General features: G+C 44.6%; 27 protein-coding genes (1 of these 27 running past the window's edge). 10 read left to right on the top strand and 17 right to left on the bottom strand.

Annotated features, from left to right (window positions below; genetic code table 11):
* The 3 genes from ACXAH2_RS08525 to ACXAH2_RS08515 all read right to left on the bottom strand — a co-directional run.
* Positions 1-564, bottom strand: partial view of a putative hydro-lyase gene (locus ACXAH2_RS08525; RefSeq protein ID WP_475077865.1) — the 5' portion only. Its footprint begins 228 nt before the window's first position; the window shows 564 of its 792 coding nt (coding positions 1-564); it begins with the start codon at positions 562-564; its stop codon lies beyond the left edge, outside the window.
* A 29-nt stretch (positions 565-593) separates the two neighbouring features.
* Positions 594-1,715: an alanine racemase gene (gene alr / locus ACXAH2_RS08520; protein ID WP_475077863.1), complete on the bottom strand. Its 1,122-nt coding sequence runs from the start codon at positions 1,713-1,715 to the stop codon at positions 594-596.
* Between the two features lie 376 nt (positions 1,716-2,091).
* The gene (locus tag ACXAH2_RS08515) at positions 2,092-2,334 is read right to left on the bottom strand and encodes a hypothetical protein (RefSeq protein WP_475077861.1); all 243 of its coding nucleotides are present in this window, start codon (positions 2,332-2,334) and stop codon (positions 2,092-2,094) included.
* 81 nt (positions 2,335-2,415) lie between these two features.
* Between ACXAH2_RS08515 and ACXAH2_RS08510 the strand changes: the two genes are divergently transcribed.
* The gene (locus ACXAH2_RS08510) at positions 2,416-3,648 is read left to right on the top strand and encodes an oxidoreductase (protein WP_475077860.1); all 1,233 of its coding nucleotides are present in this window, start codon (positions 2,416-2,418) and stop codon (positions 3,646-3,648) included.
* A gap of 73 nt (positions 3,649-3,721) precedes the next feature.
* On the opposite strand, the gene ACXAH2_RS08505 is transcribed toward ACXAH2_RS08510, so the two are convergent.
* The 5 genes from ACXAH2_RS08505 to ACXAH2_RS08485 form a co-directional block, all read right to left on the bottom strand.
* Positions 3,722-4,669 carry an ABC transporter substrate-binding protein gene (locus tag ACXAH2_RS08505; protein WP_475077859.1) on the bottom strand — a complete coding sequence of 316 codons (948 nt, stop codon included), beginning with the start codon at positions 4,667-4,669 and terminating at the stop codon, positions 3,722-3,724.
* Between the two features lie 35 nt (positions 4,670-4,704).
* The gene (locus tag ACXAH2_RS08500) at positions 4,705-5,763 is read right to left on the bottom strand and encodes a FecCD family ABC transporter permease (RefSeq protein ID WP_475077858.1); all 1,059 of its coding nucleotides are present in this window, start codon (positions 5,761-5,763) and stop codon (positions 4,705-4,707) included.
* Positions 5,760-6,782: a FecCD family ABC transporter permease gene (locus ACXAH2_RS08495; RefSeq protein ID WP_475077857.1), complete on the bottom strand. Its 1,023-nt coding sequence runs from the start codon at positions 6,780-6,782 to the stop codon at positions 5,760-5,762. Before ACXAH2_RS08495 ends, ACXAH2_RS08500 begins: the two co-directional genes overlap by 4 nt.
* Positions 6,779-7,618: an ABC transporter ATP-binding protein gene (locus ACXAH2_RS08490; RefSeq protein ID WP_475077856.1), complete on the bottom strand. Its 840-nt coding sequence runs from the start codon at positions 7,616-7,618 to the stop codon at positions 6,779-6,781. Before ACXAH2_RS08490 ends, ACXAH2_RS08495 begins: the two co-directional genes overlap by 4 nt.
* Before the next feature lie 82 nt (positions 7,619-7,700).
* On the bottom strand, positions 7,701-10,040 hold the full coding sequence (locus ACXAH2_RS08485; RefSeq protein ID WP_475077855.1) for a TonB-dependent siderophore receptor: 2,340 nt from the start codon (positions 10,038-10,040) through the stop codon (positions 7,701-7,703).
* Positions 10,041-10,350: 310 nt separating this feature from the next.
* Here ACXAH2_RS08485 and ACXAH2_RS08480 point away from each other — a divergent pair, with 310 nt between their 5' ends.
* Positions 10,351-11,100 carry a thioesterase II family protein gene (locus ACXAH2_RS08480; protein WP_475077853.1) on the top strand — a complete coding sequence of 250 codons (750 nt, stop codon included), beginning with the start codon at positions 10,351-10,353 and terminating at the stop codon, positions 11,098-11,100.
* Here ACXAH2_RS08480 and ACXAH2_RS08475 read toward each other — a convergent pair.
* From ACXAH2_RS08475 to ACXAH2_RS08440, 8 genes are all read right to left on the bottom strand, one after another.
* Positions 10,999-11,718 carry a nitroreductase family protein gene (locus ACXAH2_RS08475; RefSeq protein ID WP_475077851.1) on the bottom strand — a complete coding sequence of 240 codons (720 nt, stop codon included), beginning with the start codon at positions 11,716-11,718 and terminating at the stop codon, positions 10,999-11,001. The two genes, ACXAH2_RS08480 and ACXAH2_RS08475, sit on opposite strands and share 102 nt — an antisense overlap.
* A gap of 111 nt (positions 11,719-11,829) precedes the next feature.
* Positions 11,830-13,524, bottom strand: coding sequence for a cyclic peptide export ABC transporter (locus ACXAH2_RS08470; RefSeq protein WP_475077850.1), 1,695 nt, complete (start codon positions 13,522-13,524; stop codon positions 11,830-11,832).
* 2 nt (positions 13,525-13,526) lie between these two features.
* Positions 13,527-17,546 (bottom strand): non-ribosomal peptide synthetase, encoded by a 4,020-nt coding sequence (locus ACXAH2_RS08465; protein WP_475077849.1) that lies wholly within the window; start codon positions 17,544-17,546, stop codon positions 13,527-13,529.
* Entirely contained in the window at positions 17,546-27,301 is a 9,756-nt protein-coding gene (locus ACXAH2_RS08460; protein WP_475077848.1) for an amino acid adenylation domain-containing protein, read from the bottom strand. The genes ACXAH2_RS08465 and ACXAH2_RS08460 overlap by 1 nt, the downstream gene beginning before the upstream one ends.
* Before the next feature lie 13 nt (positions 27,302-27,314).
* Complete coding sequence (locus ACXAH2_RS08455; protein ID WP_475077847.1) at positions 27,315-37,397, bottom strand: amino acid adenylation domain-containing protein; 10,083 nt, start codon at positions 37,395-37,397, stop codon at positions 27,315-27,317.
* Between the two features lie 25 nt (positions 37,398-37,422).
* The gene (locus tag ACXAH2_RS08450; protein ID WP_475077846.1) at positions 37,423-42,570 is read right to left on the bottom strand and encodes an amino acid adenylation domain-containing protein; all 5,148 of its coding nucleotides are present in this window, start codon (positions 42,568-42,570) and stop codon (positions 37,423-37,425) included.
* Entirely contained in the window at positions 42,570-44,663 is a 2,094-nt protein-coding gene (locus ACXAH2_RS08445; RefSeq protein WP_475077845.1) for an AMP-binding protein, read from the bottom strand. Before ACXAH2_RS08445 ends, ACXAH2_RS08450 begins: the two co-directional genes overlap by 1 nt.
* Before the next feature lie 95 nt (positions 44,664-44,758).
* Positions 44,759-45,739 (bottom strand): TauD/TfdA family dioxygenase, encoded by a 981-nt coding sequence (locus ACXAH2_RS08440; RefSeq protein ID WP_475077844.1) that lies wholly within the window; start codon positions 45,737-45,739, stop codon positions 44,759-44,761.
* Positions 45,740-45,853: 114 nt separating this feature from the next.
* On the opposite strand from ACXAH2_RS08440, the gene ACXAH2_RS08435 reads away from it, so the two are divergent.
* On the top strand, positions 45,854-46,192 hold the full coding sequence (locus ACXAH2_RS08435) for an MbtH family protein (protein WP_475077842.1): 339 nt from the start codon (positions 45,854-45,856) through the stop codon (positions 46,190-46,192).
* A 69-nt stretch (positions 46,193-46,261) separates the two neighbouring features.
* Entirely contained in the window at positions 46,262-47,710 is a 1,449-nt protein-coding gene (locus tag ACXAH2_RS08430; protein WP_475077841.1) for a diaminobutyrate--2-oxoglutarate transaminase, read from the top strand.
* Positions 47,711-47,791: 81 nt separating this feature from the next.
* On the opposite strand, the gene ACXAH2_RS08425 is transcribed toward ACXAH2_RS08430, so the two are convergent.
* Entirely contained in the window at positions 47,792-48,970 is a 1,179-nt protein-coding gene (locus ACXAH2_RS08425) for a BaiN/RdsA family NAD(P)/FAD-dependent oxidoreductase (protein WP_475077839.1), read from the bottom strand.
* A gap of 394 nt (positions 48,971-49,364) precedes the next feature.
* Between ACXAH2_RS08425 and ACXAH2_RS08420 the strand changes: the two genes are divergently transcribed.
* From ACXAH2_RS08420 to ACXAH2_RS08395, 6 genes are all read left to right on the top strand, one after another.
* The gene (locus tag ACXAH2_RS08420; RefSeq protein WP_475077837.1) at positions 49,365-49,949 is read left to right on the top strand and encodes a hypothetical protein; all 585 of its coding nucleotides are present in this window, start codon (positions 49,365-49,367) and stop codon (positions 49,947-49,949) included.
* A gap of 151 nt (positions 49,950-50,100) precedes the next feature.
* Complete coding sequence (locus ACXAH2_RS08415; protein ID WP_475077836.1) at positions 50,101-51,396, top strand: imelysin family protein; 1,296 nt, start codon at positions 50,101-50,103, stop codon at positions 51,394-51,396.
* A gap of 158 nt (positions 51,397-51,554) precedes the next feature.
* Complete coding sequence (locus tag ACXAH2_RS08410) at positions 51,555-52,937, top strand: di-heme oxidoreductase family protein (RefSeq protein ID WP_475077835.1); 1,383 nt, start codon at positions 51,555-51,557, stop codon at positions 52,935-52,937.
* The gene (locus ACXAH2_RS08405) at positions 52,937-53,995 is read left to right on the top strand and encodes an imelysin family protein (protein ID WP_475077834.1); all 1,059 of its coding nucleotides are present in this window, start codon (positions 52,937-52,939) and stop codon (positions 53,993-53,995) included. Before ACXAH2_RS08410 ends, ACXAH2_RS08405 begins: the two co-directional genes overlap by 1 nt.
* A gap of 1 nt (position 53,996) precedes the next feature.
* Positions 53,997-55,115: a DUF1513 domain-containing protein gene (locus tag ACXAH2_RS08400; protein WP_475077832.1), complete on the top strand. Its 1,119-nt coding sequence runs from the start codon at positions 53,997-53,999 to the stop codon at positions 55,113-55,115.
* A 364-nt stretch (positions 55,116-55,479) separates the two neighbouring features.
* Positions 55,480-57,474, top strand: a complete 1,995-nt coding sequence (locus ACXAH2_RS08395) for an EAL domain-containing protein (RefSeq protein ID WP_475077830.1) — start codon at positions 55,480-55,482, stop codon at positions 57,472-57,474.
* Positions 57,475-57,671 lie beyond the last annotated feature (197 nt).

Here is a 57,671-nt window from a genome sequence, read left to right as displayed (position 1 = left end):
GCCGTGAACAGATGGAAAACGGCTACAAATTTGGATAGCTCGAATAGCATCAGCAGGCTTCATCGGACGCATGGATACCACATTAGTACCACTAAAACGACCTGCTGGCTTACACTCAATGTTGGTGCGATACATAGGCACATTAACGCCTTCAGAAATGTTTCGTACATCAAGACCGTCCGCTAGTAAGGCTTCCTCAAAAGAAAAAGAACAACCCAGTGCAAAAACCACCAGATCATCACGCCAATACTCAGTCGCATCTTCGACTTCTTCAACAAATTTACCGTCTTTAAAAATACGATATTTAGGAACGTCGGAGCGAATGTCCATATCTTCAGCCAACTCGGCAATACCTATGTCTCCAGGCTGAGCAGACATACCAACCAATGGACAAGGCTTAGGATTCAGCTGACAAAATTTCAGAAAATCATTTGCCCAATCCGCCGGTAAGATGGCCAAATTACATTGCACAAAACCTTGTGCTAGACCTGACGTGTTACCATTTAGTTCCCCCGTACGTATTGCGCGACGAAGTTCAACTGGAGATAAAGTTTGTAAGTTCATTTTTCGTTAACCTATTACTGTTGGCGCTTCTAGCAGAAGCGATCATTTCGTTCAGACAGGAGTTGCCCAGCCAGCTTATATCGGCGTGGCACTCGATCAGAGATGGAACAAACAATTTCATAATTAATGGTCTGTAGATCCTGTGCCGCCATATCAACTGTGCATACGTCATCAAGTAAATTCACCTGATCACCTACCTTCACCTTGTCGTCAACCAGCAGCATGGATTGATCCATGCAGACACGCCCCACAATGGGGTATTTTCGTGAATCTATACTAACCTTGCGGTTCTGGTGGTATCGCAACCATCCATCCGCATAACCAATGGAAATGGTGGCAATCCGCGCTCCTTCTGGCGCTTCATAGGTTGCCCCGTAACCAACTTTTTCACCGGCATTGAGACTTTTTACCTGAGTGACCTTGCTGTGCAATGAAAAGGCTTGTTTCAGCTCAACAGGCATATCAAACTCGGTTCCCGGAGCTAAACCATACATTGCAATGCCAAGACGGCCACTGTTCGCATTTTTATGCGGTTCATGATGCAGCAACGCCGCACTGTTTGCATTGTGGACAAATTGGAATGCGGATAAATCGATGGCTGAGGTGAATTCTTCTACTGCCTGCAGTTGTTTCGTATAGTAATCTTTGCAGCTGTCCGCTGTCGAAAAGTGAGTAAATAAACCGACAAGCTTAATATGTGGATGAGCGGAAAGGCTGGCTATTGCTTGTTCAAGTTCGACTGCACTGCTCAAGCCGATTCGATTCATACCAGAATCGATTTTCAAATGAACATTCACTGGCACACCGCGATACGAGGCAATACTTTCGATCCAGTTCAGATCGTGTGCAGTGACGTGGATCGTATTTTCCGCCGCGACAGCAAGGTCCTCAACACGGATAGGCCCCATGACCAATATCGGCACATCTTTAATGGCTTTGCGAAGCTTAAGTGCTTCATCGAGAAAGGCAACGGACAAGTGTGTCGCACCGGATTCTAATGCAACCCTAGCTACTTCAACATCACCGTGACCATAGGCGTTAGCCTTCACAACAGCAAAAAGATGCTCATACCCCGAATGATGTTTTATGGAACTGACATTGTGCGCAATTCGATCTAGGTCAATTTCAGCCCATGTATCGCGATAGAACATACTTTTTCCTCTAACTCAGGAATTTTCACCATAGAATAATTAAGCGTTGAAATTATACTGCCAAATTCAACATGATAAAGAAACAATCCTCTTAAAAAATAATCTTAGTCAGTTAAAATATCTAAAATTTTATTACGATCAAAATAAAGCACTAATAATTACTGAAACTACCAAATTTCACACTTTACTTAAAATTTCACCGATATAAATAAAGTGGGTGTTATATGATGAAATAGTGCGGTCGAAGGGCGAGTTTGCGAGCCCTTTATACAGGCAATAGAGAAGCTAAAGAGATGACCAACAAGTCAGAGGATTTTGTCCCGGCTTGCCTCATTCGCCGCCACCATATCTTTCAAAATGTGCCGTCTCGCCCCAGCTATTGCGTTATTAAGATATATGTGTGCAGCCAGCCATTCGATAAAGACAGGTTTTGCATCGCTAAGCAGCAAAGACTTGCAGCGTCTATGTCCCCACATTCCGATAGTCGATAATTTGATCGACTATCAGCAAGTGCTTTTTGCGATTGATTGAAAATATCCAAATAACCTCTTTCTAAAGCGATTTCTTCAATCAGCTTCCATCGCATTGGTAAATCCGTCTTGAGAACTTCTGCATCCAATTGGTAATATCCATTAACACAGTCTACCCAAACTTCTCTACTCAAACAGAGAGACAAATGAGTTAACCTACTGGAGATAAGATGACAAAGCTTTCTGAGACATCAGATTCATTACTTTTCCAGCCACTCACATTGCCATGTGGTGCTGTGTTAAAAAATCGTATTGTCAAATCCGCCATGTCGGACGGTTTAGGGGACGGCGAAGGCAACAGCACTGAATGGCAAGCAAGCTTATATGAAAAATGGGCATTAGGCGGTGTTGGCCTTGCCTTAATTGGTGAGGTGCAAGTGCTGCCAGATGCGCCAGAATCCGCAGCCAATCTTTTATTCCATCAAGAGGCCAACTTAGCAAAGCTTCAGCAACTTAGCCAATCAGCAAGCCAACATAAGATGCACCTTTGGCCGCAACTTGGTCATGCTGGTTGCCTTGCGACAAGCTCTGTCACAAGGATTTCTAAAGGGCCTTCTGCCCTGTCATTGGAACAGTTTCAATGCGATGCTTTGACAACGTCAGAAATACAAGCCTTGCCTGATCAATACGCGAATGCGGCCAGAATCGCCCAGCAAGTTGGTTTTGGTGGCGTGCAGATTCATGCAGGACACGGTTTTTTGTTGAGTCAATTTTTATCGCCCTTGTTCAATCGCCGACAAGATGAATACGGTGGTGATATTCAGCATCGACTCAGTTTGATTCTGCAAATTATTGACCAAGTTCGCCAAGTTGTAGGAAGCAATTTTCCCATCGGCATTAAAATCAATTCCTCCGATCAGCTAACTGGCGGATTAAGCCAAGAAGATTCCCTTGCGGCGATCCGTCTATTGGATTCATCGTCACTCGATCTGATTGAAATCAGCGGCGGCTCTTATTTTCCTGGGGCCTCATCCAGCTCTGATAAGGTATCTACTGGTCCCTATTTTGTCGACTTCGCCAAGCAAGCCAAACAGCTAACACGCATTCCCATCGTGGTAACGGGTGGTTTCAAAACACGCCAACAAGCACTTTATACTCTTGCAACAAAAAGCGCCGATGCCATCGGCCTGGCTCGTGCTTTAGCCCTCAATCCCGCATTGGCGAAGGATTGGGCATCTAACGTCTTAGCAACAGACCCAAGCTTTCCTCGTTTCTCAGCACCACCAACTGGAGGCATTACAGCCTGGTATACTCAACGTCTGAGAGACCTCGCCGAAGCGCAGAACCCAATCCCGTATAACAGTGATCAGGTGATCAACCTAGACCAAGCGATACAATGGCTTGAGCATAACGAAACTGAAAAAGCACAACGCTGGCGACAAAAGTTTCAACTAGATTGCTAATAAAACTATTTTCGCTCTCTTTCCTGTTGTCTTAAGTTCCAATCATGGATCAATGAAATTTATTAAGAATCCATTATTTTTCTTTAAAAGGCTTTTGCGTTTTAAGTTCTCTCTCAACAATATGTGAAAATAGCAAATAGGCAGAACCGATCAGGCCATCCATTGACTCTCCAAAGCGACTGCGATTGAAATACAAAAACTGATTGTTTTGAACAGCAAAAAGATTTTTCCACTGCGGTGATTCTCGAAATTCTGCTGTATCTTCGCGGCTGTTCAGCAAAGGCTCATAAGTATCTATAATGATATCCGCATCCATATCACTAATACGTTCAAGACTGTAGTTAATCCCTTGTTTTGCTTTGAGATAACCTTCTGGACGGCCTAATCCCATATCATCGATCACCTCATCCAAACCACCACGTCCAATCAATTGGAAATTATCTTCATAGACTTCCAATGTGGTCACGGTAATGTTTTCTGGGTGTGGAATTAAGCGCTTAAACTCACTGATAATCCAATGATATTCCCTTTGCTGATCTTTAAAACGAGCCGTTTCGCCAACTATGTCCGCCAGTTGGCCCGCCCATTCCTCAATCGAAGTTTCATTGGTTGGCAAAATAACAACGGGAGCAATATGGGATAATTTTTCTTTAAACTTATCCTGATAAGACAAGCCTACAATCAAATCTGGATTTAACGCTGCGATTGCTTCTTCATCCGGTGCCTTATGGCTCCCGACATAGGAAAGATCAGTTGTATCGAAGCGATGCTGAACGCCTCGAAAATAGGGCTCAGACCAAAAGCGCTTTCGCGCGACAGAGCCACAAGGACGAATACCAAGCTCGTATAACTGTATCGTCAAACTAAAATCATGCAGAGAGACAACACACTTTGGATTGACTGGCACTTCAACTTTGCCAAACTGATTCTCAAACGTGCGCGTCTCTGCAGAATGCACTGAGACACTCACAATACTTAACACGCCGATAATTAACATCGAAACTTGCTTAAAAGCTCTCATAACTCTTCCTTTTACCTAGATAAATAGCTTCCACATTAGCGCTTTAAACGCCCCATCAAAATAATGAAATAAGGCGCTCCAACAAGCACCAATACTAATCCTGCTGGCAATTGCAGCGGGGCAAACGCGCTTCTTCCTAACGTGTCTCCCAACACAACCAAACAGGCTCCAATCAGAGCCGATAACGGAATCAACGCACCATGGCGGTTTGAACAAAAACGTCGTGCGATATGCGGAGCGATTAACCCAACAAAGGTTAATGTACCCGCCGTCGCAACTGAAGCAGAGGTTAACGCGACGCTCAGAAACAATAGAAATGGAACTGTCTTGCGGTTATCAACCCCTTTGGAAAAGGCGACCTTATCACCTAGAACAAGCAAATTAAGTTGTCTAAAGCTAAGCCAAATTAGAGTGCCAGGAATCACAAGCCAAAATACCATGACATAGACTTGTTGCCATGAGGTCTGATAAAGACTTCCTCCAAGCCACATGAGAGCTGACTCCACTAGCTCAATATCACCATAGGTAATCAACATCTCAGAAAATGCGCTTAACATCGACGTTATGCCAACGCCTATCAAGACCAAACGCACAGGCGAATAACCCGCCGCCGAAGACAATACCCAGATAAAAGAGGCGACAACAAATCCTCCAAGCATGGCGGTGACAGGTAAAAAAACAATAGGAATGACACTGGGTAAGATGACAACAAAAACCAACATGGTCGCACTTGCCCCCGCCTCAACACCAATTAGTCCAGGGGATGCCAATGCATTGCGAGTAATCGACTGCAACACCACTCCGGCTATAGCGAGAGCCGCACCACATAGCGCAGCGGCAAACATCCTAGGCAAACGAAATTCCCATATCACCTGCACCAACCTATCCGGCATAGAGGCAGGATCAAAGACAATACTCCAACTATCCCATACCGATAATTGATAACTGCCTGTCGCAGCAGACCAAAGAAACAAAAACACCAGCACAGCAATGAAAAACATCAACCAAAAAAGGTCGCTCGCCCGAGCATGAAAATTTACTTTAGAAGAAAAACCTAGCCTTATTGAACGAGGAGAAAAAAGAATCGCTTTCATCGCATTTTCCCTAATACCAGTGCAATAAAAACAGGCGCCCCAACAAAAGCAGTTACAATACCAGTATTAATTTCGTAAGGCCTGAGAATCATTCGCGCCGCAATATCGGATAACACCAACAAAAGTGCACCCAGCAACAAAGAGTAAACAAACAGCCAGACATAGCTATTTCGAATCAACAAGCGAGCCATATGTGGAACAACCAGCCCTACAAAACCGATTGGCCCCGCGACTGCCACCACGGAACCGGATAAGATCACCACCAGCACCAACCCACTTAGCTTTAGGAGCATGACATTGACCCCTAAACTCGCAGCAACTCGCTCTCCAAGATGAAACGCGTTTAACGATCGAACCAATACAAAGCTATAAAGAACCGCGCCAAACAAGTAAGGATACACCCACTCTAATTTTTTCAGATCAGATGCCCCAATGGCGCCTGTTAACCAATGTCGCAATTTATCCAGTCCTTGCTGATCAATCAGTAGTAAAATCGCAGTCATGGACGCAAACAAAGCCGTGATTGCCACCCCGGCTAAAATCAATCGTTCAGAATTTTGTTGACCACCACTAAGAGCCATCACCAGTAGCGCAGCAAACGTCGCTCCTAAGAAAGCAAAAACGGGGAGATAGTGATGACTTAACGATGGCAAGAAAAGCAGACTGGCAACAACAAAAAAAGCCGCACCACTATTAATCCCCAACAGACCTGGATCCGCCAATGGATTACTGCTGATTGCCTGCATAATGACACCTGCAAGCGCTAGTGCAGCCCCCACCATCAAGGCAACCAACAGTCGAGCTTGACGGCTTTCGCGGACAATAGCTTGATCCAAATCGGATGGGTCATAGGCGGTTAAGGCATGCCAAATGGTCATCCAATCTAAACTTTTTGCGCCAACACTAAGATGCACAAAAGAAGCAAGGAGCAGAACCACACAGAGAACAAAAGCCCCACTTAACCGAGATAAGGAAAGGCGCTGCGTTATATAGCTGGGAGAATGTACTTCCATCATCATACTCGCAGCTCACCTTCTAATTTTTTTGCAGACTGGATATCAGATTGTTTATTTGCTGAAACATTGGCATCGACAACAGGCAAGGCAATCGGATTATCATTATGAGGATCACGGACAATATGTGCATCCAGACCAAACACCTGCTGAAGATTGTCTTTCGTGAAAACCGTTTCCACCTCGCCTTCACAAAAAATTTCGCCAGACTTCATCATGACAAGACGATCTGAGTAAGTTGCCGCTTGGTTCAGATCATGCAGCACCGCAATGATGGTTTTTCCTTTGGACTTGAGAGAAGAAATCAGGTTCATCAATTCAGCCTGATGCGCGACATCGAGATAGGTTGTCGGTTCGTCCAACAGCAAAACCGGGGAATCTTGTGCAAGGGTCATAGCTATCCAACAACGCTGACGCTGACCACCTGATAATTGCTCAAGAGGAGTATCTAGATAATCAGATACACCCGTTACCTCAACTGCCTCATTAACCGCTTTTTCATCTTGCTCAGACCATTGCCTCCACCAACTTTGCCAAGGAAAGCGCCCTTGCATAATTAACTCACGTGCGGTCAACCCAGCGGGACTCATTGCGACTTGCGGCAGCAATGCCAAACGTTTTGCCACCTCTTTTCGACTTAACTTCAGCAAAGGCTCGTCATTTAATTGAACATGTCCAGACTGTACGGGTAGCAATCCTGAAATAGCATGCAATAGCGTCGTCTTACCGCATCCATTAGCGCCCATTAAAGTGGTAAATTCGCCTTCAGGGAAATTCAGCGACACCTCGTGTAAAACCTGCTTTTTTTTATAACCTGCATTCAGGTGTTCGACTACTAACATTCGAACGTCCATTCTCCAAAAACGAAAAATCGGCGCCACTTAAAAAGTGACGCCGTTGTTGTATTCTAAGTGATATAAAGACTTAGAACTCTAGGCGAGCTGTCGCGTAAAAGGTTCTAGGATCGCCAACGCTAATTCGGTAAACATTACTACCACTGGCAGTATAATAGGTTTCATCCGTAAGATTTTTTATACCAGCATTAAGACGCAGTTTCTTTTCTCCGCTAAGTGGCAAGTAATACCAAACGGCAGCATCATAAACCGTGTAGCTAGGTAAAACAAAGGTATTGTCATCGTTACCGAAACGTTTATCGACATACTCTGCACCAAGCCCAAATCCTAGACCAGCTAAATCACCATCTTGAATTTCGTAGGACCCCCAAAGTCGAGCTTTGTTTTCAGGAATATTGTACGGAGTATTACCATCATTTGACCCATCGTTCGAGTCTGCGATTTCAGCGTCCATATAAGAATAAGACGCCAACACATTCAACCCATCGAGAAACTGAATTGAACTACTTAGATCGACACCGCTCGTTTCCGTCTTACCATTCAATATGGTATTTAAATTATCATCAACGGTTGCTACGTTTTTTCGCTCCAGCTTATACGCTGACAGACTTACACGGAGTTTGTCATCAAAAGCGCTGGACTTTATTCCAACTTCCACTTGCTTGGCTGTTTCCGGATCAAAATCTCCGCTATAGACACCTTCCGTAATCGTCGGAAAATTTGGTTTAAATGACTCCGCATAAGATACATAGGTAGACAATTCGTTAGTCACATCATAGATAGCGCCTAGCTGACCACTTACATTGTCATTTGAACTGTCGATGTCCTGCTCATTTGGTGTTTCAAGCTCTGTGTATGAAATACTGTTTGACGTCGTATAGAAAGTTTTATTCTTCCCATCCAAGTCATATCGGTCATAACGTAAACCTGTCAGAACGTTCAGACGATCTGTTAGGTAAGTCAAGTTTTGGATAGAAACACCGAACTCATTTGTCGTTGTGTCACTATTACTGATAGCGGTTGGTTCAAGTTTCGAGTTAGAGGCTTGTACTGGATTTGAAATGTCGATCACATCAAGATCAACAACCGTTGAGCTTCCTAAAGACGTTAACGCTAACGAGTCCGTGGAGTCTTCCTTTTGACTATGAAAATTAGCACCGAGATAAAGCGTGTTGTCCAGCCCAGCAAACTCATAGTCTCCTGATAGACTATTCGACAAAAACACATCACTCAGTTTCATATCATTAAAGTCTACTCGGCGTGCAAGCAAATTGTTAATCGCTTGAACAGAATTAACTAGCACTCCTCCTTGAGCCGCCGTAATGATATTAGTGATATTTCCATAGTCATCAATCGTACCTGTATTGAAACCACGAACAGCCCTAGTCTGGTAATCATCAAACTCCTTTTCGTAGTAGCCCAATTTGAACTTATTCGTCCAACCATTATCAAGCTCGTAATCCCAATCAAATTGAAGTAAGTCTTCTTCACTGTCACGAATATCGTACTCACTACCTAACATGCGCTCTCTTGGTATATCAGCAATAGAGAAGTTATCATTTCCATCATTCACCATCACTGTACCACGGTCAATAGGAAGCTCTTGTTCGGTGTGACTTAGGCGAACAGTGAAGGTGTTTTGATCGTCAGGGGTATAGCTTAAAGACGGCGAAACCATCAAACTTTTACGCTCGGTGTTAAATGTACCATCTTCCGTAACCACTTCACGGAAGGTTTCAGAATCTTCACCACTCATAACGATTCGGTATTGAACTTCATCAGAAAGAGAACCGGTACTGTCTAACGTCAATTTTTTCTTTCCGTATTCGTCTAAATCGACTTGCACAGAATGGGCACTTTCTACCTGTGGTTTCTTGGTAACCACATTCACCATACCACCAGGGCTTACTTGACCGTGTAACACAGACGCAGGCCCAAGAACAACTTCAACACTTTCAATATTTGCGACATCAATATTATAACGACTACTTACAGGGTTACCGTCAACAAACAAATATTCATTACCAAAGCCTCGTATGTTCACTTCGGTTTCTGCGCCGCCAAAACCGTCAGAGCGGGTTACTGCTGCGGAGTTTGATAATACATCATTAAGATCTTTTGAGTTTTGATCAAGGATTAACTGTTCCGGAATAACTTGAACGGTACGTGGAATTTCGTCGATATCCGCATTAAAACCGGTTGCCGATTCCGCTTCATCAAACTCATAACGACTCAAATCTGTACCACGAACAACAAGCGTATCAAGTTGCTCAGTTGAGTCTGCATCGGTATCAGTATCGGTATCAGCAGCAATGGCCATTGGGATAGCGAACAAAGACAGGATCCATGCTCCTATTACTTTCTTTTTATTTTCGCGGTCGACTATACGAGCCACTACCGTTTTTTTCATGAGTTATCTTCCTATGCTATTTACAAAACCAAGTTATTAATTTAATTAAATTTAAAAAACTGAATGCGAATTATTGTTATTTGCGATATCATTGTCAATATTTTGTAATGACTTATTATTAATTATACTTACCTTTTAAGCATTAAAGATTTCTTATCAAAAAAATGAAACAAGATTCTTTGCAGGAAAGCTCACCGTATCCAGAATGACAGTATTGTTTATTAAGTTTCCAGTTGGCTTCGCTACATAAAAAGCTATCTAAATCACGATTTCTAAAGTCAGTTTGATCAAGGGTTAAAGAACCGCACCTATGAACGACCAACCTCCACATTATATTTCTACCCTGAATACGCAATCACACCATATGTTTTGTCTACCAAGTGCAGGCAGCTCTGCATCCATGTACAGAAATTGGAATGAAAAACTGAAAGAGACTCATGTTATACCGATAGAATATCCAGGAAGGGGAACACGCTTTTGTGACAAGTTTGCGCCGTCGATACAATCACTCGCAAAGGAGGTAGCAGATACGATCACACAGTCTGAAATCACAGACTTTAGTCTATTCGGTCACAGCCTCGGCGCGCTCATTGGTTGGGAAGTATGTATTGAGCTTCAGAAAAGGTCTTACGCCCTTCCCAAAGCACTGTGGGCATCAGCTCGAAAAGCGCCTCATTTCATGCCATCAGAGGAACGTAGAAGTAATTTGAGCAAGAACGCCTTGCTGGAGCTGTTAAGAACAATGGGGGGCACCCCATCTGAATTGCTAGAATCGCCTGATTTTCAGGAGCTTATGTTGCCGATAGTACGAGCGGACTTTAAACTGCACGATGATTACGTCTATGAGCGACATCACGCGGGCACACCAAAGTTACCTATTCCAATTATCGCATTAGGGGGAAATTCGGACGATCAGGTTCCATACAACGCATTGAATGGATGGTGTCGATACACATCGTTAGCCTTTGAACAATTTGAGTTTCAAGGTGGACATTTTTACCTTCTTGAATCCGAGTTTATAGAATGGTTTAAGGAAAAACTCGGCGAATATAAAAGGTAATATAGCTCTAAATCCCCCCCTTAAAACATTTAGTGCTCTCTTATCCACTTTCCATTTCTGCAAGCCATGCTCCATATCCCACGTTTGAGTATAATCTGAAAATGGCTTGCGCTTAGCCTTGGAAGTGCGTTTAGGGGTACCAATGGACAACACACCGCTAAGGTTGTCTTCAGGCTTTAGCTGCATCAGATGACGCAGATCATCATCTACCTCAAGAGAATGCCAAATTCCAGCAAACCCCATCGCATGACAAGCCAGTAAAATATGCTCGCAAGCAGCGCCTCCTGCTAGATGTTGATCCAACACAGGCACATGATGATCCAAAGTGAGATTAGAACACACGAAAATCATCATAGGCGTAGACGCAATCTCCCTTACAAAGGCTTCTAAATGCTCTTCTGACATAGACGTTGCATACTTTTCTTTAACGAGTAAAGATAAATCTTGAATCCCCTGCCCGTGGACGACAACAAAGCGCCAGGGCTTTAAGTTTCCATGGTCCGGTACTGTCATTGCCGCTTGAAGAATGGTTTCAAGCTCAACTTCACTCGGAGCAGGCTCTATTAAATTTCCCCGTGCGTAAGATCGTCTGCTCATCAATGCTTCAATTGCATCCATTACCTTTTAACACCTTTCACTATGTCCGTTCTCTATCAAAAACTGAGCCTTTCTTTCAAACAAAGACTCTTTGCATCTAATGAGACCCTAGACGTATTTACGAGGACTCATCTAGGATACTTGAGCTTGTTTTTTTGTATCCGTTTTCCCAAACAATGAGTCCACACTTTCGTCAAACGTGCTGATTTGGCCTCTGTCCAGTTTATATAGCCGATCCGCTGCATCAAAGTAGCGATCATCATGACTGATTGCAATAATCGTCTTACCCGCTGCTTTTAGCTCTGGCAATATTTCTCGATAAAAAACATCGCGGAATACCGGATCTTGATCAGCCGCCCATTCATCCAGCAACAGTACTTGTCGATCTTCCATATAAGTCAAAAGCAAAGCCAAACGTTTACGCTGCCCCTGAGACAAGGATGTGGTAGATAATTGCCCATTCTCGATTGAGACTTTATGATCAATCGCAAGACGTTTCAGATAATGCTCAACACGCTTATCAAAAAAGGGTTCAGAAGAAACACCGGACTGCTCTGAGCCTTTTCCATCCAGTACGTCATCGAATAAAAAGAAATTTGGAAAGATAGTCGAGAAACAGGCTCGGTAGCTCGCCACATTATCTTGGTTCACAGTCACACCGTTAAATAAAACCATGCCGCCTGTCGGCAGATACAAACCCGTTAATAATTTCGCGAGTGTCGATTTGCCACTGCCGTTTCCACCAATGAGAAAAACGAGTTCGCCTCGCTTAAGCTGAAAGTCAACTGGCCCCAGTACAAAGCCAGTCTCGTCACCTTGCTGAGGATATTGATAACAAGCAGCTTTTAACTGAAGTGATTCAAACGTTATATCCTGAACCGTTTCACTCGCTTCATCCGTTAGCTGCGCCTCCGCTAAGTTCAGTGTATCAATGGCTTTAAGTGCGACCGTCCCTCGTAATACCGCAGGAATCGCCTCAAGAATCATCGCAATGGGAGTACGCAAAAACATGGTGGTCAGCACATAACCAACCACAACATCTTGGGTAATAGACTCTAATGTCATCCCTAAAAAGAAGACCATACCAATCAAAGAAAATACTAAGACAGTCGTCCAGTTTAGGTTAATCGCCCACAGAAGATCCGCTTTGATCGCGGTATTCATCGCGCCTCTAGCTGCGGGCTCTATACGGTGCTCAAAAAGGTGCTGGCGACGCGGTTGACTCAAACCAAGCTCGTTCCGCCCTTCGATTACCGCTTCGTACTGCTCAAACAACGCTTCATCATAGCGACGCACATCCGCCATCATCTTTTTAATTCGCCCGACTAACTTAAAGTCGCCCCATACTCCAAGCACCACCAACAATACTGTACATAAGAAAAGTACTGGAGAGAGCCACGCTAGATAGCTAATTCCCGCGAGTAAGAGAAGTCCATTGTACAAAGACACAGGGAGTTGCTTTGTCGCGTTTGCAACCATGGTGACATCGCGAGTCAGAACATTATAAAGTGCAGGTCCGCCGAGTTGCTCTTGACGTTCTAACGAGGTATTGAGAATGCGCTTAACCAGCTGCAAGCGAAGTTGGTAAACCATTTTATGCCCAAGACCAACCAAAAGTGACTGAGACCACACCCCACTCATAAACAAGATGGCGACCATAGCAAGATAGGCAAGTACGGCCAATGTTAGCGATTCAAAACCATTTTCAAGAGTGTAATTCACGCCGCCAATAATCATCACACCCGCTACCGCACTTAAAGCACTGGCGACAATAGCCAATGCCATAGTGCGTCGAGATTGCGCTAATAATTGTTTAATCATTTCCATATTTAGGCGGACTCCTCAGCACTATGGCGTCGTTGTTTCGACTTATCTTGATCCATTTCCCTGTCATTTAATAGAACATTGAATTGATCTACTAGTCGCTGTGACAATAAGATCGAAAAATGATCGGATGGAATACTAGCCCCCGTTAATCCCATATTAGTATAGTGGCTCCAAGCTTCATACCCAGTTCGATTATCGTCGCTGCTCCAAGCCCATATAGGCACTGACACTCTCGGTAGCTCTGTACGATAAAAAATTTTTTTCAGTGCCCAACGCTGAACAACAGATTGATATAGAGACTCAATTAGCAACTCTTCGCCAAAAGCAGATTGTATTAAAGGCATTTCCAATAGTTGCTTTAGAACGCCAGAATAACTTCGTTTTCCATCTTCAGAAGACAGCATACACTCTAATGCAGACTCTTGTTCCGACGTCAGATTAATATTGTTAACTGCCAAGTAGTACGATAAATCAATTCTTAATTGCTCTAGCTCATTATCTTGATTCTCTAAAACTTGAGTTGGATCGTAGTCAATCACTGCAATAGATCGAATAGAAAACCCTTCTTTCATTAGTCTATCTGCAAGCTGTACCACCTGCCTTCCAGCTAGACTCCAACCAACCAAAGTCAAATCACGACCTTTTAAGGGGGTTAACTCCTTAACATAATAGGATATCAAGTGTTCAAACTGGTCGCTCTCATCAATAGTAACGATATCGGGGTCAGAACGTAAACCGAAGACCTCAACCTCACGATACAATTTATTTAGTAAAGGCGAATAACTAGCAAAGTGATTGCCATGAGCATGCATTACAACAAGAGTACTCTTCGCGTTTTTGACTTCTCGAAGCACAACTAATCCTTTCGACTCATTGCCCTCTCCATTGATAGAAACATCATCAGAAAATAAATCTGTAGAAAGATAATGAGCCAGAGCCTCCACTGTCGACATACGGAACAACAAATCTGTCGCTAGTTCGCGTTCAAGCACCTGGCGCATACGCGCAACCACTTTGATCGCCGCTAATGAATGGCCGCCAATATCAAAGAACTTGTCCGTCACGCTGATGTCTGGTTGCTGTAAAACGTCCTGCCAAACTTCGCATATTTTCGCTTCCAGCGCATTACGCGGAGCAATATAACGGCGCCTAGCTTGCTGACGTGCTTGTTCCAGCAATGCTTTACTATCGACCTTACCATTTGCAGTAAGAGGAAGGTGAGATACTGCTACTATCTGACTCGGCACCATATAATCTGGTAGCTGTTCAACCATCCAAGCTTTCAAATGCTCTATTTCGACTTTTCCTCCAGTATAAGGCACAACAAAGGCTACAAGCTGAGCTTGCTCTCCTGCATTTTGCAAAATGACAGCACTATGATGAACCCTTGCATGGCTAGATAACAAAGATTCTATTTCTTCGAGTTCTAATCGAAAGCCGCGAATCTTAACCTGCTGATCGGCACGCCCCACGATTTCAATGCCTCCGTCTGCGCGCCGCATTGCGAGGTCACCTGTTCGGTAACAACGCTCTCCAGCGACAAATGGATCAGGAAGGTAACGATTAGCGGTTTGATCTGCGGCTCGCAAGTATCCACGACTCACACTTGGGCCAGCAATATACAATTCAGCAACTTGACCCGATATTGCTGGATTCAAGTTTGCATCTAAGATATAGGCGCGTGTGTCGCCAAGTAATCCTTTCAAAGCTAGATCCGTGTTAGTCAACATCAACTGCTGCCACAAAACGCCTACCGTTGTTTCGGTAGGGCCATAGTGATTGAATACCTTTGGAGAGTTCGACTTAGCACGACATTCACTAAGTTGAATAAGAAGCCTGTCATTGATGCGCTCGCCTCCTAAGACCAGCACCTGCTTAGGCAAAACACCGTTTACAGCTTTTGATTCAATGTCTAATTCATTGCAGGTTAGTAAGGCTGATAAATGGGATGGCACTATCTTTAGGCAATCCAATGGATACTCACGAAGATAACGGGCAAAGGCAGCGCCATCGGTGCTTTCCTCGCGCCCCAGCAAGTGCACACAGCCTCCTTGAAGCCAAGCAGGGAACAACATAGTATTGCCTAGATCTGCCATTAAAGAAGAAATCAGACCATAGTGACCCGCTTGCGGTAGTTGAAGGGCTTCAATAGCGGAAAGGCTGTAATGCACAATATTTTGATGGGTAACCTGAACCCCTTTTGGCTTACCCGTTGAGCCGGAAGTATAGAGAATATAAGCAAGATGATCCGGTTTGACATAGTCATCGACCGTCTTTAGACGATCAAGATTTAAATCGTCTAGACCTTCAGAAATCAATTTCCCCCATTCTCGTCTCTTGCGGTCATCTTGAACACCCCCCATCGCATTGTCATTATCCACAACAATAACCTCAGGATTAGCATCTTCTATGATCGTCAGAAGACGCGCTTCAGGTAATTCAGGATCCAGAGGTAAATAGGCAGCCCCAGATTTCAGAACCGCTAAAATAGCCACCAGCAATTCCATGCTACGAGGTAAGCAAAGAGCGACAATAGAGTCCGGTGTTGCCCCCGCATTTTGTAGATTAAGAGCAGCAATATCACTTTGTTGGTTCAATTCTGCATAGGTCAGACACTCTCTACCTTCTCGCAATGCTAGTGCATTAGGCGTACTGAGAACATGTTGACGAATTCGTTCGACCAACCTGGTTGAATGGCTTTTATCTGACCTAGAGAGCGTTTCTCTAAGGAACAGATCACGCTCTTCTCCAAGTAGTGCATCTAACTGCCCAAGGGGGGTATTCGGCTTTGACAAGGCTTGCTCTAGCAAACAAGGTAGACGACGTACTAAGCGAGTCATCACCTCTGAAGAATAGCGACTTGAATCGTAAGTTAACCGCCACTCACCAACACACTGATTGGATTCGACGACGCGGCCTGTGGAAATAAGTTGCAACTGAAGTTGGTCTCCCTCAGCCAGATAAACATCCGCATGAATATCTTCTAGGCTATTTTGAGAAAGATATTGAAAACTCACCGGAAGTGAGTCCAATATGTCAGCCGAGATTGTTTGCACGTATTCCTGACATTCCACTTGCTCTTCGTAAATGGCCTGTAATCCCATCACGGCTTTTTCAAGGCTCACCGCCGATACATTGTAAAAGGGAACGGGTAAGCGTTGTTGTAAAAGACCAATACAATCGTCCAATTCTTCGTAATCATCGCGCCCATCGTGATAACGACTGATCTGAAACTGTTCTCGCCCACTCGCGCGCTGTAGCAAGTCTGCCCATACAGTAAGAGCAATCAGCTGAGGCTCCACTTCCCAACGTTCCGCGACTTCAGCTAGTACAGTTTGTTGCATCAATGAAAACGGCACACTGACACGCTCTGGTACAACCAACGAAGGCAAACGCTCGCTCCGCTGTTCACTCAACTCGATAGGTGGAAGTTCGTTCCATTGGAAACTCTTCCAAAACGAAATAGCCTCATTGGCATCTTCATCTTCTTGCAGGTCACCAATCCAATTCGCGTAATCGAGATATTGCATTTCCGGCTCTGAGTCGGCCTCTCTTACACCGATCAAAACCTCTCGAATACGGACTACTGTGCCTTCATCCAAAGTTAAATCAGAACCCATAAGCAAAATACTATTTTCATGCTCGGCTGACACGTCTTCAAAGAACCAAGCCAATAAATGGGGCTGGCTCTTTTCGAAGGCTTTCTTTGCTTCGTTTGTCTTCGTCTTGCAGGTCTGTAATTCAATTGTGGAGATTTGAGTCGTTTGCCAAAGAAGACGTGGAGCCTGTACTTGCTGACGTAACGCATTGAATCCTGCAGGCACCCCAAAGTCTGTGCGCAATGCGTGTTGATTCTCCATCAAACTAGAAAGACGGCGATGAACTTCCTGTCCACTGACACTACCAACCTTCAACCAAAAGCTTCGGACTGATCCTGTTTCTGACGAACGAATCAAAGAGCTCTGCTGATGAGTTAAAGCATGGCCTGCACCTTTGAGAATATTAGAAGTTAGCTGGCTCATTATAAGCTTTCCTCCATCCTAGATTCGGTCGCGATCGAAACGTTTTTCTGAGAGCCATCGATTATCTGAGAGCTTTCGCTTGACTTAGATGCAGCATTTAGCCTATCTGAATCTTCTAGTTGCTCACGACGATAAATATCCCCCATTGCAACGGCCATTTTGCGTTTTCCTTCAAACGGGTCTCTAGCATGGGCTGCTAACATATTGTCCACCATAACCACATCACCATGCTGCCATTTAAAGCGAACCGCACAAGCTTCATACAATTCACTGATCAAATCGACTACCTCTTGTTCCAATGGCTCTCCATCCCCGTAGTAAACATTGCGAGGTAGATTCTCTTCACCACCCACAGCGAGAAAATGCTCCCGTATGTCCTGCTCAAGAAAGCTATAATGATGCAATTGAATCTGGTTAAAGAAACTCATCTCACCCGTAATTGGATGTCGAATAACTGCTGGACAAATCTGGCTAATGCGCAGCTTATCTTCTCCATACCACTCAAAGTCGATCTTGCCATCACGGCAAATGGTTTCGACTTCTGAACGATCTTCTGTTTTAAAGAAATGCTGCCAGCTCACATCCAAACCACTAAAATTACGCACGTATTTCAGTTGTTTTTGCTGTAATTTTTGACGAACCGCCTCTGGTAAACGCTCGTACAAAGCACGGCAATCTACAATTGGAGTGCAGCCACCAGACTCTGCCGCAATCTCACAATAGAACCATTGTCGACGAGGCCATCTGTGCTGATGAGAACTTTCATTATGGAACATGATCATCTGATCATTCGGGTATGGCGTAGATTGATAAATTTTTTCTCCGACTTCCTTTTTCGGCAAATCACCATACTGACCATATAACTCTGGATAAATGCCTTGGCAAAAGGACTCAAACTCCACCGGAGTAGGCAAACTAAAGCCGCGGAAGAGAATCCCACCATGAGTTTCTAACCAAGTCATAATTTGGTCGCGATTCGCTTCTGTCCAGGCTTTTGGATCTAAGCCAGCTTCTTTACATTCAACTAATAGGGGAAAGGGCGAATCTGCATTTAATGGACGCACATCAACTAAAGTCTGGCTACTTTTTGCAGTGGACGCGCTGGTCGCCACCTTCGATTTCTTCATTTTGCTGAGTTTGCCTAGCTTACGTTTTGCTGCTGGTTTAGCTTGTGACATCTCTTGACACTTATCTTTAGAGTTTCCGTCTAGAGTCGTTTCCATAGTAGAGAAATCCTCGGTTTTGGAGGTTAAGGCATGATGTTGTGAGGTCGAAGTCGCAGGACGATTTGCAGCGGACGTTTCAACATTTTTTCGTTTTAAAGACATTTTTTTCTTCGGTGTTTTCAGAGCGCTTCGCTTTAATGCAAGCAGACTAGACTCGGGCGTATTGACAATCTGATTTAACAGAACCAACAAACCCTGTCCTAACCGTTCCATTGTCGTTTTTTCAAACAAAGCAGTTCGATAAACCCAACGCAATGCAAGCTGGATTTTTCCTGTGCCCCTGCCGTTTACATTGGTTTCTTCACTTGCGAAAAGGGCCATATCAAATTTTGAATGTTTCTGCACATTGACATGCGGAGTCACACGTAGACCCTCTAATTCACGAGATGCGCTCGGTGTATTTTGCATCACGAACAGGGCTTGGATCAGTGGATGACTCCCTTGAATTCGAGGGGGTTGCACCGCTTCGACCACACGATCAAACGGGATATCTTGATGATCAAAGCCTTCTAAACAGACTTGGCGTACCTGTTGGAGATAATCACTGAAACTTTGCGTCGCATTAGGTTTCATTCTTAACGCCATAAGATTGACAAAGAATCCAATCAAGGGCTCTGTCGCTCCATGATCACGGTTGGCAACGTCCGTTCCCATAACGATGTCTTGTGAACCCGTTTCCATATGCAATTGCGCCGTATAAACGGCCATCAGTAGCATAAACAGTGAGCAACCTCTTTCATTCGCAAACTGATTCAATGCCGTTGTAAGCGCTTCTGGAATGATCAGATCTATTGCATCGCCTTCATCACTTGCTTGGACATGACGAGACTTATCAAACGGCAAGGCAAGCTGCTCTGGCATACCAACAAGATGGCGTCGCCAGTACTCTAACCCCGCCTGTTGCTGCGCTCGAACTTCATCCGTCGCTTGCCAAGCAGCATAATCCAAGTACTGAATAGACAATGGGGGCAATTTGGTATCAGTATCATCACGAAAATTCTGATAAGCGGTAATAAGGTCGTTGACCAACAGCGCCATCGACCAACCATCCGATGCAATGTGATGTTGAACCAACTGAATAAACCAGCGTGTCTCCGTTACGCGATATAGATGCAAACGCAATGGACTTTCGTCGGTTAAATCAAATGGCGCATTCGCAGCCTCTTCAATCAAGTGTTTTAATTTAGCGTCGATATCATCCGACATGAAAAGACGCTGGTTCGTTAAATCTATAAATTGAAAAGCTGGATTCAGTGCGAAATTAACTTTTTGGTAGCCATCGCCCATTTCGTCTGCATGATAGGTCACTCGAAGGATCTCATGGCGCGCAGTCACAGCCTTTAGAGCGTGCTCAAGGGCGTATATATCAACACTTCCCTCTGTTTCACTTTCCAACTCGACAAGGCTGCTCATATTAAAACTTGTATCATTAGGCTTGAGCTGCTGCATAAACCAAACGCGACGTTGAGCATCTGATAAAGGCATTCTCTGCGTGCGCTCTACCACTTGGATATTGATGTCTTTATTGCCGCCTGCAAGCTGCGACAAATGGATTGCAAGATCGCTCAATACAGGTGTTTCAAATAAGGTACGAAGGGACACCTCATAACCATGCTCTCGCAAACGAGAGCGCACCTGCGTTGCCATCAAAGAATGCCCGCCAAGATGGAAGAAGTGACTATGTTTATTCAGATCATCCTGTTTAAGCAGGGTGCTCCAAATCTCAGAGACCAATCTCTCCTCTCTGGTAAGAGTCTGAACTAGGTTACTGACATCTCTGCCAGTCTCGTTAGTAGAGTTACTTTTCGACAATACTCCAAGTGCTGAGAGCGCATTACGATCCACTTTACCACTTGCATTCAAAGGTAAAGCTTTTAGCCATTCATAGTCTTGAGGCAACATATAGTCAGGTAAAAGCGCCATTAAATGGGCTTGAACCTGGTGGACAATATCGCTCAGCGCATTAGTGTCGGAAACACACCAAGCAATTAAACGCTCCTGCTCAATCGTTACTGCGGCTTGAGCAATCAATGGACAACTTAGCAAGGCGGCTTCAATTTCCCCTAATTCGATGCGAAAACCACGCAGTTTTACTTGTTGATCCGTTCGGCCGACAAAATATAATGCGCCATCCGGCAAACATTTCACCAGATCACCAGTACGATAAAGTCGGCCACCAGTTCCAAACGGATCAGGTAAGAAACGTTCCGCAGTTAGATCAGCTCGCCCTTGATAGCCTCGTGCGACTCCCTCGCCTGCAATATAGAGTTCGCCAATTACGCCTTGCGGTACAGGAGTTAACTGAGCATCTAACACGTAACAATGGTTGTTTAATAAAGGCGAGCCAATCGGCGTCAAAGGTAAAGGCAGATCATCAACTTCGTAAGAAGAAGACCAAACCGTCGTTTCCGTCGGGCCATAAACATTAACGAGCTGTCGACATTGATCGCACAACTGGGTCGCCAACTCGCTATCCAATGCTTCTCCCCCCGCTAACGCCGTCACATTAGACAAGCCACCTTTCGATAAGCCTTCCAATAAACGCCAACCAGAAGGTGTCGCTTGTACCAAATCGATGTCATAGTCAGCGATTAAGCGGCCAATCTGTTCACCGTCACGACGCGCCTCTTCGTCCGCTAAAATCACGGCAGCGCCATTCACTAACGGCAAACAAAGCTCCAATCCCGCAATATCAAAGGTAATAGTGGTCAGCGCTAATACATTGTGGAAAGACGGTAGAACTCGCTCCATTGCACGAAGGAAATTCGCAAACTGACGGCGTTCTAGCTGCACCCCTTTTGGTATTCCGGTGGAACCTGAGGTATATAAGGTGTAGGCCAATGCGCCGCCATCTGTACGTATATCTGTATTCGCATCATCAAAGAGTGCCAGTTCACTCGTTATGGCTTCCAAGTTAACCGCTTTGATCTGAGATGTTCCAGACTCTGCGGAGTCTAAACTCTCTAGCACTGACGTCGTTGAACTATCACACAAACACATTCGTGCACTTGAGCACTCAGTGATTAACGCAAGCCGTGAGCTTGGTTGCTTTGGATCAAGCGGCACATAAGCAGCGCCAGCTTTTTGAATAGCAAGCAGTGTAATTAAAAGCTGACTGGTACGAGGCAAACAAAATGCCACCAGGGGTTCACTGCCTTCAATTGAGTTTGAAGCCTGATTAATTTGTTTGCTCAACCAGTTCGCCAAGCGATTTGCTTCTTGATTCAATTCTTTATAGGTCAAGGAGCGGTCACTTGCATGTAAGGCCCAAGCCTCAGGTGTGTCCTCAGCTTGTGCTTCAAAACGTCGAATAAAATCATCCTCAGCACGAATCGGAGAGACTGGACCACGCGCCTTTTTCTGCTGCATGGACGGCAACATGACCTCGTGAACGCACAAAGAGGCAAGTTCGCTTCCCTTTGTAAACAAAGATACCAGGCTCTGATAGTCCACCAGCATTTGCTCTATCGTCCGTTTGGCAAATAGGTCTCGGTTGTATTCAAATTGGATAGAAAGTGAATTCTGGCGGAATAGATTTAAGCTAAGTTCAGTCTTAGTACTTACCTCTGCTTGTGGTAACACCTCAATGCTCATTCCAGATAATGTGAGGCTGCGTTCGCCCTTAATATCCGCTTGGTAATTAAATAAAGTTTGGAATAATGCTGGGCGAGCCATATCACGCTCGGGCTGGATACTCTCTAGCAGTTGCTCTAGTGCAATTGGCTTACTCAAATCATTCAGTGTTTCTTGTGCCGTGACTTTCAGCCAATCGTTCAAGGATTGAGTAGTGTCAATTTGAGACCGACATGCCAGCGTATTAATAAACACGCCAACTATATTTTGGGTGTCTGGATTATCACGACCCGATACTGGCACCCCAACAGCAAAGTCATGTTGGCCGCTGTAACGCCACAAGAGTAATTTCCAAGCCGCGAATAGAAGCTGGAACGAAGTCACGCCTATAGCACTGGCTCTTTCGTCCAATTGTGCAATCAGCTCGGACGGAATTTCCGCTTCAAGGCGAACGCCCTGATCGGTTTGTAACTCGGGATAAGCAAAGTCTGTCGGCAAAGTAAGCGTTTGGGGCATACCACGCAGACGTTCTTCCCAATAACCTTCATATAAGTCCGCCGAGCCGTTGTCGCTATTCGACTGCTGGGCAGCCCAATCGATATAAGTTGGTTCGGATGCGCTGATAGAAAGCGCCTTACCATCCTGAGCTCGCTGATAAAAATTCAAGAAGCTTTTTACCAACAAGGCCATTGACCATCCATCGGTCGCAATATGATGAATGTTGAGAAGTAATTGATATTCATAGATTGCTTGATCCGTCGTCTTGTCACTAGATCCATCAGACAAACAGAACACGTCGAGAGACCAAAGCTGTCCGCTTTCTAAATCAAAGACTCGACCTTGTTTCTCTTTTACTACGTCCTCTAACTCGGATCGGGTCACGTGATGGACTGTCAGCGGCGTCATCGCTGTTTGAGCCACTTCGTCCATCGTCAACACTCGTTGCATTACTTGATCATCTTTACTCACAAATTGCGTGCGTAACATATCGTGCTGCTGATTCATGGCATTGCAGGCCGCATTTAGAGCATCAAGATCGAGTTTTCCTCCATTAGCGGGTTTAACCGATAAACGCTGCATCACATTCCAGGCGCTACTTTCCGGCACCATCTGCTGCATAAACCAGATACGCTTTTGCGCTTCCGAAAGTGGATAATATTGCTCGCGATCAACTCTTATTAAGTTTGACTTGTTGGCCTTAACCTTAATGTGATCGCTCGCCTTATTGGAGTCTTCATTGATTATTAGAGCTAATGCTTGCGGTGTTTTATGCTCTGCAAGCAGTTTTGGAGAAAGAGCAATATCCATCGCTCGCGCTCGGGCAATGAGTTGTAAGCTCAAGATGGAGTCACCGCCACACTGATAGAAGTCAGCGGTGTGATCAAGTTCCGCTTGCCCCAACACCTCTCGGTAGAGATTCCGTAATCTTTCAGCAACAGGATCTAGCCTCTCATTGTTGTTTGCAGAACCGTTATTAGATTCGACTTCTGGTAAACAGGCCGCCATGGCTTTGAGGGTTCTGTGTTTCATTACCTCAAGAGGGCGCAAGGTCGCCCCTTGTTGACGGGCAAGACCAATCAACTGAAGACTCAAGATAGAGTCGCCACCTAAAGCATAAAAGTCATCCTCAGGCGTCACGGAGTCTCGGTTCAACAACTGACACCATAGGCTAGCCAATAGCGTTTCGTTTGCTGTCATCGCCCCTTGAAGAGCAACCTCATTTACATTAGCGGTATGTAGGCTCTCGAAGTAATCATTTACGAGGGCAAGCAAACCTTTACGATCAACCTTACCATTTGCACTAAGCGGAATAGTCTCTAGCTGAATCAGTTTATCCGGCACCATATAATCCGGTAACGCGGCTTTCATTCGCGTCAGCAGAACATCAACATCGTGCTTTTCATTAACGACGATCGCGCCTATCAGTAACGAACGCTCATTGTCTTGTTTGATCAGGACAGACGCTTGTTTCACTTCAGCTTGTGCCTGAAGCCAAGCGTTCACTTCACCTAGCTCCAAACGATAACCACGGCGCTTAACCTGATCATCTAAACGACCCAGATATTCGAACACACCATGATGATTCAAGCGCACACGATCCCCCGTTCGATAATAGCGCTGACCAGAAGAAGTTGGAGTGAGTGTTACAAACGCCTGCTCTGTTATTTCCGGCAAACCATGATAACCATTTGCTAGCTGAGGGCTCGCTATCCATAGCTCCCCCGCCACACCTTGCGGTAGCAATACACCCTTTTGAGAACGCACCTCCAGAATAGATTCAGGCAAAGCACGACCAAGCGACGCTACTGAACTGAATCCGGCAAAACTGTCTTCACTTTCAAGCTTACCGAAGCTCACTCCTACCGTTGCCTCACTGGGGCCATAATGGTTGAAGATTGCCATGTCTGGTGACAAGGATTTAAGTTGTTGATACAAGGTTTCATCCATACCTTCGCCACCGCTAATTAGCGCTTTTTTCGGCAGAATATCGCTGGGGGAAGAGACACTTAAAAGACCACGCAAATGGGACGGAACGATCTTTAAATAGTCAGCAGGATGCTTTACTAAAAACTCGGCCAAAGCCGGCGGATCAAACGCCAACTTAGCATCCGGCAACAACAAAGTGTGACCCTGATATAAAGCGCCAAAGACGGAAGTTAAACCAAGATCCGCCGCCACGGTTGCTAGCGTTAACCAACGCTCGTTTTGTTCTGGCTGCTGCGACGACGTTGAGGAGATCTCTGACGATGTCTTGGAAACCCTTTCAGACGCTAGGGCTTCAGAAAGCGCTGCAGCGTAATGAGCCATTGCACCATGGGACACCATCACCCCTTTTGGCTTGCCGGTAGAGCCCGAGGTATATAGGATATATGCCATATCTTCGGCGTTAACAAATGGGTTTTGTAAGGCTTTTTCTGCTTCTTTTTCGCCATATTTTCCATCGCAAAACTGATGCGATAGGGATTTCCAGTCAGCAATGTCCAAAGAAGAGTACTCGATATCAGAATAATCGGACGAAGCGTTTTGTTGAAGCTCATTTTTTTTGTTGAAGGAATCCTGAATTAACACTCGAACCTGTGCGTCGTGCAGCAAGGTTTGCAGTCGCTGTTCAGGCTGTCTTGGATCAAGCATCAGTGCAACAGCGCCAATGCGCCAACAGGCTAATAAACTCGCAATTTGACGCGCTTCCCTTGGCATTATAATCGCAACGGCATCTCCTTTTTGGATACCTTGTTCTTGGAGTGTGTATGCAAGCCCAGTAACAACCTGACTAAGTTCTGAATAAGGTATTTGTTGCTCACCTGTATCTAACGCAATACGGTGACTTTGATGCCATTGAGCAAGGCGAGTATTAATCAGCTGTGCTGGTACCGTTAAAGCAGCTCCTTTTTGTTGACTTAAATTAGATAAAAATACAACATCAGCCAAACGCATGTGAGGTGAGACAAGAGTTTGTTCAAGTATTTCTCTTAAATGCGATAACAGGCTCTGAATTGTCTCTTTGTCAAACAGTTCACGACTGTATTCAAGCTCCAAGCGAAGCCCTTTGCGCCTAAAATCAGTGTTATCTGAATTGACGGCTTCAATCGGTTCAACGACACGCAAGGTTAGATCAAAACGAGCATGACTTTGCTCGGGCTCAATAATCTCAACTTGCGTTCCAGCCAGTTCAATGGTCTGGCTTGCAGGCAGTGCTACATGTACGAACATCACCTGAAATAGCCCGTTAGCAGAATGGTCCGACTCATCCATCAATGTGTTGGATTGTTTTAATAAGCTCTGCACCTGTTCAAACGGCAAATCCTGATGATCATATGCGCCCGCAACTAAACGCTGCGTGCGATCTAGAGATTCGTCAAAGCTTGGATTGCCCTCTAACTTGTGACGCAGCACCAAGGTGTTGAGCAAAGGCCCGACAAGAGGACGTAACTCATCGCGACTACGATTCGCAATTGAGCTACCAAAACAAAAATCGGTCTGCTGACTGTAATGCGACAGCAACCAACTGAACGCCGTCTGTAAGTAAATATATAAAGTACTGTTGCTCTGACTGACGGCTTTATTTATCGAATCAGAAAGACCTTCTCCTAATTCTAGACGTTCAATCGCTCCATCATAGGTACGCTTGTGATCCACTTTACGAGTACGGTCAAATGGCAAAGCTAAATGACTCGGAGCGCCCTTCAATTGCTGCTGCCAGTAATCGCATTGACGCTGAAAATCGTCACCCTCACGCCAGTCGCATTGCCAACGAGAAAAGTCAGAATACTGAACCGGTAGAGGTGGTAATACTTTACTTAAATCTTTCCGCTCTGTTTTCAGTGCAGCACTATAAAGAATTGTTAATTCCTGATTGAGCTGTTGTGATGACCAAGCGTCAAACGCCACATGATGAATCGTAAAGAAGACCCAATAATGGGTCTTGGCTTGCGGATCCAGTGACGCTTGATAAAGCTGGAAACGAAGAGGAAGTCCTTCACCCAAGTCAAATGGCTCAGCAAGTTGTCGCTCGAATTCTTGCTGATACCAAGTGTTTTGCTCTTCTTCAGTCGTAAAACTAATCGCCGTTGGAGTAAATGACAGACTTACATCAGACATAAGCTCTGCAGTCCAATCGCCTTTGTCATCCATCCTATATCGGGTACGCAAGATCTGGTGACGTTCAATAAGAGCTGACACAGCTTTCTCTAAAGCGCTAATGTTTAACCCTTGATCAAAACGCAATACAGAACATAAATTATAAAGCGCTCGCGTCGACATCTGCTCAGCCACTAAAAAGCGCTGTTGCGCTAGTGAGATAGGCACTTCACTATGGTTGTTAGTATCAACTGGTACAATTGGCAACTGCCAACTGTTAATTCCTTGTTCGGTCAGTTTTTCACGAAATAGCTGCTGTTTCTCTTTCGGCAGACTGGCCAGACGTTTCGCAATCTCTAAATAGCGTGATTGTTTCATTTCGCAAAAAGTCCTAGTCTTCAAATTCACTTAACAACTGGTCCATAAAGTCCAGCTCATCATCTTGTTGATCATCGCTTTGCACTGCGATCTGTTGCGCCAGTGCGGCAATGGTGGGTTGCTCAAATAAAGCCTGTAGCGCTAGGCGGATACCAAATTCGGCTTCAACCTTGCTAATCATTTGCATTGCTAGAAGCGAATGACCGCCCAGCACAAAGAAACTTTGTTCCGCACTTGGCGCAACATCGAGTAGTGATTGCCAAATTTCAGCGAGACGTATTTCAATATCTCCATCTGGAGCACGACCTGAATCGGCTGAAGTCACTGCTCCTTTGAGCGCACTCAGTTCAGAAGCTCGCGCTGTCAAAGCTTTGCGGTCAATCTTTTCATTACTGTTTAAAGGGAAAACCTCTACCGCAATGAACTGATACGGCACCATATAAGCAGGTAATTCGGCTTCTAAAAAGCCACGTAATTCGCCCGCATCAATGTCCGTTGCCCCTTGAAAAAATGCCACTAAACGCTGTTTGACGTCTGCCACAACAACCACTTCATTGACAGAACGATGACGGCGCAAAACACTTTCGATCTCCCCCAGTTCGATACGGAAACCACGAATCTTAATCTGGAAGTCACTTCGACCAATGTACTCAAGTGCTCCGTCTGCCCTACGACGAGCAAGGTCACCCGTTTTATACAAACGGCCGCCATCTTGACGGAACGGATCAGGAATAAACGCCGCTGCGGTAAGATCTGGAGCATCTTGGTAGCCTCGAGTTACCCCTTCACCCGCAATATAGACTTCACCTGTCGCACCATGAGGTACAGGTTGCAATGCCTCATCAAGTAAGTAACAGCGGTTATTAATGACAGGTAAACCAATGGCAGCCGTTCCGCCTTGTGCAACTTCGAGCTCATCAAGACCTTGAGTGGTGGACCAAACGGTTGTCTCTGTTGGCCCATAGGCATTCAGCAATTGCACACCTTTTTCAATAAGTTGCTTGGCTAGGTGTGTAGGTACTGCTTCGCCACCAATAATCCCTTTTAATGACGGCCAATCAGTCGCTTGATTATTCAGCAACATTTGCCAGCTTGCTGAGGTTGCCTGAAAGATTGAGGATTGACGTACTAATTCGAATAAAGCATCCGCATCGACCGCTTGACGACGATCAGCCAAAAGCAAGGTCGCGCCTCGTAACAAAGGCAAATAAATCTCTAATACGCTCATGTCAAAGGATGTTGTGGTCACAGACAACCAGCAATCATCCGCACTGACCTCAACTTTTTCATCCAATGCATATAGAAAGTTCGCCAGATTGCCACGATTGACCGCAACCCCTTTTGGTTTACCTGTCGAACCCGAGGTATAAATTAGATAAGCAAGTTGAGCGGGATGCACTTCAATACGAGGATTACGCTCTAGATTGAACCCAATGGAAAAGGCTTCTTGTTCGTCATTACCCAAAGCCACGCTCGGTAAATCATTAAGCAGTAACGTCGACGCATCGATTTCTATACTTTCTACCGAAGCTGACTCCGCAATCACAAGGGTGGGTTTCGCATGTTGGCAAATATAACTGAGTCGATCTGCGGGCTGAGAAGGATCAAGAGGAATATACACACCTCCTGCTTTCAATACCGCAAGGTGAGCGATCATCATACGAGGCCCGCGCTCTAATAGAATCGCAACCTTATGTTCCGCACCTATGCCCTGCTTCATTAAATAATAAGCTAGTCGATTCACTTCTGTATTTAACACTTGATAGTTAATCGACTGTTCGCGATAACGAATTGCTTCTGCATTAGGTGTTTTTGCTACTTGCGCCTCAAAACGGCTAACCAAATCGTGCTCCGCTTTTAGCTCGGCATCAGTGTCGTTAAACGCCGCTTCCATTGCATAGTCACTTCCATCCAACATATCGAGCTGGCAAAGAAGTTTCTCTGGCGAATTCAACATCGCCGCAAGTAAGCTTATGTAGTGACGACCATAGCGCGCCACTGTGTCTTCGACAAACAGCTCATTGCTGTATTCCAAGACACAGAACCACTCATTCTCTCCCTGCTCTATCTGCATGCCGAATTCACTCAGCGTCGTCCCTTCATCAAGATTGATACGATCTGTCGCAAAATCCGCAAACTGAGAGTGACCATCTAGTTGAATCAGATTAAATAAAGTCTGGAATAATGGCGCACGGCCGTTATCGCGAGATAAACTCAACGATTCAACTAACTGCTCAAACGGTAAGTCTTGATTCTGTTGCGCTTCAGTCAGTGTCTGTTTTAGAGCCATCCAGTTGTCTGCGACACTCTTTTGAACAGCAACCGGGGCATTAATAACTTGTGTTGAGGCAAAATAACCAATCAATTTACGACTATGAGCAAGGTGACGATTCGCAACCGGAATACCAACACGAATATCTTTCTGACCGCTGTAACGAGACAACAAGAGTTGCCAAGCGTTAAGTAAAGGAACAAAGGCCGTCATATGGTGCTCTACACCTACCTGTTGCAGTTGTTCAACCATCTCTTTCGGCAATTTAAAACGATAACGCCGACCACTGTTACTAAGCTGTTTTGGTCGAGCCAAATCGGTCGGTAAATCTAACAGAGGCTGTTCACCTGCTAGTTTTTTCTGCCAATATGCAAGTTGCTTCTCTAACCTGCTTTTACTTTCATCACTTTGCCACCAGCGAGCGAAGTCGCCAAATTGGTAGGGAAGCTCAAGCTGCTCACGTTGATTATGTGACGCAAACGACCCTGAGGATTTCATGCTTTGCTGGGTCTGACTCTGATACAAGACATGTAACTCATCAAAGAAAATACGAAGCGACCAAGCATCTGCGATCAAGTGGTGCATACAGAGTTGCAGCACCTGCTCTTCGTTTTCATTCTCTGTCACTACGGAGTTTTCGCTCACCAGTAAATCAACTCTCCATGGAACGAACTTCTCTGGGAAAAATGGTTGATCTGCTAGCGTTTTAAGCGTTTCAATCAAGTCGGCCTGATTGTAATCTGCAAACAGCTCAGCCTTAGTGGAATGTATCCTCAAAGGTACAGAGTCAAGGCTAAATTCCGACTCAGGTATCACTTTCTGATACAAGTCACCGTCTTGCTCAACAAACAATGTACGCAGACTGTGCTGGCGCATGCTCAATTCATATAAAGCCTTTCTAAGCACAGCTTCGTCTAGGCTTCCACCGAGTTTCAGTGTCAGAGTTAATTGATAGGCGCGGCTTGCTCCGCTGAATTTTTCAAGGAACCAGAGGCGTTTCTGGGTCGCGTGCATTGGAGCAAACACTTGGTCAGATGCATTATCTGTCACCGCAGAAATAGGTATACTAACGCTTGACATAGTGGACAATTCATCAGAATCAACAGCTCTGCTCGAAAGCAATTCAAGCTCTTCAGCCATGGAAGCCAGTGTCGGCTTTTCAAACACTACCCTAAGAGGTAACTCGATCCCAAACTCTTCCGCCAAAGTCGCCACAATTCGAGCCGCCAAGAGAGAATGCCCCCCCAAAGCGAAGAAATTGTCTTCACGGGCAACCGTCTGATTAGAGGTTGTTCCTGCAAACAACGCCGACATCCATATCACTGCAAGACGTTGCTCCCATAGGGTTTGAGGTTCACTTCGAGAAGCTTGCGCTTGCTCCGGTGCAATCGCAGACACACTTTCTAATCCAGTCTCAGTATCCAGCGCCATCCCCAGTAAAGCCTTTCGATCGACTTTGCCATTGGCATTTTGGGGCAAGGAGTCTACCCAACGCCAAAAGGTAGGTACCATGTATTCAGGCAAGCTACCAGCAACATGCTGACGCAGAATTCCAGCATCACGCTGCTCTCCAGCCCAATAAGCAACTAATTTAGCCTGATCGCCCTTACCTTCAAGCAACACAACAGCGTTCTCAACTCCATCTAACTGCGGCAATAGTGCTTCGATCTCTCCCAATTCAATACGGAAACCTCGCAACTTCACTTGGAAATCATTTCGACCAAGGTAATCCAATGTACCATCGCTTCGTCGGCGAACAAGGTCACCGGTTTTATAGAAGCGGTTGTCAGCACCCGCAATCGAGTGATGAATAAAGGCTTTTTCAGTCAGATCAGGCGCTTTGTGATACCCCATACCGACACCATCACCACTTAAATAAAGCTCACCTGTTACGCCGATAGGAACCGAACGCATTGCGGTATCTAGTACATGCGCGTTTAACCCAATAACAGGTTTACCGATAGGAAGTGCAGCGCTGTTTATCGAATCCGCACAGGAAGGGCTGCAGTCTGCTTCAGTGACGGGGTGGAATGTCGAATACACGGTGACTTCCGTTGGGCCATAGCCATTTATCAGTTTCGCCCCTCGGGAGAGGATCTGACGACCTAATTCCGCACTCAGCGCTTCGCCACCCGCTATGGCTGTCACACCTTCTAGGGAACGTTTTGAACGAGCTAACAACATACTCCAAGTTGCTGGTGTTGCCTGCATCAAACTGACCGCTTTTTCATTAGCTGCTTGGTCTAACACTTGATCAAGCAATCTCGGATCTTTCGCCTGTTCATTGGATGCGACCAGAATGCTGGCTCCTTGAGTCAGCGGGTAAATAAGCTCAACGACAGAGATATCAAAACAGTAAGTGGTTAGTGACAAAACCTGATCCTGACGGTTCAACGGCACTCGATTGGCAAGCTCTCGGCATAGATGAGCTAAGTTTTGAGTACTGATTTCCACGCCCTTTGGACGGCCAGTAGAACCGGAGGTATAGAGGATGTAAGCAAGCTGATCGACTTCGCTCCCTTGCTTATTAGGAATAAACTTGCCTCGTGCTGCAAAACTTTCTTTAATACATGAGTCAACCACCAAGCTTGCTAGCTGAGGTTTTAACGCACGTATCTTTTCTTCGTAGGAGATGTTCACGAGGCAAAAAGACGGCTCGGAATGGGTAAGGATATACTCAGTGCGATCCTCAGGCCACGCAGGTTCAATGGGCACATAAGCCGCACCACACTTCAATACAGCCAATATGCATACTGGCATATTGTGATCACGGTCAATGAACAAGGCGACACGATCACCAGGGGTCACTCCCCTTATTTGTAGCTCAGCAGCAATCGCGTCACTGCGCTGATTCAACTCAGCATAGTTAATCGAAGCAGAGCTTTGTAATGCGCCAGTGCGAATCGCAATCGTATCTGGTTGCGCTACGACCTGCTTAGTAAATAAATCAAGAATGTGGTCTGCTTGTGGTAAGCGAGCTTTCTCTGATGCAGGCTGGGGCGCTAGTAAAGTAGACCTCGGTTCTGAGAAATTGGACTCAGTCCATAGATCTATTTCTGCTAAACGAGCATCAGCATGTTCAAGCATCCACACAAGAATACGCTCAAAGTCATTTGCCATACGAACCACAGTGTCGTGACGAAACAACTCTGTGCTGTATTCGAAGCTTAAGTTAAATTCACCTTCATAAGCTTGAACATCCAGTTTGAAATCACATAATGCCGTATCTGGGCGATTATCAATTACTTCGACCTCAATTCCTTTCAGCTGTAACTGATCCAGAGCTCTACCTGACAGATAGTTAAACATGGATTGGAACAAGGGGTTATAACTCATCTGACGATCCACACCCAGTTGATCAATCAAATAATCAAACGGCAAATCTTGGTTTGCTTGTGCTTTTAGCGCTTGCTTTGCAACCGCATCGATAAGCTGCGACACAGTTTGTTCCGGAGACAAATCGGCTCGATGTATTAGCGTGTTTATAAAACAGCCCATTAACATCTGTGTGTCAGAATGATGACGGTTTGCTACCGGCACGCCAATCAAAATATCGCGTTGACCGCTGTAAAAGCCAAGTAACAGCTGGAACGCTGCCATAGTTGAGGCAAAGTGACTGCGCCCCGCTTTTTGATCGAATGCAATTAGCTTCTGAGCGGCTGCTTTGGACAGGCGTGTGACAAAGCGCTGACCTGCGCCAGTTGGATACTCTGGCCTCGGAAAGTCTCTACTCAATTCCAATACAGGCAAGTCTGAACCAGAATGCTGATTGCCCATATTGGGCTTGATGAGGTTTAACCAATATTGAAGCTGGCTTTCAAGGTAGCCCTCTTCCATAAGCTGTCGCTGCCAGATCGCGTAATCCGAGTATTGCAGCTCTCCGCCATCACAAAGATGAGAAACGGGTTCTTTATTCGATAAGCACTCGTAGGCCTGACAGAACTGATCAACGAGCAGGCGTAACGACCAAGCATCGGCGATAATATGGTGGCAGTTAAAGGATAGGACTTGCTCTGTTTGCCCTGTTTGCATCTCTAACTCAAACAAATTGACTCGAATCAGAGGGCCTTTATCTAAGTGAAAAGGGGTCATAGCGTCCGCTTTTAAGGCTTCTTCTAACGCTTTGTTTTGACGCTTCTCATCCTCCAATGATTGAAGTCGAACGTGCGATATAGAAAGCTCTAAGCTTGGGATAACAACCTGAACAGGCTCTGTATTTTCGATGACAAAGTGTGTTCTTAGAATATCGTGCTGTGCCACGACGATATTCAGCGCTTCTTCAGCAATGGCTAAATCCAGTTTGCTATCTGAGTCTGATCCGGCAGTTCGAACTCTGATTGCGGCTGGCAAATTGTAGGCTGCACTTTGAGGCTCTAGTTGCTGTAAGAACCACATACGCTGTTGCGACCATGAAAGAACAGCGCGCTTTTCATCGCCTTTATCTATCGTTTCCGATCTAGTCTGACCAGAGGTAACCAGCGGTGGAAGAGAAGGTTGCACGTCGTTTGTTTCGAGCCATTTAGAGAGCTCTACAATCGTAGGCTGCTCAAAAACGGTTCTCAGTGGCACTTCACGCTTAAGCTCTCGCGTCACCTGACCCGCCATTTGTGTCGCCAAAAGGGAATGTCCGCCCAATTCAAAAAAATTGTCTTCTATACCAACACGCTCCAGACCAAGTAGGTTCTGCCAAATATGACTTAGACTCTGCTGTAACGGCGTGGAAGGTTCAACATAGTTGGAAGTTTGCTGGCTAGCAAAGTCCACTTCCGGCAGTTGCTTACGGTCTATTTTGCCGTTGTTATTGCGCGGCAATTTAGCCATTGCGACAAAAGCACTTGGCACCATGTAGTCTGGCAGTCCTTGTGCAACAAAATCCCTAAGTATGCGCCAGTTTTCTTGCTCAAACTCACCCTGTTTAGAAACCAGACTTTGACCCGCAACATAAGCCACTAGCACTTTTCCTCGCTTAGCGTCTGTTATCGCTTGCAATACCACTTCGTCGATTTCAGGATGCTGAGCCAAGCGGGATTCTATTTCGCCCAACTCTATTCGATAGCCTCGGACTTTTACCTGATAATCCACTCGACCTACATATTGCAGATTGCCGTCGGGCAAATAACGAGCTAAATCCCCTGTGCGGTAGAGACGTTCACCTCCATCTTGGCTAGCAAACGGATTTGGTAGAAAAACGCCCGCAGTACGCTCTGGCTCATTTAAATAACCACGACCAACGCCGGTTCCAGCGACATACACTTCACCAATCGCACCAATCGGCATAGGCTCTAATTCTGGACTTAGTAAGTACAAGCGATTATTCGCTGTCGCAGAACCAATCGGGACATGACGAACCTCATCATCCAAACGTTTTGTAATGGCATAAAACGCCACGTCATCGGAACACTCCGCTGGACCATAAGCATTCATCATTGGAATAGCGGGGTAATGTTCCGACCATTGCTGAGCTAATACAGGAGGCAAAGCCTCCCCTGTTGGCAGCACCCAACGCAAGGAAGACAAAGAATGCTTAGATTCTTGACTCAATATACCCTGAATTAGAGCAGGAACGGGTTCCAATACTGTGATGCCTCGCTGATCCACTTCGGCGATTAATCGAGCCGGATCCTGACTGATACAGTCGGGCAGAATTTCAACGCGCGCGCCAAGAATCGGCGCAATCAAGAATTGCCATACGGAAATATCAAAACACTGGGACGCGGTTTGGGCTATTACGTCTCTGTCTGTCAGTGCCAAAGGGGCAAACTTACCCAGCATATTGTTTAACATACCCTCACGGGTCACCATCGCGCCTTTAGGAGTTCCAGTAGAACCGGAAGTAAAGATCACATAGCCCAAGTTCTGTGAAGAAACATTGACGTTAGGCATTACAAAGGTCTTACCGCTCTGCGCTTCTGCACTAGAAAGCGGCAATTCAGCAGCAAGAGCAAAGGGGAATAGATTTGGCTTAATCGCGCTATTTCGTCCTACGCTTGTTGCTTGCAACATACGCAGCTCAGCTAACGCATCTTGCGCGAGACTTTCGTAGTCATTACTTGTTAACACAAGAGGTGAGCGACTTTGCTTCAACACTTGAGCAAGACGTAAAGGTGGATGATTTGGGTCAAGAGGCAAATACGCTGCACCTGATTTCAGCACAGCGATGATCATAACTAAAAATTCGCAACTTCGCTCACCAAGTATGGATACGATGCTGTCCATAGCGACGCCCTGCTCAATCAACTGCTGAGCAAGCAGATTTGTACTCTGATCCAGTTGGAGATAAGTTAACTCGCGCGCGCCATCACTAACCGCGACTTTATCGGGGTGAGCGTCTACTTGGGCGAGGAATCGCTCAATATACTGATCTCCAAGCGATAGTTCTGGTCCCTTTGCCCACAAGGAATGTTGGGAAACATCATCTCCTTGCAACATAGAAAGACGGTGCAGAGGAATCGTCTCTGTTTGCTGCAGGTTAGACTGCTCAACCATGGATAATAGCAAAGTCTGAAAATGCGCAAGCATGGTTTGGACAGACGCATGAGAGAAGTCACGCCCCTGGTAGGTCAATTGCAAATGCAAAGACTCTCCCGGGATGATCACCACCGTAATTGGATAGTTGGTATGAGTTCTATTGGTCGCGTCTTGTACGATAAATTCCAGATTTTCTTGGCTCAGACCTGCATCCATCGGCGCATTTTCAAACACAAACAGGCTCTGAAAAAGATCCTGCCCTTCAACCTCACTCCATTGTTGAATATCCGCTAATGAGCTGGTTTCGTGTTCGCGAAGCGCTAGATTTTCTTGTTGAAGTGCACGTAACCAATCTCCTAATGAATCGGTCGGTGTCACCGACCAACGCAGCGGAAGCGTATTAATAAAGAGACCGACAATAGACTCCATACCTTCCATATGAGTTGGACGCCCCGCGACGGTAACGCCAAATAAAATATCCTGCTCACCACTGTAGCGGTTAAGTAGCAATGCCCAAGCGCCTTGTAATAGAGTATTTAAGGTGACTTTGTACTGCGCCGCTAAGGCTTGTAGTTTCTTCGTATCATCAATACTCAAATGCTCAACGACATCAACCACTGACTGCGCTTCGGGAAATTGGTCTGGCTGGCGAATACCCAAAGAAGTTGGGGTATCAAAACCCAATAAACGATCAGTCCAAAAGCGTTCATGCGCATTAGCAGGCTGTTCTCGTAACCAACGAATAAAATCACGATATGGGCGTGGCTTTTTCAGAGTCAGTTCTTGACCTTTAACGAAAGCTCGGTAGAAGGCCAAAAAGTCCATCATGATAAGAGAGAAACACCATGCATCCATCAAGATATGATGATAACTACGGACAAACTGGTATCGATTTTCGGCCAAGCGAATCAAACGAACACGCATCATGGGGGCTTGATTAAAGACCAACTCCTGCTGACGCTCTTCTGCCAGCATGTCCTCTAGCCTTTGTTTTTGCTCACTAGCATTGACGTCACGCCAGTCCATCCACTCCACAGGCAAATCGACGTCTTTAAAGACAACTTGCAATGGGCGTTTCTGCTGCTTCCAGACAAACGCAGTACGCAAAAGATCATGACGATCAACCACAGCATTCCAAGCTTTTTGGAACGCCTCAATATCTAAGTCATCCATTTCCATAACATGTCGATATTGCAATAGATACATACCTTGAGCAGGATTCATTAAAGTATGAAACAGTAACCCTTCCTGCATAGGTGCTAGAGGATAAATAGCTTCAATATTGTTCGCCATCGCTTGCATGGATGCTTGCTCTTGCTTGGCAGAAGAAGCCATTAAAGTCGTTATATTTGTCATAAAAATATCTTAAGAGTCTGTGCTCTTAGGCCTCCAATTCAGCAAGCAAATCAAGAAATTCTGTATCGGTAAGTTCTGCATCAGGGAAATCAATGGCTGTCGCCCGCCCACTATCTGGCTCGCAACAGTGTTCAATGAGATCGTTTAGCGCTTGGAGAAAACGCTCTGCTAGATCAGGGACACAGCGATAGGCATTTACACTTTCCAATTCAGGATTCGCATACGAAGGGTAAGTCCACTCAACAGTCAAATTGCCGTTCAACACCATGGCATTGATATCGAGTAAATGCGACCGCAACGCACTGGCGGACTTCATGCCGGGACATAATGGCGTCGCCAATTCAAATGGAGCGTCCGAATTGATATTGTCTTGCTGTCCCAAGTAGTTAAAAGACACAAAACTATGTGCATTTGGTGCAAGAATTTGCGAGTCAGATTCAGCGGACAAGTATCGCAATAGGCCGTATTCCAACCCTTTTTCAGGCATTCGACGCAACTGTTCTTTGTTATGAATCAAGGCCGTTTCCCAGTCAGCCACAGCGGACAATCGCTGAGGGAAACGGCTCGTAAACCATCCCACACTTGAAGACAGATCCAAGCCACTATTGCCCGGTTCACGTCCATGCCCTTCCAGTTCAACTGTAATATCCGTAAGCTGTTGCCATTGTCCTAGCACTTTTGCCAAAGCTGTCACTAACAGCTCTTGTACACGAGTGTTGTATGCGTCATTCGCTGTGCTCAACAGTCTTTTTGTTAGCTCTTTTGATAGAGATACTTGAGTGTTAGCACTGTTCTGATAAGTGTTCTGGCAAACATGGTACCCATGATTAACTGAACCCGTAACTGTATGCTCAACCTTTGGAAGCAAAGGCTGGATCTGACTCTGCCAATAAGCATTGGCTGCTTGAAAATCAAGCGTTTCAAGCTGCTTTGATAGATAATCTTGCCATTCATCAAACCTCGCTGTGTTAGCCGATATTCTTGATCCAGATTCAATGCCAAGACCGCTTTCAGCTTGTGTATAAAGGGCAAAGAAGTCTTCGAGCAACACTTGCCAGCTAATTGCATCCATAATTAAGTGATGCGCCGCACACAACAGTTGCTTTGATGCTGACAGCCAAACAAATTTAATTAGTGGAGCATGATCTAAACGAAAATCCGATTGCAAGCGCGTGAGTAGCTCGTTATTCGGATGATCTCGTTCCGTCTTTTCATGGCACTCCAACACCAAACGATCAGCCCAATTCAGATCAATAGATTGGTATTGTTGGAGCCATACATCGTCTTCTTTGAAAAAAGCCAAACGTAGACTAGGGTGACGTTCAACTAACATCATAGCGGCACGACGCAATGCTGATACATTTAAGTCAAGCTTACTATTGAGCAAGAGTGACTGATTCCAATGAGCCAAGTTTTGCTCATCGCACTTTTGATCCGAAACGTTTGAATTCAAGCCATTCTGTTGTTCGAAAAACCATGCTTGAATCGGGGTTAGAGCAAATGCCATCTGAGGCAAATTAAGATGTACTGCGTTTAGACTTTTATCCACGTTCTGGATTGTATTTGCATCAGCTGTATCTGAGTCTAATTGAACAGCGGCCGCTAATTCAGCCATGGTTTGATGTTCAAATACTTGCTTCGGAGACATGGTAATGCCTGATTGCTTCGCTTTAGCGATGATTTGTAAACTCAGAATCGAATCACCGCCCACCGCAAAAAAGTTGTCCGTGGCTTTTAAATCCCCTTTCCCCAACACCTCTTTCGCAATATCGAGAAGCGTTTGCTCAGTTAGACTAGCAGCTTTTGTCGACACGTCTGCAACTTCTGGTACAACAGCAACTTTTGCAAGCTCAGTAACAGTTTGATGCTCAAAGATCGCCTTGGGTGTCAGTGTGATGCCAGCCTGTTTCGCCTTAGCAATAATCTGGAGGCCAAGAATGGAATCTCCGCCATTAGCAAAGAAATTATCCTCAACCGTTAGCTCAGGTTTACCAAGAAGGGTTTGCCAAATGTCTAATAGAGTCTGCTCGGTTGCTGACAATGACTGACTCGATGATTCAGATTCTTCTTTGGCGTTTTGTTCAATTAGAGTCTGCGAGTAGACATCAGGATCAGGCAAAGCGTTTCGATCTGCTTTACCGTTCCCTAATAACGGTAGGCTATTCAACGGCACCCAAACTGTCGGTACCATGTAATCCGGCAACGCTTTCAACATTCGAGATTTTAAATCGTCGAAAGAGTGAAGCGGTGAAGTGTTACTGCCTGAACCATCTGTCACAATGTAGGCGACCAGTCGATTGTTCTGCCTTTCATCAGGAACATTCAAAACAACGGCGTCATTCGCATGTTGTTTTAGCCAAGACTCGACTTCACCCGGTTCAACTCGATAACCGCGTATCTTGATTTGGAAGTCACTTCGTCCAACGAAAAACAGCTCGCCGCCTAGCAGTTTGACTTTATCGCCAGTGCGATACCAACGTACGCCATTAGAGTCTTCGCTAAAGCGTTGTTCTGTTAGCGCAGGCTGTCCTAAATATCCTGTTGCTAAGGTTGGACCTGATATCTCTAACTCTCCAGCGAAACCTTGTGGAACAACTTGATTGAAACCATCGACTACGCGAATACTCACATTCGCCAACGGCTTACCCAATGCGATGCTGTCGTCGTAAAGATCCAGTTTTTTCGCAATCACACCCACCGTTGTTTCAGTAGGTCCATAGTGATTAAAGACCGACAGGCTCGGTTGTCGTTCCGTTACCTTCATTAGCAACTCTGGCGAGATGGCTTCCCCGCCCGTAATAAGAGCCTGACTAGGTAACCATTCTGAACGAGAGGTAGCAAGCAAGATGCCATTTAAATGAGATGGCACTATCTTCAAACAGTCAACCGACTCTCTCGCCAGCTCATCAGCCAAGGCTTCCGCATCAAACGCCAGATCTTCATCCAGAAGACGCAAAGTGCGACCACTTAATAGCGCCCCAAACACAGCCGTGTAACTAAGGTCTGCACCGCTGCTTGCTAAAGAAGCCAAACTCGCGTGCTTTGACAGCTGCAAACGATCCAACACACCTGTGACGTAGTGAATCAAGTTAGACTGACTAACTTCCACCCCCTTTGGCTGCCCTGTGGACCCAGAGGTGTAGATAACATAGGCTGCCAATTCTGCGCTTGGTATTAAATCATCGAATCGGGGGAAAGTACCTTGAAAGTCTACATTTTTGCCGCTTTGCTGGCTTTCAGACTCAACCGCTGTTAGCTGAGTAACATCTATTTGTTCGCATGTATCTAATTGCCAAGCTGTCTTCGAACTTTGCAAATATTCAAAGCTAATTAGGGCTGATAGCTTTGCGTCACCAGCTATAAAGGCGAGTCGATTTTCTGGCCACTTTGGATCCATCGCGACATAAGTCGCACCTATACGCCAGCACGCTAAAATCGCTACAACTTGCTCGACACTGCGCTCTAAACAGATACCGACTCGGTCTCTTTTATTAACTCCTCGCGAATTCAATACAATGGCTGCTGAATCGACAAGGCGCATTAACTCACCATAAGAGACCTTTCGCTCTCCCATATGCAAAGCAATGTTTCCTGGTGAATTTTCACATATTTGAACGAATGCTTGCCAAGCGGTTTCAGCCATTGGTGCAAGCGTCCGACCAGACAAGGTAGAGGCGTTTTTCTCGGTCGCAAGCTTGAGAGCCTTTAGTGTTTTGGTTTGATCCTGTAAAAGCTGCCCAACAAAATGAAGGAAACTATCTCGAATGCTTTCGACCGTGCTGCGGCGAAACAAGCTATCGTTGTAACGCCATTTACCAAGAAAGGCGCTCCGATTATCGACCACAACTAGATTCAGCTCATGCGCCGCACCTCGTTGCTCAGCTAACAATTCTTCTTCGACAATACTCGATATGTTCGCCTCTGGGCGCTCATGATTTAACGTAAACATATGCTGAAAAACGGGTGAGCGCCCAGCCTCTCGCTTCACATTCAGCTTTTCTACTAATGCTGCAAAGGGGTAAGCCTGATGCGCCATAACGTTTTTCGTTTGCTCTGCAACCACAGCCACCCATCGCTCAAACGACAAATCAGGTGCAGGACGACAACGAAGCGCTAGTGGATTAACAAAGTAGCCAACCAGTTTTGCGTCTTCAACGGATAAACGCCCTGAGCTGGGGGTGCCAATAATGAAATCATCTTGACCGGATAGCCGCGACATAAACCACTGAAATGCCGACATCCACCAAACATAGGGGGTCACTTCAAATGCGCGACATTGCTCTCTTAATTGAGAAGCTTGATTCTCAGGTAATAAAAACGAAATTTCTTCTCCATCAGAGCCAGTCTTTGTACTATGTGGAAAATCCGTCGGCAGAGTCAGTTGAGGCAGATTATCAAGTTGCTCTAACCAAAAAACTTCGTCAGTTTCACCATTGCGAACAACACTTAGCTGACGAGAAGACCAATCACGGTAACCTTCACTCGCTGCTGGTTCTGAATCATCTAATGACTCACCTTGCAACAGCTTCAACAGCTCAGAACGTAGTACCTCAAACGAGATAAAGTCAGCCGCAATGTGATGAATCACCATTGTGAAATAACTCACGTATTCGTCACTGGTTTTGTTCACCAATATCGAGCCGCGACAAACGTGCCCCTCCTCAAGTTTGAGAGGTCTGTCCGCCTCACGCGAAATCCAACCTTGAATTTGCTTTTGATTTCCATTTGTTAAAGTCAAAACAGATACGGTAGGAGCGACAAAATCAGAAGACATCCACTGCACAGGATCACCGTCGCGCTCTCCGTATGCGTGACTAAGGATAGAATGACGAGCAAGTAATTGATTAAACGCTGACTGTATATCATCCGGGGTGGCACTCGCGTTAAGCTTGACCGAATAAGCCATGTTATAAGCTGAGCTGTCCGGGTTCATTCGATAGAGGAACCATAGCGCTCGCTCATTGAGACTTAAGGGACGTGGTGAAAAATAATTTGGGTGCGTCTTTAATGCTTCAATCATTCCCGACTTATTCTCACGAACTTCCGCTAGTAAGGCTTGATCCATCGCACCTTTGGACGCCTTAAAAGATAGCTTACCGCCGTTAAGTGTCAGAATTACGCCTCGTAACCAGCATTGTCTTAACAGCTCCAAAACCTTCTTTTCTGCGCCCATTAGATTTCCCCCTCAATTAGGAGTTCCTCATCTAATGACCGATCGAAAGTGGCCGTTTTTCTTGATTGTTCTTTAGACAGTTTGGCAAGAAACGCTGCAAGTTCATTGGTTGTCGGATATTGCCAGACCAAGTCTGGAGAAAGAGAAGTATCAAGTTTCTGCGCTAGTTCATGAGTTAATGTCATCGCGTCAATTGAGTCTAAGCCAGTCGCAGCGAGTTTTTGGTTAGGGTCAATCTGAGCAACACCAACCTCGAGACGACTCGCAATCCAAAAGCAAATCCAACGACCTATACTCGCTTGGTCACTCGCTACAAAGTTAGGTTCAATTAGGGCCTCCGTTGTATTTATTTGTAACTCATTTGCAGACCATTGCTCTAAAGCTCCAAACTCTTTGCGTATATACATATCACGACTTTTAAGACGCTGAATTTTTCCGGAAGTCGTCTTTGGCAAAGAAACAGGTTTAATCAGCAGTACCGCGTCTAAACTTATCTCATGCACTTCAGCAACTGTCTGACGGATTTGTAAAATAATTTGAGCCAGATCACTACGACGCATGCCCTGACGTGTCAACTCCTGAACAACCACAACTTGATTGTCTCGGGTTTCAAACACTGCGCCGCCATGTGCCGCCAACGCTTTATCTACAGATTGAACCGAGGCTTCGATATCTTGTGGATAGAGGTTTCTACCATTAACGATCACGACTTCCTTTGCTCGACCACTGACATATAACCAACCGTCTAGTACAAAACCTAAGTCGCCAGTACGTAAATACCCACCTTCTCCATCCAGAACATTGTCAAACATTTCGGCAGTCGCTTCTGGTTTATTCCAATAGCCTTGGGCGACACTGCCTCCATGCACCCAGATTTCACCAACCTGATTATCTGGAAGTACACGCTTTGTTTCTGAGTCAACAATCTTAATCGACATTTGATCGTTGATACGACCTGAAGACGGAGCATTCGCTATTTGATCTGGTGACGCATCGCGATCAACAGGCAATACTTCACCTTGCTGTAGAGATGCTTTATCCAGCTTAACATTCCGATAAACGCCATCGTGAGCAGTTGCTGTGATAAATAAACAGGTTTCTGCCATACCATAACAAGGCTTAAGTGCTTTGCGTGTTAATCCACATTGAGAAAACGCATCGTAAAACCGCTCTAACGTTTCCGAGTGAATAGGCTCTGCACCATTAGCCGCAAAACGCCAAAGACTCAAATCCAGCTCTGACTTCTGCGAGTCGCTTATTCGCGCAACACAGTGCTCGTAGATAAAATTAGGGCCGCCACTCATCACCGCTTTGTAATCCGAGATGGCTTTCAACCATAAGAAGGGGGTTTGCAATACGACCGGGGGAGGCAATAACCAGACAGACGCTCCCGCCATCATCGGGCTTAATACACCACCAACAAACCCCATATCGTGATACATAGGCAACCAAGTCACGATATTCGATGAAGAATCAAGAGAAAACTCTCGAGTAATGAGATAGGTGTTATGAATTAGATTTCCATGCCCAAGCATCACCCCTTTTGGTGAGCCGGTAGAACCGGAACTGTACTGTAAATAAGCAATAGAACTTGCTTCTATATCAGGCTGTGACCATTGCTCAACAAACGAGATTGACTCCTTACCGACAACAAACTGGCGACACAAATGTGAAGACTCTTGAAGCCAACTCGCAACTGCTCTGTCATGCTCAGCACTACAAAGCACCACAGACGCGCCAGAATCCATCACTATATTATTTAGGCGCCCCCAATCTCGACGCTTATGCTGCGGGGGGTAGGCTGTCACCGCGATTAAACCTGCATAAATACACCCCCAAAAACCCACGATATAATCGATACCGTTTGGCATCAGCAACATCGCTCTATCGCCCACCTTAGATAACCCTTTTAACTCGACCGCTATGGCTTTGGCACGCAATTCCAACTCAGAATAAGTAATGCTTTCAGTAACGTCAGTTCCATTTGAAAGATAATAAAAACAGGTTTTATGCCCGTTGATACGTGCTTGGCACTGCAGTAATCCAATGAGGTTACTGTGTGTTAATTCATTGATAAGAGCATCATGCTTCATAGGTGGTCTCCTGCGATCATTCGTGGTATTTCCTGCATGATCGCTATATAACTTAATTGCCGTGATAAATTAATGTTGAATACTGGTACTTGGCTTTATTGGTTGGATTCAGCCATTGCAACGACGACTTTACGCTCACCTTTAAAAGTGCCACGTGCATGAGCGGTTAACATGTTATCGAGCATCATGACATCGCCTTTTTCCCAAAGAAATTTAACCTCACAATCCTTCATTACTTGACGAATATGATCCAAATCCTTCTCATTTATTGAATTGCCATCGCCGTAATAAACATTCCTAGGCAGATTGTCTTCGCCGACGATCGAAAGCAAAGTTTCACGTACGTGAGGCTGTAGGTTAGAGACATGAAAAAGATGAGCCTGATTAAACCAAACTGATTCTCCAGTACGAGGATGACGAGCACTAGCCTGACAGACCTGACGAGTTCGCAACTCACCATCAGCCTTCCATTCATACTCAATTTGATTTAAGTCACAGAATCGTTCGACATCAGCCTTGCTTTCTGTACTGAATGCTTTTTGCCAAGGCAAATCGAGACCATTTCCGTAATTACGCACATACATTAACTTGCGCTGTTCAAAACGCTCGCGAACTTCAGGCTCGATTAAAGAATAAATTTGTCGGCTATCTGCAATTGGAGTTTCTCCACCTTCATCTGCAACTTTTAGAGAACAAAACCAAATTCGCATCGGCCAATTCAGTGTATAAGCCTGTTCATTATGAAGAGGAATAACTTGGTGAGCAGGATACTCAGTAGATGTATAAACCCTTCCTTCTACTTGGCTACGAGGTGTTGAAGCATAATCATAAGTCAGAAGCTCACTACCAAACGCCTTGGCAAACTCCTGAAAATCTTGGTCTGTCGAAATTTCAAAGCCACGGAACAAAACGCCACCCACCCGCTCTAAACTTGCATCAATAACCTCTTTAATTTCATCAAAGCAATGCCTCCAATTCGTCAAATCTCGCGGCTCAATAACAAGAGGCAATGAACCTAAACCTTCTAATTGACGGGTGGTAATTGATGACTCAACAATCTCTTCCTGGAGTGACATTCACAACCTCATTTAATGTTTGTTAATTAAAGTTAGTCCATACACTTATCGACAAATCTTCTAATCTAAATCTGAAGATTTAAAAAATCATACCGCACCATTAAACAAATTGAAATGATATTGATTCCTATTTATACTTATCTTATAAATTATTTTATCAATAAAATTAAAGTTGGCATTTTTCATATCATCTATATTCAGGTGTTTAAAAATCAATCAATTTCATTGGCATTTATGGAGATCAACATGAGCCTTGATGACCCAAACACTCTTTTCAATGTTGTAATTAACAGCGAAGATCAGTATTCAATTTGGCCTAACTACAAAGACATTCCAAAGGGATGGAAAGAAGCAGGAAAAACTGGCAGCAAAGATGAGTGCCTAAACTGGATAAAAGAAACATGGACAGATATGAGACCTAAAAGCCTGCGAGATGCAATGGCAAACGGTTAAAGAAAACAAGGAATTCCAAGGGCGGTATTGACTAATAAATTAACCGCGCAATTGGAAAATGGAGACATAATGAACCATACCATAAACGATATATTACCGCAGAACGATCGACCAATAGAGATCGCCTCCGACTCCAACAAATCTGAATTGAATCTAGAGCATTTCATTAGTCAACGCCCACGTCATCTTACATCAACACATTACTTAGAAAACCAAAAACAGCGAGAGTCTAACGCAAGAAGCTATCCCCGCCGACTTCCACTTACACTCATAAAAAGCAATGGGATTTATTTACAAGATTCAAATCGCCAAATATTTATTGATGGACTAGCAGCCGCAGGAACTCTTGCTTTAGGGCATCACCACCCAGAGATATCAGCAGCCATTACTAAGACATTGCAAAGCGGAATACCGCTGCAAACTCTTGACATTACAACCCCCATAAAAGAAGCATTTGTCGATAAATTATTTCAACTGCTTCCCGCTGAAATAAGCAATCAAGCTCGCATTCAATTTTGCAGTCCTAGTGGAGCAGACGCGGTAGAAGCCTCCATAAAATTAGCAAAAACTGTAACGGGGCGTAATACCATAATCGCCTTTTCAGGTGCTTATCATGGAATGACGCAAGGCACTTTATCCATTATGGGCAACTTAGGGCCAAAATCTGCGATAGGCACTACTCTACCAGATGTACAGTTCTTACCTTATCCATATGCGCCACGCTGTCCTTATGGCTTGGGAGATGACGGAGTAAAAGTCAGTTTAAACCAGTTGGAAACCATGCTAACAGACCCAGAGTCTGGTGTGCAAAAACCCGCTGCGATCATTTTAGAAGCATTACAGGGTGAAGCAGGAGCGATACCTGCGGATAAAAAATGGCTAAAAGAATTACGAGCGTTAACTCGAAAGCATGGCATCATATTAATTATTGATGAAGTTCAAGCTGGCATGGGTCGTACTGGTAAAATCTTCGCTTTTCAGCACGCAGAAATCGTACCCGATATTATCGTTCTCTCTAAAGCAATAGGTGGAGGCTTACCTATGGCAGTTATCGTCTATAAAGACGAACTCGATCAATGGCAGCCAGGCGCACACGCGGGCACCTTCCGAGGAAATCAGCTCGCCTTAGCATGTGGACAAGTCGTCATGCGACAGCTTTTGGAAGAAGACCTTCACCTTCATGCAGGGCTAATGGGGATACGACTAATGACACATTTAAAGAAAATCAACAGCCCCATTATTGGTGATATACGCGGACAAGGCTTAATGATCGGCGTTGAAATTATTAACCCACTTTCTGAAAAGGACAAGTTAGGCAACTACCCAGTAGATGGAGAACGAGCCCTAGCTGTTCAACAAGCAGCCTTAAAACAGGGATTAATTATTGAACTTGGTGGTCGATTTGGATCAACCATCCGCTTTCTACCACCACTTATCGTAAACGATAGAGAAATTGACATTATTGCAGAACGATTTTCTTATGCCATTCATTCTGTGGCTTCACAATCGATGTATTAAGAGAGACACGGCTCACCTTTTTTTAAATATGATTTGGTGAGCCAATTTTAAAAATCTATTGGCGCTATTTAAAATAAACTTTCAAACATACTGCCCAGCAGCAAAGCCACTACTCCAAGCCCATTGAAAGTTATAGCCACCTAACCAACCTGTTACATCCAGAACTTCACCGATGAAATACAGTCCTTTTTGTTTCTGTGATTCAAAGGTTTTAGAGCTGACTTCATTCGTATCAATACCGCCTAGTGTCACCTCCGCTGTGCGATACCCTTCCGTTCCATTGGGGGCAACGTCAAAATGGCTTAAGTATTGGGTTAACCCTTCGAGTTGTTCATTAGACACTTGGGCAAACTTTTGATCGAGCCAAGGCAATTCGGTTTTCATCAGTTCGACCAATCGCTTGGGCAATTCATTGGCAAGATAATTCTCTAGCGTTTTCTTGGGTTGTTGTTCTCGCGCTTGGTTTAACGTTTCGAGGCTCAAGTCGGGCGCAATATGAATTTGTAATGCTTCGCCCGGTTGCCAAAAATTGGTAATTTGTAAAATAGCCGGACCACTGACACCACGATGGGTAAACAGCATAGGTTCTTCAAACTGAGCATTATTGGCACTGGCGCAAATGTCACAAGCTATGCCTGATAAGGCTGAGAGTTGTTCTTTTCGCTCTGGTTGCAAGGTGATTGGCACCAGACTTGCGCGCGTCGGCAACACCTGATGACCCACTTGTTTGGCAAGCTCATAGCCGAAACCACTCGCTCCCATAGTTGGAATAGACAAGCCTCCCGTTGCGACAACCAAGGATTCACACTCAAATTCACCTTGGTTTGTGCTGACTCTTATGCCATCTTCTCGATAGTCAATTTGATTGACTTGGGTATTCAATTGCAGCTGTGCACCCGACCATTCCACTTCTGTCATGAGTATGGCCAATAAGTCTTTTGCCGAATGCTCGCAGAATAACTGCCCTGGTGCTTTTTCTACGTAATCCAGACCATGACGATCTACCAGATCCACAAAGTCCTGCGGCGTATAACGTCGCAATGCCGAAATACAAAAATGCGGATTATCTGATAAGAAGTGTTTCGGGGCAGCGTCCATGTTGGTGAAATTACAACGGCCACCGCCTGACATGAGGATTTTTTTACCCGCTTTATTGGCATGATCTAATATCAGTACTTTTCTACCACGATAAGCCGCCGTAGCAGCACACATTAAACCCGACGCACCAGCACCAATTACGATCACATCTTGTTTATCCACAGCCTACCTCATGTCGATTTTCGCTGCATTATAGTGTTTGAGCAGGATAATTTCATTGCTAAGTCAGAAAATCCTTACAAAAAACAGAAAAACTTTTTGTGACATTTATTTTCCACAGAATCCGTGAAGAAGCTTGTGGGAAGTTTATATTTATCTTTATTTTTCATATGGTTATACAAAATCAAACATTTTTTTATTTTTCTTAAAAATAAAATTTATTCGATAAAAGCAAGGTTTTTTTTATAAAAGTGCAAACTTTTTTCATATTAAGGCTTTACAGCACTATTGTATGTATATACAGTACTGTAAAAATAAACAGTTAATATTATTTTCCTTGTTTCGACTCGTCCCTTTTATGGTCAAACAAGGAACATCAAACCGTAAGGAGTTGATTATGATTAAGCGTCTTACCTTAGCGTCACGTATGCAAAAGATTGCTCTGTTCAGTTTGGCAGCACTTGCTTTATATGCACCCGCTAAAGACTTGGTGGAGTATTCGCGTTCTGTATTGGCTCAAGAAAACATTGCGATTGTGGATGTGTCCTTTGGAGCCAATATGCCTTGGCAGAAGTCACAGAGTCATTATCTAAAGGTGGGCAGTAATGCTCAGGGCAGCTTATCAAGAGCACAGGTGATTTACACTAAACTGCGTTTTGATAATCCAACCAATGAAACTCAAACTTATCGTAAGATTTGGCTGAACTTCAGTCATGAAAATGGCGATCAAGAATACACCACGGATTATACCCTTTATAACAAAGACACACGCCAGCGCTTAATCGGCCAATCTATTCAAGTTGGGCCAAATACGTCAGTAGAAGTGATTGCAGCTTATCGCTTTATCCCCAGTTATCAACATAAAACCCCTATTAGCATGAGTGTTTCTTGGGAAGGTCAAAATTTACTGCGGGAAAAGGCATGCGACTATAATCTAATGAAAACTGCTGAAAACACCTTCAACTATGAATGTGGTTTATAGATTATATTACTCAATTGCAGAGTGTTGAGAGCCCCCCCTAACTCTCAGCACTCTGTAACCATCCAATTAAATTTCCTGCAAAAAACACAGATTGATAATCGTTTTCATTTCTCTTATAGTGTTTTGACAATTCAATATTGGAGTGTCAAACATGAAACGTATACTTACACCTGTTGCTATTTGCGTAACCGGTGCGCTGCTTACAGCCTGTGGTCCTAGCAATGTTAAAAATGAACCTTCAAATGTAACAGCTGATTCAGTGGTTACTCATTATGCTGACATAGCTGAGGCCATTTACGGCGACTCTCTATCTACTGCACTAGATCTACGTTCAACGATCGATCGTTTCCTTGATAATCCAACTGAAGCTAATTTAACCGCAGCAAAAGAGGCTTGGGTTGCTTCTCGTGTTCCTTATCAACAAAGTGAGGTTTACCGTTTTGGTAACGCCATCGTTGATGACTGGGAAGGCAAAGTTAATGCTTGGCCTTTGGACGAAGGTTTAATCGACTATGTTGCTACCAGTAGCTATGGAACAGAGTCCGACTTAAACCCACTTTACACTGCTAACGTTATTGCTTCTAAGAGCTTGATGATTGGCGGTCAAAAAGTCGACTCATCTAATATCACGCCAGAACTTATCGCTGATTATTTGCAAGAAGCGGATGGTGTGGAAGCGAACGTTGCCAGTGGCTACCACGCGATTGAATTTTTGTTGTGGGGTCAAGATTTACATGGCACCAATCCAGGTGCTGGTGAACGCCCTGCTACAGACTTTGATCTAAACAACTGCACAAACGGCAATTGTGATCGTCGCCGTGAATACTTATCCGCTGCGACCGACCTATTGATTTCTGATCTTGAAGAAATGGCCGGCAATTGGAAGCAAGGCGGAGCTGCTCGTGTTGCTTTAGAAGAGCAATCTACTGAGCAAGGCCTAGCCACTATGCTAACCGGCATGGGTAGTTTGGCATATGGTGAATTAGGTGGTGAACGTACCAAATTGGGCTTGATGCTTCATGATCCTGAAGAAGAGCACGATTGCTTCTCTGACAACACTCACTGGTCACATTACTATGATGCTAAAGGCATTAAAAATGTTTACCTTGGTGAATATCAACGTGTTGATGGTAGCTGGGTAAAAGGGGCATCCTTGTCTCAATTGGTAGCGCAACAGAATACAGCGCTCGATCAAGATATGAAGCAGAAGCTAAATCTAACCGAAGAAGCGGCTCAAGCTATGGTTGACGCAGCGGCGAAAGGCCAAACATTCGATGTACTGATTGCCATGAACAACACACAAGGTAATCAATTAGTACAAGATTTTGTGGACTCTTTGGTCGATGAAACTCGCGTTACCGAGCAAATCATTCAAACCTTAAATCTTCAAGGTATTGCTCTAGAAGGCTCAGACAGTCTGGATAACCCAAGCGCTGTGTTTGAATAATACCTTCATTAAGGTATTTCACTAGGGACGATGAAAGCCAATTAAAGGGAAGGAAACCACTTCTTGCTGTATATCATAGAAGTGGTTTCCTTCCCTTTCACTTTTCTGGTGATGTGAAATACTATGTCATTTAGTCAATTAAGGGTGTTTGTCTAACAATGACCTTAAAACAAGGCAACTTATTTGCCTTTATAAGTTTCTTTGCTGGCTTCTTTGTCTTTCAGAACACGGCAGTAGCAAGTGAATATAATCGACCTCTTGCCAACTTAAGTGTGGAAGAAAAATTGGATTTTCACATAGGCGAAGGCGTGTTCCAAAAATTTTGGGTGCCCTCTCCTTCATCAACCACCGCCAGTGATGGCTTAGGACCTTTATTTAATACTCGTTCATGCAACAATTGTCACCGAAATAACGGACGAGGCCATGCGCCTGAAGCCGGTATTAGCGGCGCTTCTGTCCCCTCTTTTATGGTACGTTTCGGTAAGACCTACGAACATTATAATGAGTCGTCACAACATATATATCCTAATACTGGCGATCCGAACTATGGTGAACAACTACAGGGACAAAGCGCACCAGGCATCTTGCCAGAGGGTGACTTTCACCTTAGCTATGAAACCAAAATCGTCACTTTGGAAGATGGCATCAAAGTGCCGTTACGAAAACCCAAACTGCATTGGACAAGCTTGCATTATGGCCCTCTTAACGACAAAACTGGCATAACCTTATTAAATTCCCCACCTCTAATAGGTATGGGCCTATTAGATAATATTCCAGATAGCATCATTATCGAGGCGGCAGATGCTAATGATAAAGATAATGATGGTATCAGTGGTAAAGTCAGCTGGATTCCAGCTCAACATGGCAATCAATTGGTTGTCGGCCGCTTTGGCTATAAGGCCTCTACACCAAGCGTGAGTGTTCAAAATCAATTGGCTTTCAATACCGATCTTGGATTGTCTACCAAACATTTTCCTTCACCTTCAGGAGACTGTACTGAACGGCAACAAGCCTGTCGTCAAAGCCCCAATGGCAACAGTCCACATCTTGACAATTTAGAAGTCGACGCACAACAAGCTCGCCTAGTAGACTTGTATGTCTCTCTAGCAGCACCGCCTGCCATGCGCAATCTCTCGGCCGAAAACTTTTTAAAAGGCAAAGATATTTTTATGGCATCAGGCTGTGCAAATTGTCATACACCTAAAATGACGACGGATGATCAGTCTGCTTTTGCTGTCTTAAAAAATCGCACTTTTTACCCTTTTACCGATATGCTTCTGCACGATATGGGCGCAGAATTGTCCGCAGGTTTTCCCAGTTATTCTGCTCTGCCTCAAGAATGGCGAACCGCACCACTTTGGGGATTGGGTTTATCTGAGAAAGTATCTGGACGAGTTGGCTTTTTACACGACGGTCGTGCTCGCACAATAGAAGAAGCCATCTTATGGCACGGTGGTGAAGCCAAAAAAAGTCAGCAGGCTTATAAAGGTTTATCAAAAGAATATCGTCAAAAACTTATCTATTTTTTGGAGTCGTTATAATGATGAAGCAGTTTCCTAAATTGATGTCCTTCGCTATCGGGGTCGCTTTACCCGTTATGACCTACGCTGGACAATGGCAAGGCCCACTAAATGGCATAGTAAACGACGTGATCAGAAGCGGTTATCATGCATATGCGACATCAGCGCAAAAATTGCAAACCACGACAATGGAATTTTGTGGCGCCCCAAGTCAAACCACTAAAGCACTTGCACAACAAGCATTTCAACACAACACCTTAGATTGGCAACAGGTACAATGGCTAAACTTTGGCCCTGTCACCTATTTCATGCGTTATTATGCATTTGAATATTGGCCAGACAAAAAAGGCGTTACTCAACGGCAGTTACGCAGTCTGGCACAGCAACCGGATAAAATGGATGCCCCTAAATTCTGGACTTCCGCCAGCATTGCTGTACGCGGACTTACCGCAATTGAAAGTCTCATGTACCATCCCGATTTTACGCCATTGACATCGTCTGAACATTGTCACTTGCTCTCTATGGTTACCCAACATCAGCATGACAGCGCTCAAGACGTTGCCAAGCAATGGCAAGAAAGCCAAGCTCAAAATTGGGTCTTTGCTGAAGAAGGTACACAAGTGGATAACGAGCATGCAGCACTGGAACAAATGCTACAACAATGGCTAGAACACATGTCTGCTGTTAAAGACGCTAAGTTAGAAAACCCAATTGGTTATAAAGGTCGTCAAAATCTTAAACTGGCAGAATTTTATCGCAGTAAGTTATCTTTGCCTTCTATTCAAGCCAACCTGCTTTCGTATCGTAAAATCTATCATGCTGGCAACCCCTCCCTATACGACATTGCTGAACAAAAATACCCACAACTGGCGGATAAACTGGAAAGTGCATTAAACAATAACCAAAAGTTGGCGCTGCAATTACCTGAAGATTATTTTTGGGGAGAGTACAATCAAGCGCAGCGTATAAAAATGGCTCAGCCTTTGATTACATCCCTTTCAAACAGTCAAACCTATCTTACACAGTTAGTTACTCAGCTAGGCTTTCAAATTGGTTTCAATAGCCGCGATGGAGACTAATATGCTGAGTAGACGAGCATTTTTAGGTCTTAGTAGTGTCATTGCCTGTACACCGACTTGGGCCAATTTGACGCTCCCCAAAAGTGCTCACAGTCTCTTTGCCTCAGCCTTTTCGAAAACCAATGAAGTTGGCCTCAAAAGCCACCATTTTGGTTTATTTGATACGCAAGGCAAAATGGTCTGGCAAAGCCAATTACCCAAAAGAGCACACGCACCACTTGTTCATCCAAACAAAGCCATCGTTGGTATTGTGGCGCGCCGACCAGGTTTCTTTATCCATTTTTTTGATGTGACGAGTCAACAGCTTGTGTCACGCATTGAACCTGAAGCTGAACATCATTTTTATGGTCACGCCCTATTTACCCTAGACGGTCAACGCCTGATCACTCAGGAAAATCACTACCCTTCAGGTCAAGGCAAAATATTCATTCGTGAATGGCCCAGTGGCAAGGTGTTACAACATTTTTCCAGTAACGGCATTGGCCCGCACGAGTCCGTGTTACTTCAAGAAGATGTCCTTGTTATAGCCAACGGTGGTTTAAAAACTCACCCTAAGGAAGATAGAAAAATACTGAACCTAGATAGCATGGCACCAAACGTCAGTTATCTATCTTTGCTCGATGGTAAAATTCTGAACCAAGCAGCCAATGCACCTGAACTGCATCAGTTAAGCATTCGTCACTTGGATGTTAATGCCGAAGGCACTGTTGCCCTAGGATTTCAATATCAAGGCCCACTCTGGGATCAAGTACCTTTGGTTGCCTTATCTCGATTAGATCAACCAGAGTTGGAATATTTGCCTATCCCCGAGCCGATTAGACAACGCTTCAAGCAATATTGTGGCAGTGTGTGTTTTGATCGCTCCGGCGAGGTGTTGGCCATCAGTACACCTAGAGGCGGTTTTGTCGCTTACTGGCATGTAGAAAGTAAGACGTTTCTTGGCGTGGATAATTGTCGTGATGTGTGTGGCTTGGTGGCCCATAGCCGCTCCCATGAATTCATCCTAACCACAGGAAATGGCAAACAATTTTCCAGTAATCCGGTGCAAAATCGGATACAAATGATCAATAAACAAGCAGCTGTTCACTGGGATAATCATTTAAGAGAAATTAGTATATAAATTTTCCATTTTAAAGCCCAAAGCCAATGGTCAAGCCTTCTATTTTTAGGTAATGTCTATACAAGATGTTTTTGTATTAGTTGTATTTACATTATAAAGTTGTTTGATCTTGTTGGATTCTCTTAAGCAGTACTTTTTTATTGATTCCGCTCAATCTTCTGGACAGGGCCCAGCCACATTCCAGTTAAGCATTTTGCGCATTTTAATCGCTATCACAATCAGTATATTTGTGATTTCAGAATTACACTCCATGCTCCTCAATGGCGTGCTATTCTTCTTTGAAATAAACAGCGTCTATCTCTGTGCTTTATTCGCTATTCTCTATTTAAGCAAGTCACATACGAAAATTTGCGCGATTGTGTTTGTGCTTTCACTGACACTTATCAGTGGTGTTATGCTGCTCACCAATCCAGACAGAGAATCTGAGAAATACGCCTTAATCGCACTTTACTCCGTCCCCATCATCACCAGGTTATTATTCACTTTCAAAGCCTCTCTATTAGCGATGGCATTCAACTTAATCCCTTTCTATTTGGTAACCACTCAATGGATTGATGAGCTATTAGTGGGAGAATCGTCCTCTTTTTATTTCCAATTGTTGACCTTTATGACACTCAACATAGGTTTACCATTAGCGGTTTCACAGATCATACACAGCTTAGAAAGTCACAGTTCAAAAATGCGTGAACTGTATCGCAAGTTAAATGAAAATTATCTTTTATATGAAGAATTTTTTGAAAACACTGGTACCCCCACACTACTTTGCGATCAACGTGGTGTACTCATTAAAGCCAATCAATTGGCTCAAAAATTATTAAGCAAGCATAAACATACACATTTTACGGGCACTCGTATTGGCGAATGGCTTGCTCCATTAAATCAGCAAACTAAACTTTTTTGGCAGTCCAATAAGGCAGAATGTACATTAAAGCACAACATCGATGTTCACATTCAGGTAAGACGCGCCTCTTTAACCAATCACGGCCATTATGTTTTGCATTTGGATAACATGACGGAGTTTCATGCCATTCAACAAAAACTGGAAAGCACACAACAAACCAACAGCCGTTTAGCACATTACGATCTACTGACCCTACTACCCAACCATTTGCATTTTTGTCGTCAAGTCAATTTAAAAATCAATGAACAGGACAACCATTTAACGGGTGCCATGTTCATCATACGAATTAGCCAATTTAAATTACTGAACAAACAATACGGTAAAGATAGCGCCAATAAAGTCATTTTAAACTTCTCTAAGGCTTTACAAAAAAAGCTATCCGATCAAGCCATTGTTGGACGTTTACGCGGCGTAAAATTCGCCTGTTTTATTCCCTTAAATCAAACACACCTTATTCCTAAAAACTTATCCATGTTGATTAAAGCTTTATTACCCAACCAACTTATGATGGATGGGCAAAGATTAAATATGGATTATCAATTAGGTATCGCCTACTACCATACAGACGGGAAAACCGCAGAAGAATTATTAGAGCATTGTGAGATGGCTCTAGAGTACTCTAGCAGTATGGATAAATTCTCTTTTTATAATCATAAACTCGAAAGCAAACTGATTAGAGAACATAACTTAAGTCTTCAACTAAGCAGCGCCATTAAAAACAAACAAATTGATATTTGGTTACAGCCTCAGACGGCTGGTAATGGCCAAATCAAATCCTTTGAGGCTTTGGCAAGATGGAACAACAAGGGTGAATTTGTTTCTCCTGTGGAATTCATCAAGCTGGCGGAAAAACTCGGTATGTTGCCGGTATTAGCGGAAAATCTCGTAAGAGAATTAGTCATTACTTTGTCCGTCTGGCATAAAGAACGCATCAAAACTCCCATTGCGTTTAATTTAGCAGGGCAAGAATTAATGAACGACACCTTCTTTGCCTTGCTAATGACATTAATTGCCGATAACCCTTGGCTATCTGAGATGCTTGAATTGGAAATCACAGAAACCAGCTCAGTTATGACCCACCCTCTTATCCATAAACGCTTACGTAGTTTGTCGCAATACGGTTACTCCATTGCCATTGACGACTTTGGTACAGGCCAAGCCTCCCTTGGACAACTGGTTGATATTCCTGCAAGCATACTCAAGATAGATCGTCGTTTCGTCGCGCCTTTACCAGAAGATAAACGACATTTAGACATAGTGAAATCCACTATTCAATTGGCTGTATCTTTGAACATGCAAGTCATTGCTGAAGGGATAGAAACCAAAGAACAAGCCAACCTACTCATCGCGTTAGGCTGCCACACATTACAAGGTTATTACTTTGGCAAACCTGCTCCTATGAGCGACTGGACAGCGAATGATCATGAAAAAGCCAAAGAACTCAGAATGGTGTACTAAAACTAAGCCCCTTTTTATACACTTCATTGCAAGTGATTCAGACGCTTTATTCTCAGCAGCATAAAATAAGATACACAGACATAAAAAAACCAGAGCTAGGCTCTGGTCAGAGTGTCGATAAACCCCAGTATTTTCACTGGGGTTCTTTTTTTTAGCTTTGTTTTTTAAAAATACATTAGGTCGTTCTATACTGAGTT

It is taken from the genome of Marinomonas sp. ABL3_031, from assembly GCF_056161265.1.
The sequence above is the reverse complement of the archived record's forward strand: the minus strand, read 5'-3'. Positions and strand labels throughout refer to the sequence as shown.

Coding starts and splice junctions, on each gene's coding strand:
- alr (WP_475077863.1), bottom strand. CDS start 1,715: ATGTTCTATCGCGATACATGGGCTGAAATTGACCTAGATCGAATTGCG.
- ACXAH2_RS08500 (WP_475077858.1), bottom strand. CDS start 5,763: ATGAAAGCGATTCTTTTTTCTCCTCGTTCAATAAGGCTAGGTTTTTCT.
- ACXAH2_RS08405 (WP_475077834.1), top strand. CDS start 52,937: ATGATGAAGCAGTTTCCTAAATTGATGTCCTTCGCTATCGGGGTCGCT.
- ACXAH2_RS08450 (WP_475077846.1), bottom strand. CDS start 42,570: ATGGGCGCAGAAAAGAAGGTTTTGGAGCTGTTAAGACAATGCTGGTTA.
- ACXAH2_RS08505 (WP_475077859.1), bottom strand. CDS start 4,669: ATGAGAGCTTTTAAGCAAGTTTCGATGTTAATTATCGGCGTGTTAAGT.
- ACXAH2_RS08510 (WP_475077860.1), top strand. CDS start 2,416: ATGACAAAGCTTTCTGAGACATCAGATTCATTACTTTTCCAGCCACTC.
- ACXAH2_RS08480 (WP_475077853.1), top strand. CDS start 10,351: ATGAACGACCAACCTCCACATTATATTTCTACCCTGAATACGCAATCA.
- ACXAH2_RS08470 (WP_475077850.1), bottom strand. CDS start 13,524: ATGGAAATGATTAAACAATTATTAGCGCAATCTCGACGCACTATGGCA.
- ACXAH2_RS08495 (WP_475077857.1), bottom strand. CDS start 6,782: ATGATGATGGAAGTACATTCTCCCAGCTATATAACGCAGCGCCTTTCC.
- ACXAH2_RS08400 (WP_475077832.1), top strand. CDS start 53,997: ATGCTGAGTAGACGAGCATTTTTAGGTCTTAGTAGTGTCATTGCCTGT.
- ACXAH2_RS08485 (WP_475077855.1), bottom strand. CDS start 10,040: ATGAAAAAAACGGTAGTGGCTCGTATAGTCGACCGCGAAAATAAAAAG.
- ACXAH2_RS08435 (WP_475077842.1), top strand. CDS start 45,854: ATGATATTGATTCCTATTTATACTTATCTTATAAATTATTTTATCAAT.
- ACXAH2_RS08410 (WP_475077835.1), top strand. CDS start 51,555: ATGACCTTAAAACAAGGCAACTTATTTGCCTTTATAAGTTTCTTTGCT.
- ACXAH2_RS08460 (WP_475077848.1), bottom strand. CDS start 27,301: ATGAAACAATCACGCTATTTAGAGATTGCGAAACGTCTGGCCAGTCTG.
- ACXAH2_RS08490 (WP_475077856.1), bottom strand. CDS start 7,618: ATGTTAGTAGTCGAACACCTGAATGCAGGTTATAAAAAAAAGCAGGTT.
- ACXAH2_RS08465 (WP_475077849.1), bottom strand. CDS start 17,546: ATGAGCCAGCTAACTTCTAATATTCTCAAAGGTGCAGGCCATGCTTTA.
- ACXAH2_RS08415 (WP_475077836.1), top strand. CDS start 50,101: ATGAAACGTATACTTACACCTGTTGCTATTTGCGTAACCGGTGCGCTG.
- ACXAH2_RS08455 (WP_475077847.1), bottom strand. CDS start 37,397: ATGACAAATATAACGACTTTAATGGCTTCTTCTGCCAAGCAAGAGCAA.
- ACXAH2_RS08440 (WP_475077844.1), bottom strand. CDS start 45,739: ATGTCACTCCAGGAAGAGATTGTTGAGTCATCAATTACCACCCGTCAA.
- ACXAH2_RS08475 (WP_475077851.1), bottom strand. CDS start 11,718: ATGGATGCAATTGAAGCATTGATGAGCAGACGATCTTACGCACGGGGA.
- ACXAH2_RS08430 (WP_475077841.1), top strand. CDS start 46,262: ATGAACCATACCATAAACGATATATTACCGCAGAACGATCGACCAATA.
- ACXAH2_RS08420 (WP_475077837.1), top strand. CDS start 49,365: ATGATTAAGCGTCTTACCTTAGCGTCACGTATGCAAAAGATTGCTCTG.
- ACXAH2_RS08445 (WP_475077845.1), bottom strand. CDS start 44,663: ATGAAGCATGATGCTCTTATCAATGAATTAACACACAGTAACCTCATT.